Source organism: Acidovorax sp. FW305-C-20-28 (assembly GCF_058783375.1).
Window position 1 is genome coordinate 1 of sequence record NZ_JBYSYM010000024.1, and the last position, 54,968, is coordinate 54,968.

The following is a 54,968-nucleotide window of genomic DNA, read 5'->3' on the forward strand; positions in this document are numbered from 1 at the left end:
GCGATCACCACAGCGGTATCCGCCCCGGCAGCCCAGTCCTCGGCGGCCGCCAGGTTGTAGGTCGTGCCGCTGGTGGAGCTGGTGCCATTCTTGTTGGCCAACTGGGCCAGGGCCGTGCGGTCGGCCGCGCCCAGGGTCAGCGTGAACGACGTGGCGCTGGTGATCTCCGCATTGGCGGTGGAGGAGGTCAGCGTGTAGGTGGCTCCGCCCTCGCCGGTGAGGGTGAACTTGGTGGCCAGGATGTCATTGGCAGCGCCGGCCTGGGCACTGAAGCCCGTGCCCGTGACTACCAGGGCACCGGTGGCCACGTTGTAGGTGGCACTGGTGATGGTAGGCAGCGGCACATTGGAGACCGTGATGGGCGAGACCGCATCGGCAATGCTGGCACCCGTGACCTCGCTGTTCCAGTCATCGGCCGCGGCCAGGTTGTAGGTGGTGCCGCCGGTGGAGGATGTACCGTTCTTGTTGAACAGCGCCTCCACCGCAGCGACATCGGCGCCGGTGAGGGCCACAGTGAAGCTAGTGGCCGAGGTGACTTCGACATTGCCCGTGGTGGACAGGAGATGGGAGCCGCCCTCGCCGGTGATGGAGAGCTTGTTGACCGTGATGTCGTTGGCGGCGCCCAAGGTGCCAACCAGGTTGGTGCCGGTGACGGTGAGCACGTGGGTGGCCGCGTCGTAGGTGGCGTTGGTGATGGTGGGGGCGGTGACGTTGCTGACCGTGATCGCGTTGCCCGTGAGGTCTGAACCCGAAGGCCTGGTCGTATTCCAGTTGGCATGCGCACCCACGTTGTAGACCGAATTGTCCGCAGCCAGCGTGCCATTCTTGTTCAGCAAGCCGTTGACCGCCAGCTTGTCTGCCGCGTTGAGGGTGATCGAAAAGCTGGTGGCGCTGGCGGCAGTGACGTTGGCGGTGGTCAGGGGGTAGGAGCCACCAGCACTTTGGCCCACGATGAGCAACTGAGAGACATCGATGGTGTCGCCGGCAACCATGTTCAGTGCCGAGACCGTGAGGGTGCCCGATGCGGCATCGTAGCTGGCCGACTGGATGTTGGGCGCGGCGTTGCTGACGGTGATGGGGTTGCCCGTGGTGTCGGCGATGTTGCCGCCGGTGATGGCGCTGTTCCAGTCATCGGCCGCAGCGATGTTGTAGGTGGTGGCGCTGGCCGAGGACGTGCCGTTCTTGTTGAGCAGATTGTTCACACTGGCGATGTCGGCGCCCGAGAGGATGATGCTGAAGCTGGTGGCATCGATCACCTCCACATCGCCCGTGAAGGACAGTGCATGGGAGCCGCCCTCGCCGGTGATGGTGAGCTTGTTGACCGTGATGTCGTTGGTGGCGCCCACGGCCTTGACCAGGCCGGTGCCGGTGACCACCAGGGTGTTGGTGGAGCCGTCGTAGGTGGCGCTGGTGATGGTGGGGGCGGTGACGTTGCTGACGGTGACGCCGTTGCCGCTGCCGTCGGCGCTGCTGGTGCGGGTGGTGTTCCAGCTGGCCAGGGCGGCCAGGTTGAAGGTGGTGCCGCCCGCCGAGGCGGTGCCATCCTTGTTCAGGATGCCGTTGACGTTGAGCCGGTCTGCGGCGTTCAGGGTGACCGAGAAGGTCGTGGCGCTCGAAGCGGTGACGTTGGCCGTGGTCAGCCCGTAGTTGCCGCCCTGGCCGGTGACGCTGAGCTTGCTCACATCGATGGTGTCGCCCGTGACCATGTTGAGGGCAGAGACCGACAGGGTACCCGTGGCGGCATCGTAGGTGGCCGACTGGATGTTGGGGGCGGCGTTGCTCACCGTGATGGCGTTGCCGGTGAGGTCGGCGATGTCGCCGCCGGTGACCAGGCTGTTCCAGTTGTCGGCGGCGGCCAGGTTGTAGGTGGCGCCACCGGCGGAAGAGGTGCCGTTCTTGTTGAGCAGGTTGCTCACGCTGGCGATGTCGGCGCCCGAGAGGGTGATGCTGAAGCTGGTGGCATCGATCACCTCCACATCGCCCGTGACGGACAGTGCATGGGAGCCGCCCTCGCCGGTGATGGTGAGCTTGTTGACCGTGATGTCGTTGTTGGCGCCGATGGTCTTGACCAGGTCCGTGCCCGTCACGGTGAGCACATTGGTGCTGCCGTTGAACGTGGCGCTGGTGATGGTGGGGGCAGCCACGTTGGAGACGGTCACACCGTTGCCGGTGGTGTCGGCACTGCTGGTGCGGGTGGTGTTCCAGCTGGCATTGGCGGCCAGGTTGAAGGTGGTGCCACCCACCGAGGCCGTGCCGTTGTTGTTGAGCACGCCATTGACGGCCAGCTTGTCGGCAGCGTTCAGGGTGACCGTGAACTGGGTGCCGCTGGAAGCGGTGACGCCCGTGGTGGTGAGGGTGTAGCTGCCGCCCTGGCCGGTGATGGACAGCTGGGTGGCGTCGATGCCGTCACCGGCCACCATGTTCAGGGCCGAGACGGTAAGGGTGCCTGAGGCGGCATCGTAGGTGGCCGACTGGATGTTGGGGGCGGCGTTGCTCACCGTGATGGGGTTGCCCGTGGTGTCGGCGATGCTGGCGCCGGAGATTGCCTTGTTCCAGAGGTTGCCGGCGGCGATGTTGTAGGTGGTGGCACCGGCCGAGCTGGTGCCGTTCTTGTCGAGCAGTGCGTTCACACCGGCGGCATCGGCACCCGTGAGCGTGATGGTGAAGCTGGTCTCGCTGGTGATCTCCACGCTGCTGGCGCTGGACAAGGTGTAGGTGGCGCCGCTTGCGCCGGTGATGGTCAGCTCGGAGGCGTTGATGTCGGGGTCGTCAAAGTCCTTGACCAGGCGTGTGCCCGTGACCGTGAGGGTGTTGGTGCTGCCGTCGTAGGTGGCGGAGGTGATCTGCGGTGCCTGCCAGTTGCTGACGGTGATGGGATTGTTGACGGTATCGGCAAAGCCCGTGCGGCTGGCATCGAAGTCCGATGTTGCGACGAGGAGGTAGTCCGTCCCCACACCGCTCTGGGTGCCGTTCTTGTTGAACACCCCATTGGCATGCAGCCTGTCCGTGTCGTTGAGTACGATGGTGAACGAGGTGGCACTGGTGGCCGTGACATTGGGGCTGGTGAGCTGGTAGCCTGCGACGTACAGCCTGTTCACAGCGATGGTGTCGCCGGCGACCATGTTGTCACCGGTGACCACCAGAGTGCCGGTGTTGGCGTCGTAGGTGGCGCTGTGGATGATGGGCGAGGCGTTGGTGACCGTGATGGGGTTGCCCGTGGCGTCGGCGATGTCGCCGCCGGTGACCACGCTGTTCCAGTCATCGGCCGCAGCGATGTTGTAGGTGGTGGAGTCGGTGGCGCTGCTGCCGTTCTTGTTGAGCCGCCCCACCAGGGCGTTCAGATCTGCGCCATTCAGGGTGATGGTGAAGCTGGTGGCGCTGGTGATTTCGACGTTGTTCGTGGAAAGGAAGTAGGTGTCCCCTCCCAAACCGGTGATGCCGAGTTTGCTGACGGTGATGTCGTTGGTGGGGCCGACAGTCTTGACCAGGCCGGTGCCGGTGACCGTCAGAGTGCCTGCGGTGCCGTGGAAGGTGGCACTGGTGATGGTAGGGGCGGTGACGCCGCTGACGGTGACCGCGTTGCCGGAGTCGGCGGCCGCACCGGCCTGCCAGCCGGCGGCACCGGCAAGGCTGAAGGGAGCGCCGCTGACGGGCGAGCTGCCATTGTTGTTGAGCAGACCGTTGACGTTGATCTTGTCTGTGTCGCTCAGCGTGACCGTGAACGAGGCGGTGGTGCTGGTGATGGGCCCGCTGCCGCTGGTCAGCTGGTAGCTGGCGCCACCCTGGCCGGTGACGGTGAGCTTGGCGACATCGATGGCGCCGCCGTTGGCCATGTTGGCGCCGGTGACCGAGAGAACGCCGGTGGCGGCGTTGTAGCTGGCGCTGGTGAGGGTAGGGGGAATGATGGGCGTGTCGAAATCGATGTCGTCCAGCGAGACGAAGATCTGCGGGCTGCCCGTTGCCGTGAACGTGAAGCTGGTGATGTTGTAGAAGTCCGCGTTGCTGGAAAAATCGTGCAACGGGTACTTGGTGTCCGTGGAGAAGGTCACGGCAGTTCCCCCCAATGGGGTCAGCGTGAAGTTATAGGACGGAGCGCCGGAGCCTGCGCTGTCTTCCACAAAGAAGCTCATTGACTTGAGCCGGAATGCACTGCCGTCGACGGCAGATACCGTGACACTGGTCGTGCCGGTGGCAAAAACGTCCAGCATCAAATATTTCGTGGTTGCCGGTGCCGAGGAGTCGAAGTTCTGAATCATGTGCTCGAAGGAACCTCCTCCTGCGAGGGCGTACCTGACGCCGTTGTAGTCCAGTGTTGCTGTGACACCGCCTATCTGTCCTGCTGCGACTTCAAAAGTCTGGTCCACCGGCGCGGCCAGTACCCCTTGGTAGTGCGCCAGGCCCGACAGGGCAGCCGTGCCCACGGCACCCTGCTGCCGGTCCAGCGCCCAGCTGCCGCCCAGGTGCGCGGCACCCACCAGCCCCGTGGCCGCGGCCACATGGGCGCCCGTGGCCAGTGCCAGGGCCTGCACGAATTCGGCGCCCAGGTCGCCCGCACCTGTACGGCAGCCATAGACCAAGATGTCGCCCTCTTCGGCCAGCGCCTGGCCGATGGTGGCCAGCGCCTGCGCATGGGCGGGCTCGGCCATCAGGGCGGCAGTCAGCTGCAGGCTGCCCAGCAGCAGGCTGCCCGGGGTACCGTGGCTCAGCACATGCAGCGCGGCGATGCCGCTGCGCCCCTGCAGGTGGGCGGCCATCTGCGCCAGGCCATCGCTCCAGCCATCGAGCACCACCACCTCGGCACCGGCGGGGGCCGCGGCCGCCAGGGTCTGCCAGTGGTGCAGGTCATCGAAGACAAACACCACGGACTGCGGCGATGCGCTGGCGCTTTCAGGCTGGTGGTGCTGGTCGATGGCTTGGCGGATCATGGGTGCTTCCTCAAAGGGGCGGCCATTTCTTCTGCAGGTGCGGGCCGCCCTGGGGTTGGTGGGTTCGGGTTGGCACAGGCAGGCCTGGCCGGGCCGCAAGGCCTGGCTGGCAAGGCATCACAAGGATTGCGCGCGCTCTCCCGGCGCGGGGTACCGCTGGCTCCCCGCAGGGATGTAGAGAAGGACGCTCAAGCGAGGCGCCCGTCGTTGTTGTTGTGCTTGGCCAGCGGATCGATTGATTATTACCAGAAAGTAAGTTTTCTTACAAAAGTGAATTGCCATCGGCGACCCGGCCGCTCTTCCTGGGGCACCACAAGGGCGCCCCGAGGGGCATCGGGCGGGACTGCTGCGTGGTCAGCAGCGCTGCAGCGCCTGGTCAGGATGCTGGCGGTACAGGGCAAAGAACTCGCTGAGCGAGGCCGCCACCCGCACGGGCGGGCTGTCCGGGTGCAAGGGATCGGCAAAGACTTCGGACTGGCCGCTGGCGGTGGTGCGCAGCCGAAACACATGGCTGTGGGTGAGGAAGTCGGCGAACTGCACCCCCCACTCAGAGGGCGGGCCCTGGTTGGCGCGGCCCACTTCCTTGAGCGACCACAGCCGCCAGAACGCGCCGTCCATCGTCGCCATGCCGCCCAGGGTGCTGTAGAGGGTGAGCACCTCGGGGGTGGCGGGCTGGCCGAGCCGGGCAAACAGGGCCTCGATCTGCGCGGGCTCCTCGGGCGGCAGCAGGTCGGCCCCGTCGATGCGCCAGCGGGGCAGGAGGGCTCGGAGATCGGCAGACAAATCCATTGCGGAATTGTCTGCCGGGATCGTGACGCCCGCAAGAATTCCGTGGGCCTGGGCCACCGCAAGGGGGCGGCCCTGGCTTGTCAGGCGAACTCAATCCCCCTGGCCGCCAGCCCCACCAGATCGATACGCACCGCCGTGGCATCCAGATTGGCCGCCATCACCACCAGATCGGCCGCACTGGTGCCCCCGGCCATGATGTCGGTGAGGATCTTGAGCTCACCGCTGGTGCCCGCCCGGCCCGTGATGCTGGTCCACAGGGTCTGCGCGATCTGGGTGGGGGTGCTCGCCCCCAAGAGCTGCAGCCCCAGGCCCGCAATGGTCTGGCTGGTGGCGCCAGCATCCAGCAGGCGAATCACCTCGCCCACCACCCCCTTGTTGGCCAGCATGGCGGGCCCGGCCAGCGCGCCCAGCAGTTTGGCCGCCTGGCCTGCATTGCCATTGAGATCCAGCGCTAGCTTGGTGTCGCTGAAGCTCACGCGTTCGACCCGCGTCACATCCAGCATCGCCCCATCGGTCATGCGTTGCAGTGTGAAGGATCCATTGGCGTTGGCTTGGATGTGCGTCTGCGCCAGGGTCGCGGGGATCACCACGGTATCGGTGCCCGCACCGCCATCCACATAGCGCGCCAGGCCCAGGGTCGGGCTGATGGTGTTGTTGGCCGCATCGCCGTTGACGAGCACATCGCGCACCGCGTCGACGCGGATGGCGCCTGCGCCTGCCATGCCATCGAGCAACTGCGCAGCCGTCTTGCCGGCGGTCTGTGTGGGGAACAGCTGGGCAAACAGCGTGGCCACCTGTTCGGCGCTTTGGCCGGCCAGGGTCTGGATGATGGCGCCTTCGCCCTGCGTGAGGTCGCGCCCCAGCCACTTCTGGAACAGGTAGGCCCCGGCCTCTTCTGCGGCGCTGTGCGCCACCGTGAGACTCGGCCCCGTGGCAAAGCGCACCTGCTCCACATCGACCAGCCAGTCGGAGACACCCGAAGCGGTGTGCGTCAGCTTGATGCCTGCCCCTTCCAGGGTCACGGTGTAGTCCGTGCGAGCGCCTTCCTGGATCGCCACGTCAAAGCCCGTGCCGCCGTTCAGGCGGTCGCTGCCCGTGCCCCCCGAGAGCTGGTCATTGCCCGCACCGCCGAAGACGATGTCATCGCCCGCATCGCCATAGACCTGGTCATCGCCGGCCTCGCTGCCCACGGTGTCGTTGCCGCCACCGCCATGGATGACATCGTCATCGGGGCCCAGCACGATCCATTGCGCGGCACCATCGCCGGTGGCCGCATTCTGGCCTGTGCCGCCGATGACGCGCACGGCGCCCACGATGGCCACGAATTCCACGTTGTCCACCTGGATCACGGTGCCCGAGGGCAGGGCGCGGGCATCGACCACCACGGCCTGGCTACCCGCGCCGCCAGTGATGACCAGCGGCGTGCCGGGGTTGAAGCCTGCGCCCGCGGTGGGCGTGATGGTCTGCACGGTGAGCGGCGTGCTGGCGCCCAGTGTGGATAGAAAGAGCTCGGCCTGTGGGCCCAGTTCTGTGCCCGTGCCCGCGAGCTTTTCGATGCGCTGGATCAGTTCCGTCTGGGCCGCGACGCCGGTGGCCGGGCCTTCGGCGGCGAAGCCCACGCCGGTGGGCACGCCCACTTGCAGCAGGCTCTGACCGCTGCCGGCGTCCCGGACCAGGGGAATGTCGGCCAGGGTGCTGGCCGAGCCCGGGGTGTCGGTGCGGCTGGGCGCCACCACGGGCACCGTGGTCGTGGTGCTGCCGTTGGGGGCCGTGGTGGTGGTGACAGGGGTGCCGTCCACCGTGGTGGCTGCTGGGGTGCCGCCCCCGCCGCCTCCACCACCCACGGGCGCTGACCCTGTGGTGAAGTTCAGGTCCAGTGGGCCCGCGATGCCGCCGAAGTAGTTGCCCAGGCCGTCTCTGACGATGCCGAACTCCGCCAGCACGTAGTAGCCCGTATCGCCGGCCAGGTCGTTGTGCGGGTTGAGCGTGAGGCTGCTGCCAGCCACGGCCACGGTGCCACCCAGGCTGCCTTCGCCGGTGGCCACGTCGAACTGCTCGACCAGGGAGTTGTCGCTGGTCTTGCGCACCGTCACATAGCCCTCGGCTGCGGTGACGTTTTCGGCAAACGTGAGCACCAGGTTGTTGCTGGGGCCCACGCCTGTGGCGTTGTCCGCCGGAGTGCTCGATGCGAGCACAGGGGCCTGGGTGTCGAAGGTGATCGACGGTGTGGTGCCCGCACCGCCGTTGTTGCCCGCGGCATCCGTGTAGGTGCCGGCCGCCACGGTGATGCTGGCCGTGCTGCTGTTGGTATTGGCCGTCGGCGTGAAGGTGGCGGTGCGCGTGAGACCGGTGCCAGAGATGGCACCCAGCGTGCCGCCGGTGACCACCACGTCGCCCACAGTTCCATCCCAGGTGAAGCTGGCGCCCGGGTCTTCGCTGAAGGTGAAGGTGATGGTCGCGGTGTTCCCCACGGGCAGGCTGGTGCGATTGCTGGTGATGGCCAACGTGGGAGCGGTGTTGTCCAGCGTGTAGGTGGGGTTGTGGGTGCCGCTGGGTGTGGTGCTGGCCAGCGCATTGCCGGCCGAGTCTTTCACGGCCTGGCCAGCGCTGAAGGCCAGGGTGACCGGGCCATTGTGGTTGGCGATGTTGCCCTCGGCGACCGTGATGTCCCAGGCGTTGCCGCCGACGGACTGCACATGGGTGACGAAGGCGTTGGAGCCACCCGTGACATCGAAGCCACTCGACAGGACGTCGTTGACGGCTTCGCTGAAGGTGACGCGGTAGACCAGGCTGTCGGCATTGGTGGTGCCCGATATCGGGGTCTGCCGGTCGATGCTGACGACCGTGGGGGCCTTGGTGTCGAAAGCCAGGGTGGGGGTCGTGCCCGCGCCACCGTTGTTGCCCGCTGCATCCTGGTAGCTGCCCGCGCCCACCGTGATGCTGGCCGTGCTGGCATCGGTGCCAGCCGTGGGGGTGAAGGTGGCGGTGCGTGTGAGGCCGCTGCCTGCAATGGCGCTCAGCGTGCCGCCGATGACGGACACGTCGCCGGTGGAGCCGTCCCAGGTGAACGTGCTGCCAGGGTCTTCGGAGAAGGTGAAGCTGATGTTGGCCGTCTGGCCCGCCTTGAGCTGAGCGGTGTTGCTGCCGATGCTGACCGTAGGGGCCGTGTTGTCCAGCGTGTAGGACTCGTCGGCGCCCGTGGGCGTGAAGCTGCCCAGCGTGTTGTTGGCCAGGTCGCGGATGGTTGGCCCGGAGTGCACGGTGAGGGCAACGGTGCCGTTGAGGCTGGCGATGTCGCCCTCGGCCACAGTGACGTCGTAGGTCTGGGCGCTCACCGTGCTTACTTTGGTGACCATGGCATCGGTCGCGCCGACGACCGTGAACGCGCTGGTGGCCACGTTGGTGACGTCTTCACTGAAGCTGACCCGGTAGACCAGGGTGTCGGCATTGGTCGTGGCCGCCGCAGGTGTCTGGCGCACGATGCTGGTGATCGTGGGTGCCGTGGTGTCGGGCGTGTTATTGATGACAGCCGTGGCGGTCAGCGTGATCGCGTCGTTGCCGGCCGCGTCCTGGATGGCGCTGGCGTCGTTGCCGCCCGTAGGGTCGGTGTAGGCCACCGTCACCGCCTGGCCATTGGCCACGGCGCTGGCCAGCGTGAGCGTGACGGTCTTGGCGTTGGCATCGACGGCGACGCTGCTCACGCCGACGCCGGAGCCACCCGCAGTCACAGTGAAGGCGTTCGTGCCGGGCTTGTTGACCGCGTCGAGCGTGCTGGCCTCGGTGTAGGTCATCACCAGGCTGTTGCCATTGACAGCGGCCGAGGCGAACGCCGGGGGCGTGGTGTCGGGCGTGTTGTTGGTGACGGCCGTGGCGGTCAGCGTGATCGCGTCGTTGCCGGCTGTGTCCTGGATGGCGTTGGCGTCGTTGCCGCCGGTGGGATCGGTGTAGGCCACAGTCACAGCCTGACCGCCGATGACGGGGGCTGCCAGCGTGAGGGTGACTGTCTTGGCCGTCGCGTTCACGACCACGCTGTTGACCGTGACAGGTGAGCCGCCTGCCATCACGGTGAAACTGATTGCTGAGGGCGGGTTCGACGCATCGAGCATGCTGGCTTCGGTGTAGGTCATCACCAGCGCACTGCCGTTGACCGTGGCCGAACTGAACGCAGGGGGCACGGTGTCCGGCACGGCAGCGCTCACGACGATATCGTCGATCCCCATGTTGATGCCGTCGCCACCGACCGCTTCGAAGACAAGGGTGTCGACATTGCCCCATGCCGAATTGAACGCCAGCTGGCCGCCGGGATAGTTGATATCCTTGACATAGGTGATCGTGCCCAGGGCATCGGAAGCCAGCAGGTTGACCGTTTCCGTCATCAGCAGCTGTCCGCCACTGCCGCCGTCATAGCCTTTCACGATGAAGGTGGTGGATGCCGTGGTGGCGGGTCCGCCTGCGACCTCCAGCTTCAGCGATTGCAAGGTGAAATTGTTCGCCAGCGAGGCCGCCTGCAGGGTGAACCTGGTTATCCCGTTGAGACTATCGAAGTTGAGGGCGAGTACCTGGCCGGTGAGGTAGCCGAAGCCGAACATGGCATCGAGCACATACGACGCGGGGTTGGTGCCGTTGAGTCCATACTGAAAGTCACCAAGGTCAGTGCGCGGCGACGTGGGCACGCCAGAGCCTTCCTGGGGATAGCTTTCAAAGTTTTCACTGGCGGGCGTGGCCAGCACGCCGGAATAGCGGACCAGGGTGGGACCGGAAAGCGCCAGTCCGGCCTGCACGTCCCCCTGGTGCTTTTCGAGCACCCAGTTGCCACCCAGCGCCGCGCTGCCGGTCAGGTCGATCGAGGCCGCCACGTCGGCGCTGGTGGCCGCGGCCAGGGCGGCGACGAAGGCCGTGCCCGTATCGCCCGCGGCGGTGTTGCAACCGTACAGCAGGATGTCCCCTCCGGGCGTGAGCGCCTGGCCGATGCGCGCCAGCGTGTCCGCATGGCCTGCAATCTCCGCGCTGCCCAGCGACAGGCTGCCCAGTTGCACCTGGCCGGGTTCGCCGTGGCTCAGGATGTGGATGGCGCCGATGCCGTCCTTGCCTTCCAGGAACTGCGCCATCTGCGCCAGGCCATCGCGCGTGGCATCGAGCACAACCACCTCCAGCCCCTCGCGAGCGCCTGCGGCCAGATCCTGCCAGTTGGGCAGGTCATCGAAGATGAAGACCAACTCCTGTGCGGTGGGGGCCGAGGCTGCAGACGGGGAGGGGAGGCTGGGGGAGACCATGGAAAAATCCTTGTGCGTCATGTGAGGCTCGATGGCTCAACACAGGGGCGGGCTTGGAAGGCGCAAGCGGGAGTCGATGTGATCTATTCAGGGTTGTTTGTATCAGATGGTAAACGCTGGCATGCGTTCAGGCGTATGGCTTTACACAAGAGACACGCTTTGCTTTGGGAGGCGTACCGGCACGAGGGCATGCGCGGCTTCCGCCCAGTTGATCGCCCGGGAACCGCACCAGCACGTCGCAGCAGTCGCTGCAGGACAGGGCAAGACCCACGGTCGGGGTTGCGGGAGCGCACAAGCGCAAAAGGCTTCCCGAGGGAAGCCTTTTGAGGGTCAACCTGCAGCCCCAGTGGGCCGCCGACCTTACACGCGCTTGCGGTATTCGCCGGTGCGGGTGTCGATTTCGATCTTGTCGCCTTGCGAGACGAACAGGGGCACGGGCACTTCGAAGCCGGTGGCGATCTTGGCGGGCTTCAGGACCTTGCCGGAGGTGTCGCCCTTGACGGCAGGTTCCGTCCAGGTGATTTCGCGCTCGACGCTGGTGGGCAGTTCGACCGAGATGGCCTTGCCGTCGTAGAACACCACTTCGAGGGCCATGCCGTCTTCCAGGTAGTTCAGTGCGTCGCCCATGTTCTCGGCTTCGACTTCGTACTGGTTGTATTCGGTGTCCATGCAGACGTACATGGGGTCGGCGAAGTAGGAGTAGGTGCAGTCCTTCTTGTCCAGGATCACGTTGTCGATCTTGTCGTCGGCCTTGAACACGTTTTCGGTGCCGAAGTTGCCGATCAGGCTCTTGAGCTTCATGCGCACGGTGGCTGCGCCGCGGCCGCCACGGGCGTATTCGGTCTTCAGGACGACCATGGGGTCCTTGCCGTGCATGATGACGTTGCCGGCGCGGATTTCTTGAGCGATTTTCATAGCAGTGTGGTTGCTTGGGTTGGGGGCCGCTCAACGCGCTGGCTGCAAGGTCTGCAGGGCCGGCACATGTTCCGCGGCGGGGTTGCGCGGGCTGCGGGCACCGAGGTGCCGCGCTGTTATTTGCGCAAAGCCTTGGATTTTACCTTTTTTCCTGGATAAAACCTACCAACTGGTCCACCAGGCTGCTTTGCTGCGCCAGACGGGCGCGGGCCGCCTGGATGCAGGCGGCCCACTCGACCAACGTTTCACTATCCGGAACCACCAGCGGGCCGTGGCCGGGGATGCCGTTCCAGGCGGCATGGAAGTCGCGCAGCGAGGCCGGGGCGCCCAGCCAGTCCAGAAACGCCGCCAGCTTGGCATGGTGGGCGCCATCGTCCTGGGGATAGATGTGCCAGACGAGTGCCCGGCCAGCCCACAGGGCGCGCACCAGCGAATCCTCGCCGCGCACGGCGTTGAAGTCGCAGGCCCACAGCAGATCATCAAAGCCCCGCTGGTCAGTGGCTCGCAGGTACTGCAGCTGCAGCGCGCCATGCTGTGCCGGCAGGGCGGCGAGCGCGGCCTGCACCGCCGCCGTGGCGCGCCCGGGCGTGACCAGCAGGCGCGTGGGCACGGCACCGGGTTGCAGGGCCTGGGCCAGCAGGGCGGGCAGAGCAGGGGGCTCGTAGCAGAACAGTGACATCCAGCGCTGGGGCATGGTAGCCGCCGGCGGCTGGGCCGTCCGCCAGGCGGTGGCAAACCCGGGCGGGCGCTGGTCCAGCAGGCCTGGCTCGCGCAGCAGGCCGCCCGTGGCGGGGGTGAAGCCGGGGTAGAAGAACCAGCGCGTCCAGCCCCGGGCGGGGCCGGACATCACGAGCGAGGGCAGGCGGTGGTTGCGCTCCACATAGGCCTCGGCCGAGAGGTATTCGAGGTTGATCCACACGGGCTGCCTGTCGTGTTGCTGGTGGGGCGCCCGCCCAACGGCCCATGAGAGAAAGGATTCGGGGATCTCGCAGCCAAAGGCCTCGACCAGCACGTCGGGCGCGGCCTCGTGCGCGGCGGGCAAGTCGCCGCCCCAGGGGCGCAGTTCCACCCCCGGGTGGCCTGCGGGTGCCATCCAGGCCAGGGCCGAGGCATCGTCCACCCACAGGCGCACGCGTTCGCCGCACGCAGCCAGCTGGCTGGCCAGGCGCCAGCACACGCCGATGTCGCCGTAGTTGTCGATGACCTGGCAGAACACATCCCACTGCAGGGGGGCGGTCGTGGCGCTGCTCATGCGGCGGGGCCCTCGGCGGGTGCGCACAGATGGTCTACCAGCAGCCGCGCCACGCTGGAGAGGGCTTCGCCCGAGCGCACGCACAGCACCAACTGGCGCTGCGCCCAGGGCTCGCTGAGCGTGACTACGCGGATCGGCTGCGTGCCCTTGTACAGCGCCGCGCTGCCGCGCGGCATGACACCCACGCCCAGGCCGGCCGCCACCATGAGGCACATGGCGTCGTAGCTGGTGACCTGCATGCGCAGGCGCAGCGGCAGTCCGGCCTCGGACGCGGCCTTGGTGAGCTGGTTGTTGATGGCGCTGCCCGGGTGCGCGCCCACGAAGTCGTGCGGCAGCACGTCGGCAAAGCGGGCGGACTTGCGGCGTGCCAGCGGGTGCTCGCGCGGCACCACCAGCACCAGCTCGTCGGTGCGGTAGGGCAACTGCACCACGCGGTCGCCGTAGTGGCCGTGGTTGAGGATGCCCACGTCGGCCGCGTTCTCGGCCACCGACTGGGCGATGGCAGTGCTGATCTGCTCCTGCAGCCGCACGTCCACCTGCGGGTGCAGGGCCATGAAGCTCTGCAGCTGCGCCGGCAGGAACTGCGTGATGGCCGAGATGTTGGCCACCACGCGCACATGGCCGCGCACGCCCGCGCCGTAGTCGCGCATCTGCGTGGCGATGCCATCCAGGTCGTTGAGCACGCCACGCGCCAGGTTCAACAGGGCATAGGCCGCGGCCGTGGGCTCGGTGCCCTTGTTGCTGCGGGTGAACAGGGAGACGTGCAGGGCGTCTTCCAAGTCGGCCAGGCGCCGGCTCACGGCCGATGCGGCCAGATGCTCGCGCGCGGCGGCGGCGGCGATGGTGCTTTCTTCCATCACGGCAACGAACAGGCGCAGGGAGACGGGGTCGAGCTTCATGTGGGCGATGTTAAGGCAGCGCAAAGCCAAGTCTTCGCGATGGCGCATGCCTTGGTTTGGGATGGACTGCTAGGCACAAAGCGCAGCCATAGCCCGTGCTATGGCGAGCATTTGTAACGACGCAGTCCGCCCAAAGCAGGGCGCGCGGCGCGCGAAGGACTTGGCTTTGCGTTGCCTAGTGCCATGCCGAATTGCGATGGTGGATTGTCATAAGAGCGTTTTGCCCGCAGGGCTTCTTTGCGCATCATGCGGGGCAACACAGGCAGGCCTGATTTCGCAGGCCGCGACATTGGAGACAACACAACAATGGGTGCAACACCTACCCCCGCCGCCCTGCAGGGCGTGCGCGTGATCGAGATGGGCCAGCTGATTGCCGGCCCCTTCTGCGGCAAGACGCTGGGCGACTTCGGCGCCGAGGTCATCAAGATCGAGGCCCCGGAAACCGGTGACCCGCTGCGCAACTGGCGCCTGATCAAGGAGGGCACCTCCGTCTGGTGGCAGGTGCAGTCGCGCAACAAGCGCTCCGTGGCGCTGGACCTGCGCCAGAAGGAGGGCCAGGACATCGCGCGCCAGCTGATCGCCGAGGCCGATGTGCTGGTCGAGAACTTCCGCCCCGGCACGCTGGAGGGCTGGGGCATGTCGCCCGAAGAACTGCACCGCATCAACCCCGGGCTGGTGATGCTGCGCATCTCGGGCTACGGGCAGACCGGGCCCTACCGCGACCTGCCGGGCTTTGGCGCCATCGGTGAGGCCATGGGCGGCCTGCGCCACCTGACGGGCGAGCCCGGCCGGGTGCCGGTGCGCGTGGGCGTGTCCATCGGTGACACGCTGGCCGCGCTGCATGGCGCCATCGGCGTGCTCACGGCGCTGTACCACCGCAAAGTCAATGGCGGGCAGGGCCAGGTGATCGACGTGGCGCTGCACGAGGCCGTGTTCAACGTGATGGAAAGCCTGATCCCCGAGTACAGCGCCTTCGGTGCCGTGCGCGAGGCCGCGGGCAGCGCGCTGCCGGGCATTGCCCCGTCCAACGCCTACCCCTGCACCGATGGCTGGGTGCTGGTGGCCGGCAATGGCGACAGCATCTTCAAGCGGCTGATGCAGGCCATTGGCCGGCCCGACCTGGGCGCCGCGCCCGATCTGGCCGACAACGCCGGCCGCGTGGCGCGCGTGGACGAGATCGACGCCGCCATCGGCGCCTGGAGCGCATCGCTCACCGTGCAGCAGGTGCTGGACGCGCTGGGCACGGCCCGGGTGCCGGCCGGCAAGGTCTACACCGCGCGCGACATCGCCGAAGACCCGCACTACCAGGCGCGCGACATGCTGCTCACGCAGCAGACGCGCGACGGTTACAGCGTGCAGGTGCCGGGTATCGTGCCCAAGCTCTCGGCCACGCCGGGCTCCATCCGCAGCAGTGCGCCGCACCTGGGCGACGACACCGATGCGGTGCTGGCCGAGGCGGGCCTCACGGCCGAGCAGATCGCGCTGCTGCGCAGCAAGGGGGTGATCCAATGAGTGCCGCCATGCAAGCAACGGGCGTGTGGGCCGGTGCGGGCAAGCGCATCCACATGCAGGAGGTGGGCCTGCGCGATGGCCTGCAGATGGAGAGCGCTTTTGTGCCCACCGAGGACAAGATCGCGCTGGCCAATGCGCTGTCCGACGCGGGCCTGGCCAAGATCGAGGTGACTTCGTTCACCTCGCCCACGGCCATCCCCGCGCTGCGCGATGCCGAGGTGGTCATGCGCGAGATCACGCGCCGCCCCGGCACCGTCTACACCGCCCTGGTGCCCAATGTGCGCGGGGCCGAGCGGGCTATCGAGTCGCGTGCGGACGAGCTCAACCTGGTGATGTCTGCCAGCGCCACGCACAACATCGCCAACCTGCGCATGACGCAGGAGCATTCGTTCGCCGCGCTGGCCCAGGTGGTGGCCACGGCCCAGGCGGCGCGCGTGGCGGTGAACGTGTCGCTGTCGTGCGTGTTCGGCTGCCCCATGGAGGGCGAGGTCACCTCTGAGGCCGTGTTCGGCTGGGTGCAGCGCTTTGTGGACCTGGGCGTGGGCGGCGTCACGCTGTGCGACACCACGGGCATGGCCTACCCCACGCAGGTGGCGGCCCTCACCGCGGCGGCGCGTGCGCGCTGGCCGGGGGTGGAATTTACGCTGCACTTCCACAACACGCGCGGCATGGGCCTGGCCAACGTGCTGGCCGCCATCGACGCCGGGGCCGACCGCTTCGACGCATCGCTGGGCGGCCTGGGCGGCTGCCCCTATGCGCCCGGCGCCAGCGGCAATGTGTGCAGCGAGGAAATCGTGCACGCGCTCGAATGCATGGGTTACGCCACGGGCGTGGACCTGGCTGCGCTGGTGGCCGCCGCGCAGCGCCTGCCCGGGCTGATCGGCCACGACATCCCCAGCCAGATCGCCAAGGCCGGGCCGCGCCTGGCGCTGCACCCGGTGCCAGGGGACTACGAGGCGATCAAGGAAAGGGCGTTGCTGCGCGAGAAAGAGCTGGCAGGAGGAGGGCGCACCGCATAGCCCCCGTTCCCAGGTTGTTCAGGTTGATTCATCAAAGAAAACGATCCACAGGAGACAAGACCATGAGCGATTCGAGACCCCATTTCGGCATGCCGCGCCGCCTGCTGTTCGCAGCGCTGCTGTGTGCCACAGCGTTCGGCGCCGCCGCGCAGGACACGGGCAAGTTCCCCGGCAAGGCCATCACCGTGGTCGTCCCCCAGGCCGCGGGCGGTGCCAACGACGCGATTGCGCGCGTGCTGGCGCAAAAGCTCAGCGAGCAGCTGGGCCAGCCCGTGGTGGTGGACAACCGCCCCGGCGCAGGCGGCAATGTGGGCACGGCCAACACCGCCAAGGCCAAGGCCGACGGCTACACCCTGCTGGTCACGGCCGACAGCGCCCAGGTCATCAACCCCTGGCTGTACAAGAGCACGGGGTTCGACCCGGTCAAGGACTTCGAGCCCGTGGCACCGCTGGCCACGGCCGGCTATGTGCTGGTGGCGCACCCGTCCTTTCCGGCCAAGAACATGGCAGAACTGATCGCCGTGGCCAAGGCCAACCCGGGCAAGTATTCGATTGCCTCGGCAGGCAACGGCACGCTCAACCATTTGATCGGCGAGATGCTGCAAAAGGCCGCAGGCATCGAGCTGCAGCACATTCCCTACAAGGGCTCGGCGGCGGCAGCCACCGACGTGGTGGGCGGGCAGGTGCCACTGTCGGTGCAAAGCCTGCCTTCGTCCATCGCCTTCATCAAGGCCGGCAAGCTCAAGGTGCTGGGCGTGGTCAACGAAAAGCGCGTGGCAGCGCTGCCCGACGCGCCCACCATGGGCGAGACCCTCAAGGGCTTTGGCCAGACCCCGTGGTACGGCATGTTCGCCCCCGCCGGCACCCCGAGCGCCGTGGTGGCCCAGCTGCAGGCCGAGGTGGCCAAGGCGCTGGACCACAAGGATGTGGTCGACAAGCTCGCCGCCGTGGGCTGCGAGCCCTTCAAGGGCACATCGGCCCAACTGGGAACGCTGGTCAAGGACGACCTGGCGCGCTGGCACAAGGTCGTTCAGGAAACAGGCGCCAAGGTCGATTAGCCACCTCTAAACAGACTCAGCAGTTTCACCATTCATCCATCCATAACTCAGAACGGAGACACCCCTCTCATGCAAGCAACCCGCAAACAATTCACCCTGCTGGCCCTGGCCGCGCTGTGCGCAGGCGGCGCCTTCGCCCAGGGCGGCAGCTACCCCGCCAAGCCCGTCACCCTGGTCGTGCCCACGGCCGCGGGCGGCACCACCGACCTGTCGGCGCGCATGCTCGCCCAGGCGCTGGGCCCGGTGCTGGGCCAGTCGGTCATTGCCGACAACAAGGGCGGCGGCAACGGCGCCATTGCGGCCAGCGCCGTCAAGCGCGCCGAGGCCGATGGCTACACCCTGCTCATGCAGTACTCGGGCTACCACGTCATCTCGCCCCACCTCACCAAGCAAAAGCAGTGGGAGCAGACGGACTTCCAGCCCGTGGCCAACGTGATCTCGGCCCCACAGATCATCGTGGTGCGCAACGACCTGCCGGCGAAGACCCTGGCCGAACTCATTGCCTACGCCAAGGCCAACCCCGGCAAGCTCAACTACGCCTCCTCGGGCAACGGCTCGCTGCAGCACGTGACCGGTGCCATGCTGGAACAGCAGGGCGGCGTGAAGATGGTGCACGTGCCCTACAAGGGCACCGGCCCCGCGCTGCAGGACCTGCTGGGCGGCCAGGTGGACCTGACCTTCGGCACGGCGCCCCCGTTCATGCCCCACATCGCCGCCGGCAAGCTGCGCGTGCTGGCCGTGACCGGCAAGGAACGCCTGCCCAGCCTGCCCGATGTGCCCACCACCGCCGAGGCCGGCTACCCCAAGGTGGACGCCACCTCCTGGTTCGCCGTGTTCGCCCCCACCGCCGTGCCCAAGCCCGTGATCGACAAGCTCACCGCCGACATCCGCACCGTGGTGCAGAGCGCCGCCTTCAAGCAAAAAGCCCAGGAGCAGGGCGCCACGGCCGACTACCAGACGCCGCAGCAGCTGGGCGAGAAGACCAAGGTGGAGCTGGCGAACTGGGCGACGGTGGTGAAGACTTCGAAGATCGAGGCGGAGTGAGCAGTGTGGGCCTTCAGTGATCACCAGGTGTGTGCGCTGAAGGCTTGACTTCAGGCCTCCGTGGACTTTACCGTGGCCCACTCCTGGCATCGCTGGTACATCTGGTCGGAGCCCGAAAAATATCTCCAGCGGGCCTTTGCGTCTGTGACGGGGGGCGGAAGTTGCTTCATCAGCTGTTCTGTCCGCACCCTGTCTCTTGCGATGCAGGCAAGCATCGCATGGGTATTGCTCGTCTGCCGGTCAGGATAGCGGTAGGTGAGTTCCGAGATCGCAGCGTCCACCGTCTTCCAGTCCATTCCGTGCTCGAATGGATTTCGCCGCAGCAGATTCTTGCTGTCGAATGCCGTGACGTAGACCAGCCCATACATCGCCTTGCCACTCTGCTGAGCGGTCTTGGCGGCGGCCAGGGTCGCGATTTCGCGAATATGGACGAGGCCCTCTTCGCCATCGAGCCTTACAGCGTCAACCACTCTCTTGAAGAAGTTGGGGCTTGGCTGCGAAACGTGCTCAAGTGCATTCCGGAAATGGCCCACCACTTGCTTGGGTGTGGCGCCTGCTTGCGACATCAGGGTCATGTAGGTGGCATGCCACATCACGTCGGATTTTGCACGTGACTCGACCCTTTTCAGTTGCTCCAGCGCTTCGTTGGTCTGGGTCTCCTGTTCGCGCCAATTCTTGCTGGTACCCCGTGCCTTGGTTGCGTCAATCGCCATTGTGGCAAGGAAGGTTGCTGCCAGCACGCTGTCTGGGGAGGCAGCCGTCCATTTGCGTGCCAGATCCATGGGGCCGATGGACCGCGATATTTCTTTGATAAGCGGCGCGTAGGTAATGGTGTGGTGCAGTATCTCCGCCTCCGAACTTCCATTGGGATCCCGATCGCTTTGGGCTTGAACCAGCAGGTAGGCCGCATCCAGCTTGGCGAATTCCTGCTTTGCCAAGGCATCCCTGGCCCAAAGGTTTCGGCCCCACATGTCAAGGTCTCGGGCCAGGCATGGCACGGTGGTCACAGCAAGAACCAACATGCTTGCAAAAATGCCGACAGCTGCTTTCATTACTCATCCTCTTCCTGCGACCATTGCTTGCAACGCGTGAACTGTGCACGGCTCTGCCATGACTGCTCCAGCACATCACCGCCAATGCGCTGCATGAGCCGTGCTGTCGTTTTCTTGTCGCGGGCTGCAATGCACGCCAGCCGTGCGAAAGCGTTCAGATTGAGGCTGTCGGGATATCTCAGAATGATGTCGTCAAAGCCAGCGCGAATGCGAGGCCAGTTGATACCCGCGTGCGAGAAAGCCGGTGATGGCAGAAATGGCGAAAATTCCCAGTACACGCGCGCATAGAGGGATTGGCCTTCCATACTTTGAGTTCGCTCAACAGCTCGAGCGGACAACTCCTCCACCGCCTTGAGACTGCCGCCCCATTGAGGCATCCGGCTGACCATGACAGCCGCATAAATGTTGTAGTTGCCAGGAAACGCTTCAATCGCCTCGTTTACCAGCTTTTCGTAGCTGTCGCCGCCCAGCGAGGCGTAGAACGATTTGTACAGCAGTTCGCTCCACCAGTTGGGGTCCTTGCGTCCTTCTTCCGCATGAGCCGTCAAGGTTTTCACTGCCTCCAGGTTCAGCAGCCGAAATTTCTTGAGGTTCTCCTCACCTGTCTTGGCGGTAAACCATGTTCCACGGTACTGCTCAGCAGGTAGGGAGTAGGTGCGTGACAAAACGATCACGGCGAGGGTCGATTTGGGCGATTGCTCAACCCATTGCTTTGCTTTGTGTCGTTGCTCGGCCCAGAAGGCTTCGTCGGCGCTGGGGCAGGGTGGTTTGGCGCAGGGCGTGCCGTTGCGAGGATGGGGAAAGCGAATGGTCCGCACCATGTGATTCGCGCTGTATACGCCAGAGCCCGTTCTCTGGTCCTCCTTCACAGCCTTGTCGTACCAACGATCAAGCCCCGCAAAGTCACTGGCTGCATAGCCCGTGCGAAAAACATCTTCGATTTTCGCCCGCACGTCATACTCACTTGCATGCGCTGTGTTAGTCGCAGCGCAGATTACAAGCGACAGAAGTACAACCGCGCGGAATATTTCTTGTAGGTACATGATCTCCTCTCTATCAACCATCGAATGTACAAGTCATTCTTGGAAAATGCACGGCCATGTTTGCCTGCTGGAGGAGGTAACGGTGCTGCTGCGTTGCACCCAGAATTCCTGGAGAGAAGTCGCAGATTTTTCGTGCACATTGTGATGCGTAATGTTTTGTACTTGGCACCATGTCAACCGTTTGTAGAACTCAACGTTAGCTGCTGAAGAAGCCTGTTGACTGTGCTTGTCGCCAAGGATTCATCAACTGTCTTCAAGGAACCGGTTTTCAAGCTTTGAAACTTATGGTCTGCGTCGCTCATCCAAACCTCATGCAGTCGTTCAGAGAAATCATTGCTGGCTATGCAGCGACCATTCTTCGCTTGAATGCGCAGAGGCCAAGTTCGCGTCGACCAGTGTCGTTTCCCCTGATCGCGTTCTCCGCTTTGACCTTCGCGAGCACCCTGGCTTTTCCCCAGGGTGCCCATGCCCAGGGCCTGGGCTGTGGCGGCCGACTGGTGGGCGTGGGCGACTCGCGCGCCAGCCTGGTCATGAAGTGCGGCCAGCCGTTCGCCACCGACACGGTGTGCATCCGCATCCCGCGTGTGGTCTGGACCGTGCCCCTGCACCCGCGCGAGGCGCCGCGCCAGATCGTGACCGAGCAGTGCGAGTACGTGGACGAGTGGACCTACCACCGCGGCCCGGGCAACTTCATGTCGGTGGTGCGACTGCACAACGGGGTGGTGGCGCAGATACGGGATGGGGACCGGGTGCCGTGACGGGGCGCCGCTCTCAGGCCCCTTGGGCCTTCGACAGATCGCCGAAGCGCGCCAGGCAATGCCACACCTTCTTGAGCGCCTGCGGATCGTGCTGCCCTGACGCCACCGCATCGCCTATAACGGCCGGTGTTACCAAGCTGTTGTGCGCGATCTGCGCGCCCAGCGCGGCGATGGCCGGGCCCCGGTAGTCCGGGTGCCGCAGCAAGCTCTTCACCTCCAGCCGAAAGCCCCCATGCCACTCGACAGGGCAGGGCAGTTGGTGTGCCAACTCCTCTAGAGGACTTTCGCGGAAGCACGGGTCCAGCACCAGCGCCTCCACATCCCGCGCCAGCAGCACGGGGCCATGCACGTGGGCCTCGATATAGCGGTCCAGCGGATCGGGCTGGCTGTTCGCTTCGGCCAGCGCATTGAGCGCTGTGGCGTGGTCCACCGTGCCGAAGTGCTGCGGCCCGAACACGCTGTCGGGGTAGCAGAACGTGGCGCGCTGCAGCACCTCGGGTTTGAGGCGCAGATAGGCCGAGCCAAAGCGCGGCGCGGCGCCCGTGGGCAGGGCGCGGTGGTTCAGCGCGCCGTACTTGGGCCGCTCGCCGGGGGCCGCGCCATCGTAGGCGCCACCAAAGATGCGGCTCTCCCAGCGCCAGCGGTCGCCGCCTTCGTGCGCGGTGAGGCCGCCGTTGCTGGTGTGGGTCTCGAACTGGGATTTGTAGCAGCCGTCCTCGCGCAGGGCCTGGAGCAATGGCCGGCCCTGGTGCCAGCGGTCGGGGTGGAACTGCAGGGTGATGCGTGCGGCGGGGTGGAGCAGCGCGCCAGTGGCCTCACCGCTGCGCGCGTGCACATGCTGCAGCGCGCGCGTCTGCGGTGAGTCTGGGGTGGTGGTGCTGCGGGGTGATGGGCCGTGAGGGTGAGCCATGTGCCATGCATCCTACCCAGCGGCAAGCTGCATTGCATCAGGTGCGTTGATTGAGCGTGGCAGTCTTTTGCTTGGCATGCCGGGCGCAGCGGCTAAGCTGCCAGCCATTCACGGAAGGCTTGCACGATGTTCTTCGGTCTGCTGCTGGTTGTCTTCGCTGCGGCGATGTTGATTGCCAGCGCTGGCGTGATCGCGATGTTGACACTCGCGGTCGGCAAGAGCGTCCCTGCGAAATACCGGCTAACCATTGTCTTGGGCGTGTGCATCTTCCCCGCCGCCTTCTCTTGGTTGGGGCAATGGCACCTTGAAGCTTTGTGCAAAGCGAATGCGCTGCCCGTGATCATGGAAAAGCGCAGTGATGTCGAAGGGTTCTATTTTCAAGTCCCTTCCCTCTACGGGTTTGACGCAAGACCGGCACTGTGGGCCGGGTTCAGCTATGCGGAACTGGAGAGCCAGAGCGGAAAGCACAAGTACAGAAAGATCGTTGGCAAGAACGAAGACGAGTTCATCTACTCGAACCAACTGAGTAGTTCGTATGACTTCATCATTTCACCACCGACTTTGCACAACCCCTTCCTGAGCCTCTACCGCCAGGAGATGGCCGTGGTCGAGCGTTCTACCCAAAAAGTATTGGGCAAGTCCACCGACTATCTTTGGGGAGGGCCGCGCGAGACCTTTCGGGGTGGGTTGGCAAGCCTGTTCTTTGGCCGGTCCTTCATCAGTTGCGGCCCTGGCTTGAGGAAGGGGATGGCAAACGATTCCGTCGGGGGGCAACGTCGGCATGACGAATACCAAGGGCGCGACGTTCAGTTTCTGATGTCGGTCTTGCGCTCGGACCCATGAGTTTTGTGCCTGCAGCGGAACCGCATTGGCCTCATGAAGGGTACGCAAACTGTACTGTCTGCGGGGCCTGATCGATGCAAAAGATCAGGCGTGCGTCGCACCGCCACTTGGACATTGGCGTGGTCGCCGCCGTGCAGGGCCTGGGCATTGTCCACGCCTTTGACCGCGAGCGCGTGGACGGGCGCCCTGGCCGAGGGGCCGGCTAGTCTGAGCGGGCCTGCCACACCGCCCGCGCTGCCTGCAGCGCGTCCTCACATGCATGGTGCACGACCACATCCCTGCGCGTGGCCGCAATGTGCGTCAGCAGCGCCTGCACAGCACCGTGCTGCACGGGCGAGCACCAGGCCAGGAAGCGGTTGTCGGCACCATCCCAGGCCAGGTGCGAGAGCAGTTGGTCGGCGTACCAGCTGTGGTCGGGCCACACATCGGGCAGCAGGGCGAAGCGGGCCAGAGCGGGGAAGAAGTAACCGATGCCGTCGGCACTCGAAAATGTGATCGGGTCCCAGCCCGCGTTGCCCAGGTCGCTGCGGCGCAGGGTGGCACGCGTGCGGGCACGCAATGTGTCGTCGTGGGTGCGGCACTCGTCGCAGTGGCTGCGGTCGGTGAAGTGTTCGGGCTTGTCCACGCCGGCAAAGGCGGCCTCCACCTGCGCCAAAACGGCTTCGTCCGCCTGCGCTTGGGGCCAGGCGTGGGCGCAGTGCAGCAGGTGCGCGACCCAGGCTGTGGCTTCGGCGTCGGTGCACTGTGCAAACCATTTGTACTCGCCCGCGGCCAGGGTTTTGGAGCCATTGGCGAGTGCGCGCACCACGGCCCCGAAGTCGGCTTCGGTGGGGGCGAAGGCGATGGTGGTGGCGCCGCAGTGCGGGCAGGGCGTTGTCATGCGCTGGCCTGTGCTGCCCGGTAGTGGGTGCCCAGCGTGTCCGCACAGGGGGCCAGCCATTGGCGCAGGGCGGCGGTGCCGCGCTCGGCGGCGGCCCAGTGTTCGAGGTCGAAGGTCAGGCCGTTCGCACCCAGGTTGGCATGGCGGATGAAGCGCACCGACAGGGTTTGTTCCAGCGCCCCTGCCAGGGCCGGGAAGTCCATCAACGACGGCATGGAGGGCCAGGGGGGCAGGCGCGTGTACTTCATCTGCTGCGATTCCACGCTGAAGCGGCCGCCCGGCCGCCACTGGGCCATGAACAGGCCATCGTGCCGGCGCAGCGTGGCCCGCCACAGGCCGTAGCTGGGGATGGCGATGTCCAGTTGCAGGTCTGCGGGCTGGAGCGCCTTGCGCCGGTAGAACCAGTGGTTCATGGGCACTGTGGAAAGCTGCAGATTCACCACCCAGGGTGCGCCCAACTGCCCTGCCATGCCCACATGCGAGGCCCAGGCCTGCATGGCCATCTCGTCCTCGGCGGATGCGGTGCCCATGCCGGGGCGGGATCAGGGCGCGTAGGTCACGCTGGCCAGGCCCTGCAGGTCGGCCGTGGGCGAGGCCGAGGTGGTCAGGCTGTAGAGCACGCGCTTGGTGCTGTCGGGGGCTGCCCATTCGAAGGCGAGGGTGTGGGCCGTGCCGTTGTGGGGCGTGGCCGATTTGGAGTCCTGCACCTGGCGGGCCACCATGGGCACGGGTGCTTCGCCCGCCATCTTCTTGAACCAGGCAATGCTCTGCGGCACGCCCGTGCGGCGCGCATACACCGCGCACAGGTTCTGGCCGTCGGGGATGGCGACCACGAAGCTGCCATGCGGGTCCGGCACCGGCCAGGCCTTGCCGGGCTGGCCCTGCAGGAAGTAGTTGGCCTTGTCGGCCGGCATGGTGGGCAACGGTGCCAGCTTGGTGCGCAGAGCCGCCAGGTTGGACGCGTACTTCGCGCACGTGGTGGCGAAGATGTTGGCAAACGATTCGGCCTGCTGGGCGGGCGTGCTGGCGCTGGCGGCTGCGCTGCCTGCAGCGCTCGGGCTGGCAGGCGCCGCAGCAGGCTTGGCAGTGCTCTGCGCATAGGCCTGGGCAGACAGCGCAAGCGCAGCGGCAGTGGCCGCAAGCAAGGGGCGGGCCCAGAGGGCCTGGAAGAGGGCGGGCTTCTTCATCATCATGGGGGCTGGATCTACGATGGTGCGTACAGAACCCGCCATTGTGCCAAAGCACACCTGCAGGCCGGCCCGACGTTCCGCCTGGCGGAAGAAGTGCCAAGCCCCCAAAGAAAAAAATCTACCGGCATCGCTGACGGTAGATTGCATGTGTTGTAGTTGTTGCAGCAGCGCCCGTACCGTGCCATCGCTGGCCCGGTACTGCGGCCAGCGGGCCGGCAGTTGCCTGCCAGCCCGCGGACGCATGCGCTTCTTTCTCCCAGGTTTCCCACTCTTTCTTTTGCTTACGATTCTAGGAGTGCGGGGTGCCGCTGAAGAGCCCCCAAATGGGTGATGTGCGCTTTGTGCTATGAACCCGCCATGGAATCCACCAAAACCCCCTGGACTCTGTATGGCGCCCCGGCCTCCGGCTCGATCGCGGTGGAGGCCGCGCTGACTTTGCTGGGCATTCCCTATCGCCTGGTCGACGGCGCCACCTGGGCCGACCCTGCGGCGCGCGAGCGCGTGGCGCCGATGAACCCGCTGCGCCAGATTCCCACTGTGGTGCTGCCCGGTGGCGAGGTCATGACCGAAAGCGCCGCCATCCTGGTCCATCTGGCCGAACTGCATCCCACGGCGCGCCTGGCGCCGGCGCTGGGTGACCCGCGGCGAAGCCAGTACCTGCGGTGGATGGTGTATGTCTCATCGGCGATTTATTCACTGCACTGGATCAAGCCGGACGTGGCACGCATCGGCGCGCCACCGGCCGCGCGCGACGATGTGGTCCATGCCGTGCACGAGCGCATCGCCTTCTGCTGGGCCCATATGGACAGCCAGTTGACCCCCGGCACCTACCTGCTGGGCGACGCATTGACGGTGCTGGACCTGTATGTCACCGTCGTGTCCCGCTTCGGCCCCTGGCGCGAGCGCTTCTACGAGGTGGCGCCGCGCATGGCCCCGGTGGTGCGCCGGGTGGACAATGAGCCCCGGCTGCAGGCATTCTGGCGCGAGCGCTTTGCGCTGGAGTGAACCCTCTGCACCCATCCGAACCTTCTTGACCTTGCCGGAGCCCCCTGCCGCCATGCTGAGCTACATCACCCTGGGCGCGAACGACATGCACGCGTCCGAGCGCTTCTATACCGCCCTGCTGGTGCCGCTGGGCTACCGCAAGCAGGTCGATCCCGAAGGCCTGACCTTCGCGCTGCCGGCCCCGGCGGGCGGCGGCGGCCCCTGCGTTGTCTACGTCAAGCCACCGTTCGATGGCCGGCCCGCCACGGTGGGCAACGGCTCAATGACCGCGTTTCGCACCGGCTCGCACGACAGCGTGCGCCAGGTGTACGCGGCGGCGATCGCTGCTGGCGGCAGCGATGAGGGCGCGCCCGGCTTTCGCGCGGCCTACAGCAAGGACTTCTTTGTCGCCTATGTCCGCGACCCGGTGGGGAACAAGATTGCGCTTTTCTGCAATGACCCGGTTGTTCAGGGCTGAGCTTGCTGCTGCTGCACCTCGCGCCGTCTTGCAGGTCCGGGTGACGCGCCAGGCCTGCTGCGCCGCTGACGACCAGGCGGGCCCGCTGGAGGCCGTGTACACCCTGGCGCCGGACGCCACCCTGGCCGAACTGGTGGAGCGCATCCGCGCGTCGAAATTCCTGCAGTTCTCGTCCACCCACAACCGGCTGTCGGGCGAGGTCGATGGGGTGTGCGTGGTGGAGGTGTTTGCGGGCTGGGGCCAGGAGCCGGCGTTCCTTGCGGGGCCGCAGGCGCGCGTGAACTCGGTCATCGGGGTGCGGCCCCTGGATTTTTACTTTCGCCACCTGTGAGGGCGATGGATGCAGGCAGCGCTCAGGCGTGTGGCCGGCAGTCGTAGTGCAACGCCATGATGTCCGACCCCGGCAGCCGGCGCTGGCCCCGCAGCGCCCAGGGTTGCTGCACCAGTCCGGGCTCGAAGGTGGGTACTCCACCGCCCAGCAGCACGTTGGCCATCAGCAGATGCAGTTCGTCAACGAGGCCATGCGCCAGCAGATCGCAATACAGCAGGTGGCTGCCGTAGACAAGCAGGTCGGGCCCGGGCGCGGCCTTGAGCCCGCGGATGTGGGCGTGGGATTGCGCGCGGGAGACCACGGTGGTGCTGTCGGCCCAGGGCGCGTCGGGGCCCAGGCGCAGGTGGTCGCTGACGACGAGCTTGCGCGCGGCGTCCACGCGCTCGGCGATCTCGCGCTGCACCGGGTCGCTGCCGGGGCCGCGGTCCACCTGGGGCCAGTAGCCCTCGAACATGGGGTAGGTGGTGGCACCAAACAGCAGGGTGCCCGCGCGGCGCAGGCACTCGAGGTTGTGGGCGTCGAACGCGGTGCCCATGGGCAGACCGGCGAGCGCGCCGCCGGGGCCGGCGCAGTAGCCGTCGAGGGAGTGGAGGATGCTGACGATGAGCTGGGCCATGGGACAAATCTCCTGGGGTCGGGGTGCACGCGCCCGGCCTGTCCGGGGCGTGTCACTCCTTTGGAGACAGGCCGTGCCGCCAACTCATCGCTCCGGCTGGGATTTTTTTACCCCAACTCTTCGGGCATGCCAAAGCGCCGGCAGACCGCGGGATCGATGAAGCTGTCGATGGATTCGATCAACGGCCCGCCCTGCTGCAGGCGCAGCAGCACCACGCCGCCAGGGCGAAACCGGTCGTCGCCGGTCTGCTGCAGGTAGCAGGCAAAGCCCGGCTGGCCGTTGCCGTGCAGAGGCTGCAGGCGCCAGGGGGTCTGGAACACGCGCTCGGCAAAGAAGGCCAGCACCATGGGGCGGCCGCTGAACCAGGAGGGCAGGGGCGGCATGGTGAAGCGGGCGTCTTCGGCCAGCAGGCTTGCCATGGCGTCGGTATCGCGGCGCTCCCAGGCATCGACAAAGCGTGCGAGCAGCTCCCCGAGCCCCGGCGCGCCGGGCGCAAGCTGCTGCGCCTGCGCCGCCGGCATGCGCTCCCGCAGGGTCTTTTGCGCGCGCTGCAGCGCGCTGTTGACCGAAGCGACCGAGGTGCCCAGCAGTTCGGCTGTCTCGGCGGCCGAGTACTCCAGCACCTCGCGCAGCAACAGCACGGCGCGCTGGGTGCCGGGCAGGTGCTGCAGCGTGGCCACAAAGGCCAGCGCCACATGCTCGCGCCGCTGCAGCGCGGCGGCCGGGTCCTCGGGGCTGGTGGCTGCCCATTCTGCGTCGGGCAGGGGTTCGAGCCATACCGGGCCGGCCACCGGCTCGCCCAGTTCGGCTGTGGCCTGCAGGGGCGGCGCGTGGTCCGCTGAGGTGACGCGCTGCGGGCGCTGCGCGATCAGGCGCAGGCAGACATGGGTGGCAATGCGGTAGAGCCAGGTGCCCAGGGCGCTGCGCGCCTCGAAGCCTGCCAGGCCGCGCCAGGCGGCGAGCAGCGTCTCCTGCAGGGCGTCATCCGCGTCGAAGGGCGAGCCCAGCAGGCGGTAGCAGTGGGTGTGCAGCGCGCGGCGGTGCGGTGCCACCAGCCGGTCGAAGGCGGCCGTGTCTCCGGCCTGCGCTTGCGCCAGCCACTCGGCTTCTTCGGCGGTGTCGAGCGACGGGGGCGGCATGGCCGCATCCTGGCGCGCCCGCTAGGCCGCGTCGGCCTCCAGCTGCACGTTCCAGGCCTCCACGATCTCGGCCAGCTTGGGGCTGCGTTTGGTGCCGATCTGCAGGCCCTGCGAGATGGCCGCGACGATGTGCTTGGCCCCCGGGTCCATGCTGGGGCTGATCTCTACCGACTCCAGCACATCCTTGGCCCGCAGCAGCAGCACCCCCGCCTCGGCCAGCAGATCGTTCTTCTCCGACGCGAAAAAATCGTTGCTGATGGGCTTGTGCTTGTCCAGCCGCGCCTTGATGGTGTCCGAGAAGAAATCGGGAATCGCCTTGTGCACGCTCAAAAAGAACTTCTCGTTGGCCTGCAGGGAGCTCAGCGTGTGCCGGTAGCGGGTGGGCAGGTGCGGTGCGTAGGTGCGGATGGCCTCGGCCAGCTCCTGCTGCGCACCCACCCGGGCGGCCACGCCCGTGGGGGCCTCGAACACCTCCTTGAGCAGCGCCAGCTTGGCCTCCGACGCGTGCAGGGCGGTGCGCACCTGGGACAGATGCTGCTCGTAGCGCATGCGCACGAAGTTCGAACCCTCCCTGAGTTCGTACAGTTTCCAGCCGAGCGCACCGTAGCCCGCCAGGGCCGCGATGATCAGGATGAGCACGAATAGATCTGTTGCCATGGGTGTGCCGCAGGAAAGAGGGAGGGGAGGGAGGACGGGACGGGGGAAACCCTGCCAAGCATACCGCTTGCGCCGCCGGGCGCCATGCGGGCATTCCATGGCCCTGCTCACCCCTGCCAGAAGTCATGGTGCTGCGCCATGGCCTCTGGCACATGCGCAAAACCGGGCTGGCCGGAACAATTTCTCCATCGCCAACCGCACGGGCTTCCGTGCCGACCTTCTGGAGTTGTTCCCCCATGCATGTACCTTTGTCCGGCCCGCTGGCCGCTTCTGCCGAGCCGCGCTTTTCCCCGGGCCGCCGCCGCTGGCTGGGCCAATGGCTGGGTGTGCCCCTGTCGGCGCCCCTGGTCGCGCTGCTCATGACCGCCTGCGGTGGTGGCGGCGGTCCCGGCAGGCTCTTGCCGCCAGCGGGTGGCCCCGACTATGGGCCCGCACGGCGCGACGCCGCCCGCAAGCTGCTGGATGCCCTGGCCACGCCGGAGCTGGCGGGCGCAGGGGTCAGCATCGCGCTGATCGACGGGGCCGACACGGTGTGGGCCGAGGGTTTCGGCGTGGCGCGGGCCTCGGCCGGGTGGGCGGCCGCGCCCGGTACCCGCTACGAGGCCGCTTCCATCACCAAGCTGTTCACGGCCACGGCGGTGATGCAACTGGTGCAGGACAAGCGGGTGGACCTGGACCTGCCCATCGACCGTTACATCCCGGGCTTTCGCATCCGTTCGCGCTGGGACATCGGCGCAAACCCGATCACGCCGCGGCTGCTGCTGACCCACCGCGCGGGAATCCCGGAGCAACTGCTGGTCGGCGGGTATGCGGACCGCTCGCTCACGCTGGCCGAAACCACGGCCTTGCTGGCCGAGGAGACGCTGGCCCACCCGCCCGGCACGCTCAGGGCCTACTCCAACCTGGGCTACGAGGTGCTGGGCCGGTTGATCGAATGCGTGAGCGGCATGCCCTATGCGCGCTATGTGGAAGAGAAGATCCTGCAGCCCCTGGGGATGGACGGGTCGGCGATGCGGGACCCGGCCGAGCAGACCCCTCCGGGCATTGCGCTGGCCGATGGTGCGGGCTACCCCGCGCAGGAGGATGTGGCGCCGCGCTGGCTGGACAATGGCATTGCCGATGGTGGCCTGCGCAGCACGGTGGAAGACCTGGCGAAGTTTGCCAGTGCCTGCCTGCGCATCCATGCGGGCACCCAGTTGAACGGTGTGCCGCTGCAGGCCGCCAGCCTGGCCGCGATGTGGCGTGTCCAGTTCAGCGGGCAGGCCGCCGATCTGGATCTCGACGATCTGTCCGGCCTGGGCTGGTCCGTGGTGCCACTGAAGCGCGACACGGCCACCGAGCGCGAGCTGCGCGCGGTGATGCACGGCGGTACCTCGATGCACCACCGCAGCATCCTGGCGCTGTTGCCCGAGCAGGGGCTGGGGGTGGTGGCGCTGTGCAACCACTCCGACTCCTCGGAGTTCATCCAGGAAGTGGCCCTGACAGCCCTGGTGGATGCTGCGCAGATCAAGACACGCATGGTCTTCGGGCCGCTGGCCAGCCCCGTGGCGCCGGCGTATGCGCGCCACCGGGACCTTGGCAGCTACGAGGGCTACTATGTGCTGCGCAATGGGCCGGTGGTGCGCCTGCACCTGGCCGCAGGGGCCTTGCTGGCCGAAATCTCCGGCGAACAGGTGGGCGTGCTCACGCCAGGGGAGGATGGCTTTCTGTGGGCCAAATCCCCGCGCCTGGATCCTGAGCGGGTGGCGCTGGAGCAGGTGCGCGGCCTGGAGCTGCTGGTGCGCTACGGCGACGATGGCCGCCGCAGCCTGTTTGCCAGCCGCATCGCGATGCCACCGCAGATCCCCCCCGAATGGCGCGCCCGGCTCGGCACCTATGCGCTGCTGGGCGGGCAGCGGCGCGAGATCATCCACACCGCGCGGCTGTTCATGACTGACGATGACATCCTGCGCCTGGAGATGCTGGCGCCGACGTTCTCCAAGCAGCCGTGGGAGCTGGGGCTGGCGCCCGACACGCCCGGCACGGCGCTCATCCTGGGCGTGGGGCGGGGCCGGCAGGAGACGGTGCGCGCGGGCCGCGACCGCCAGGGGGACTTCATCACGGTGCTGGGCATCACGCTGCACCGGGTGGCCGAGGCCGCCTCCTGAGGCGTGGCGTCTTCACCATTTCTTCATCCTGGTCCGATCCAATTAGTGTGAACAGGCCCTAGGCGCCGGCAAAGGCCCATGGGGCCACCACGCCGCGCCGCACCGACCTGCCCCTGTACGCCATGCAACGAACGCCCTACGACCTGTTTCGCCTTGGTGGCCTGTTGGCCATCGGCACCTCCACCCTGCCGCGCCTGTCTGAACTGCTGCTCGCCGGGCCGGCCTTGCTGGCGCGCGTGCTGGCCCTGCCGCTGGAGTCGGGGCCGGTGAGTTCCCAGGCGTTCGCCGGTACGGTGCTGCTGCACCTGGCCAGCGCGGCGGGCTTTGCCCTGCTGTTCTGGTATGCCACCCGGCCCCGGGGCTGCCGGCCGGTGGTGGGCCTGCTGGTGGTCAGCCTGCAGGCGGTGCTGGCCGTGTTGACCGATCCCTCGCTGCTGCTGGTTCTGGCCGCGCAACTGCCGTTTGTGCTGCCCGGGCGCTGGGCGGCGGGCTGGATGGCGGTGCAGATGGGCCTGGCCGCCCTGCTGGGTGTGCTGGCCGCGGAGCGCCTGCAGTTCGTGCTGAGCGGCCGGCTGGGCGCGAACACCGTGGAACTGGCAGACCCGGGCCTGGCGCCGGGCAGCCTGCTGGCCGTGCAGGTGCTGACCGGCCTGGCCTGGCAGGTCTTTGCCTTTGCGGTGGGGCACCTGGCGGTGGCCGAGCGGCGCAGCCGCGCGCAACTGGCTGCCACGCACGCCGAACTGGTATGTGCCCAGCAGCAGCTGGCGCAGCAGGCCCGGTTGCGGGAGCGCCTGCGCATTGCCCGCGAACTGCACGACGCCATGGGCCACCACCTGGTGGCGCTGGGCATCCACCTGCAGCTGGCGCAGCATGCCACGGCCGCCAAGGCGGCCCGGGCCCTGGCGACTGCGGCGGAACTGGCACACAGCCTGCTGGCCCAGGTGCGCGCCACCGTGTCGGCCGAGCGTGCGGCCCAGGCCACCGACCTGCGTGCCGCGCTGCAGGCCCTGGTGCGCACGGTTCCGCACCCGCAGGTGCAGCTGCACCTGGCGCCCGAGCTGCCGGCCGTGGACGCACAGCTGGCGCACACCCTGCTGCGCTGCACGCAGGAGGCGCTGAGCAATGCGCTCAGGCATGCCCACGCGCGCCGCATCGATGTGTCCCTGCAGGTGCAGCAGTCGCCCCCGGGCATTGCGCTCACGGTGCGCGACGACGGGCGGGGTGCCTTGCACCCGGCGCCCGGCAGTGGGCTGCAAGGCATGCAGGAGCGGGTGCAGGCCCGAGGCGGGCGCATGCACTGGTTCACCCAGCCCGGCCAGGGCTTCGGCCTGAACCTGTGGTTTCCCCTGCAGGGGGTGGCGCCCGCGGTTGCGGCGGTGCCTGCAGGCGCCGCCAGCACCACCATGCCCGCCGGGCCGGTGGAGGTGGGCGCATGATCCGCCTGTTTCTTGCCGATGACCAGGCGCTGGTGCGCAGCGGCATCCGCGGCCTGCTGGAGCTGGCCGACGACGTGGTGGTAGTGGGCGAGGCCGCCGATGGCCGCGAGGCGCTGGAGCGCATCGAGGCGCTGCTGCCCGATGTGGCCCTGCTGGACGTGCGCATGCCCGGTCTGAGCGGCATCGACGTCATCGAGCACCTGGCGCGTGGGCCCGGTGCGGGCGTGCCCTGCCTGTTGCTGACCACCTTCGATGACGATGAGGCGCTGATCGCGGGCCTGCAGGCCGGCACGCGCGGCTTTCTGCTCAAGGACATTTCACCGCAGGAGCTGGCCCAGGCCGTGCGCGAGGTCGCAGCGGGCCAGACCCTGGTGCGCCCGGGCATCACGGACCGGCTGTTGCGCGCGCTGCAGTCGCGCAGCGCAGAAGGGGGCTGGCGATCGGACCTGGCGTCGCCAGACCCCTTGAGCCCGCGTGAGCGCGAGGTGCTGCGCCTGATGGCCGGCGGCCTGAGCAACCGCGAGATCGGCCAGGCCATGGGCTGCGCCGAAGGCACGGTGAAGAACCATGTCTCGAGCATCCTGTCCAAGCTGGGGGTGCGCGACCGGGTGCGCGCCGTGCTCCGGGGGATCGAGCTGTGGCTGTGATCCCCTGCAGGGTGCTGATGCCAGGTGCAGCAAGCCGATGGACCCCCGAAGGTGGTCAATGCGCCAGCAGCTCGACCAGCACGAATTCGTTGCCGTAGAGGTCGGCGAAGTGTGCAAACCGTGCCGTGCCATCGCTGGCAGGCGCGCGCACGAAGCGCACGCCCCGGCCTTGCAGCCGGGCCTGCTCGGCCGCCAGGTGCGGGGTGTAGAGCACGGCCAGCGGCTGGCCTCCGGTCTGGTTGCCGACCCGGGCCTGTTGCTCAGGGCCTTGCGCCTCGATGAGCCACAGCCCGAACTCCGGCTGCGATGCCAGGCGGATGTGGACGAAGCGATCCGGGGGCGTGCCGGTGTCGACAAAGACCTCGAACCCCAGCCGGTCGCGGTAGAAGGCGATGGCTTCCTCAAAATCCCTGACCAGCAGCACCAGCCGGCCCATGGCCAGCGCCGGCGGGGGCGTGTTCATGGTGCGCGCTCTTGGATGGTGGTGGTTGGCAGGGTCGCAGTGTGCCGGCCGATCGGCGCCAAGGATGAAGGTTTGCTGAATGGAGAGAAGATCAGGGATGGATGCAATGGAAGACAGGAATGAGAGGGATGAAGGGGACTCCGTGCCCATGCAGCATGGCCTGCAGCGCTACCTGGAGGACCTGGCCGCCCATGCAGACCTGCATGGCGTGCTGGCCGTGTTTGCGGGTGGCCAGGTTCTGGCCCAGCGCGCCTATGGGTTCGCGGATGTGGACCAGGGCATACGCAACACCGTGGAGACCCGCTTTCCCATCGGCTCCCTGAGCAAAAGCTTCACGGCCGCGGCGGTGCTGGCACTCGGTCAGCGCGGGCTGCTGGACATCGATGCCCCGGCCGCCGGCCATCTGCCCGCCTGCGGACTGGATGCGCGCATCACCCTGCGCCACCTGCTCGTGCACCAGTCCGGTCTGGCCAACCACACGGCCTTGCCGGACTACTGGCCCGCGCTGATGCAGACCCGCCACGCGCCCGAGGAACTGGTGCGCAGGGCCACCGCCTTGCCGCTGCTGCATGCGCCGGGCCAGGGCGTGCACTACAGCAATACGGGGTATGCGGCCCTGGCCAGGGTGGCCGAGCAGGTGAGTGGCCAGCCCTTGCACGAACTGCTGGCCTCGCTGTTCTGGGCACCGCTGGGCTTGGGGCGCACCACCGTGCTGGAGCGCGCGGACACGACCGGCCACCTGCTCGATACGGGCAGGCCCCGCGCGCCGTGGCTGGACCCCAGCGTGGCGCATGGTGCCTACGGCCTGGCGGCGGCGGCCGGTGACCTGGCCCGCTGGTGGTGGAGCCTGGTAAGCGGCCGGGTGTTGGACGAGCGCCACCGCGCCACCATGTTCGATGGGTCGGCAGGCTCCTTTGGCTGCGGCTGGTGGCTGGACGGGCTGGCGCTTTCGGGCCGGCGCTGGCGCAGCACGGGCCACCGGGCCGACGTGAATGGCCATACGGCCATGCTGCTGGGCCTGCCGGAGGCGGGCCTGTGCAGCGTGGTGCTGTTCAACACCGCGTCCACACCGGCTGCCGCCACCGCGCGGCGGCTGCTGGGCCTGGCCCTGGGCGAGCACTGGGACCCTTACCCACCCGCGCTGCCACGGCCCGCAGGGCCCGAGGTCGAGAACTGGGCGACAGGCAGCTACCGCGCAGCCGATGGCACGCCGTACCGCATCGATGCGGCGCAAGGCACCGCCAGCACCCTGCGCGACTACGGCGTGCCCTGCCGCTACGCCATCGAGCCATCGGCCCTGGCCCCGGACCGCCAGGCGTGGCGCGCGCAGGCCTTCGATGAGCGGCTGGACCTGTGCCGGGCCGGGCAGTCCCTGGCCGTCACGGGGCCCGACGGGGTGGTGCGCCGGTTTCTGCGGCAGCCCTGACTGCTGCGGGAGCCCTGGCCGTCAGCCCTGGTGCAATTGCGTCTTGCGCTCGATGACCCGCGACACCAGCCCGTAGTCCACCGCTTCCTGGGCCGAGAGCCAGTGGTCGCGCTCGATGTCGGCCAGCACCTGCTCCAGCGGCTTGCCGGTCTCGCGCGCGATGGTGCGGGCGATGCGCTCGCGCGCCTTGACGATCTCGCGCGCCTGCACGGCGATGTCGGTGGCCTGGCCGCCGGCGCCGCCGCTGGGCTGGTGGATCAGAAAGCGCGTGTTGGGCAGGCAGTAGCGCCGCTCGCGCGGGGCCGCCAGGTACAGATGGGTGGCGGCGCTGCCGACCCAGCCGGTGCCGATCATGTTGACCGGCGCGGCGATGAAGCGCACCACGTCGTGGATGGCGTCGCCCGATTCGAGGTGGCCGCCGGGCGAGCTCACGATGATGTCGATGGGCTCGGGGCCCTCGGCGTCGAGCGCGATGAGGCGGCGCGTGACGTCGGCCGCCGTCACGTCGGTCACGGTGCCGAAGATCAGCAGCGTGCGGGCCTTGAAGGCCTTTTCTTCCAGGTAGGAGGTGCGCGGTTCGGTGGCGCTGGAGGGCGGGGGCGGGGTGTCGTCTGCGGCGTAGTGCATGGAGAAACAGTCCTTCAGTGGAGATGGGATGAACTGCCTTGACGAACGAGCCCCGGGTTTCGTTACAGGGTGGCTGCAGCATTTGCCTTGCCATGGCAAGATGGCTGGCATGCACGATGACCGCCACCTTCTTCCCCTGGCCGACCATGCCGCCCGGCGCAGCCTGGTGCGCGCCGCCGCGCGCCTGCTGGGCCCGGCCGAGGCCGAGGACGCAGTGCAGGACGCCCTGGTGCGTGCGCTGGAGTCCGGTGCCGATACATCCGAACTGAACGCCGCGCAGGCCTGGCTGCACACGGTGGTGCGCCACCAGGCCATCGACCGGCTGCGGCGGCGCCAGTGGATGGAGCAGTGGGTGGCCCAGTTGAACCCGGCGGACGATGCCGGGCTGGCAGCGAGCCCTTCGGCCGAGGCCGATGCCGCATTGGCCCAACAGGCCACGCAGGCCCTGTACATGCTGGCAGCCCGGCTGGCGCCGGCCGATGGCGCGGCCGTGCTGCTGTACGAGGTGTTCGAGGCCAGCCATGCCGAGCTGGCCCAGGCCGGCGGCAGGACCGAAGCCGGCAGCCGCCAGCAGCTGCGGCGGGCACTGCTGCGGCTGCGGCAGGCTCGCTTGCCGCGCCAAGCCGAGGAGGGCGAGCGCGAGAACGACACCACGTTCCGCGTCTACCAGCAGGCGCTGCAACTGCGCGACCCCCAGGCCCTGTGGGCCATGCTCGGCCAGCCGCCGGTCCGTGCGGTGGTGCAGGCCCTATCGGTGCCAGGCGCACCGGCTGCGTCACGTGCGGCGGCTGCTGGCTCCACCACCACCTGCGGCATCGTGCAGGTGGGCGGCCAGCTGGGCCTGGTGCTCACACTCGATGGCGTGCGGCTGTGCGTGCTGCCGCTGGGTGTGCAGGCGGTGTGCGGGCGGGATCTGGAGCCTGTGGCGGTGTAGGTGCGCCGGCGGAGACATCGGTCACCCGTCCTCCCGCCGACTTGGGATGGGCGGTCGCCGTTACCGCAACTATGGCAACTGGAGCGTGGCAAGCAGTCTGGCGAGTTCTTCCCGTTTCTGGCTGGATGGAGCGGTCTCCAGTGCGATGGCCGCTTCCGGGCGGGCTTCATCGATGCGACCCAGTGCGTGCAGCGCTGTCGCCTTGGTAAGGCGCAGCAGCCATTCGGACTTCATCCCTCTGACCAGGGACGATTCGATCACTTGCAGCGCCTCTTGCGGCTGCTGCTGGCCCAGCAGATGATCTGCCAGCAGGTACCGCGCGATGACCACACCGATGCTGCCCTCTGCAGCACCCTGGTCCAGCGTAACGCGCAAAGACTGCTCCAACTGACTGCGGGCTTGCGGAAATCTCCCCAGCTCCGACAGCACGGCCGCGAGCTCGCCATGGTAGTCAGGCAGACGGTAGTGGCTGGGGTCTGCCAGGGTAAGGCTCTGCTCGTAGAGCGGGATGGCCTCCGCTCCCTTGCCCGACTGCCATAGGTCGAACGCTTGGCTTGCAAGGCGTGATGCACGGGCTTGATCGATCATCGCAATGCTCCAGGTCGGCACGGGGAAGGTGTCGCCATGCTACCAGCGTGCGCTCGAACCGCGGATCGGGTGGCCTGCCGCCCGCCCACCGTTAGCGGCCCGGCAGGCCACGCCGCGGGCCCTGGGGGCAAGATACCCCTGAAACGGCCGGTTCATGCGAAATGGCGTACACTGTGTCTACCGAGAGGGGCGTGCCCGTTTCCCCTTTCCTCGATTGCCACCTCACGGCCTGACGCGCCGAACAGGCTTCCGACCAGCACATTGGCTGCTGCCTTGGCGGAACGCACATCTTCTTCATCGACGGGCCCATCGCCTTCCGCACTCCCACCACGGAGCAGCGGCTTCTTGTACCCCTTGGGGCTCTTGCCCCCGGCGCATCCAGGCCTTCTTCGCCTGCGGCATGCGCGCCATCCTGTGGGCTGCTTGCGCAGCCACGCCGTATTGCCATGCAAACCACTACTTCTGTCCACCAGGTAGGCCGCTACCTCGTCACACCCCTGACCAAAGCCACCGAGGAGGGCCGCTACGCCGCGTCCGTCTCCATCCGCCGGGGCATGCACGACCGGGTGTTCCGGTTCATTCCGCTGTTCGACAGCGCGCCCGGCGCTGCCGTGTATGCGTTGGCACAAGGCCAGGCGCTTGCGCGTGGCGAGTCCCTGTGCTGATCGCCCATTGCAGCCTTTTGTTTCCCTCCCACCCGCAAGGAGCCTCGTGGCCAAAGAAGAACTGATCGAAATGCAGGGCAAAGTGGACGAAGTCCTGCCCGACTCGCGCTTTCGCATAACGCTCATCAACGGGCACACATTGATCTGCTACAGCGGCGGCAAGATGCGCAAGCACCGCATCCGCGTGCTGGCAGGGGACAAGGTGACGGTGGAAATGTCGCCCTACGACCTGGACAAGGGACGCGTCATCTTCAGACACCTGGAGCCACGCGCCGGCGGCGCGGCCGCACCGCGCGCGCATCCACGGCGATAGGCCGCGGGCCCAGGCGGGGAGGCGCCGGGCCTCCCACCTTTCAGCGGTTGGGTTGCGGCGTGGCCGCGTAGTTGGAGGCGATGGTCTGCACCACCGCGCCGATCAGTGCCGGGTCGGCCGGCTGGCCGGGGAGCACCTCGCGCACGATCTGGACGGCGTACTCCAACTGCTCTTTTGCCAACGCGGCGGCCATGGCATTGCCCCGCTTTTCGCTGGGCGAGGCACTGCGGATATCGAAGGACATTGGAGCTTTCGTGAAGTGGCAGCACGCAGTATGGACCGGATTGTCCGGGCATGCCTCGCCCCGCGCCCGACCCTGGGGCCTGCGGGGTCAACACCCCTGGCTGCTGCGCGTGGCCGCGGGGCTTGCCACAGGGCCTGCCGTCAGCCCGCCCGCTCCACCAGCGCATCCACCACCACCGCGCCTTCGCCCACGGCGCCCACCAGCACGGGGTTGAGGTCCATCGAGGCGATGGCCCCGTTGGCGCCGGCCATCACCGCGCCCACGGCCGCGGCGACCTCGGCCAGGGCGGCAACATCCAGTGGCGGGTCGCCGCGCACGCCGGCCAGCAGGGGGGCGATGCGCAGGGTGGAGAGGGCGTCGTGCACGTCCTGCGCGCTGAAGGGCGGCAGCAGCACGGCGCAGTCCTGCAGGGCCTCGACGTTCTTGCCGCCGTCGCCGACCACCACCACCGGGCCGAAGATGGGGTCGTGCCGGGCGCCGACCATGAACTCGTGCCGGCCGCGGCGCATGGCGGCGATGATGACGCCGTCGCGCGCGGCGCCCATGCTGCCCATCTTGTGCCAGAAGCGGTCGAAGCATGCCGCGGCCTCGTCGGCGCTGTGCAGGTTCAGGGCCACCAGGCCGTGCTCGGACTTATGCGGTATGTCGGGCGAGCAGGCCTTGGCGACCGCGGGGGCGCCGATGGCGTCGAAGGCCTCGCGTGCGTGCTGCGCCGTGGTCACCAGCCGCAGCGGCACGGTGGGCACGCCGTGGCGCGCCAGCAGGGCCAGGCTGTTCACCTCGTTCATGAAGCCTGCGGGGCCTGGGGGCAGCGCCACCTTCACGGGCGGCAGCGCGGGCGCACGGGGCTTGCGCATCAGCGCGGTGTGGTCGGCCAACTGGGCCAGCACGCCCAGGGCCTGGGCCTCGTTGGCGTAGGTGGCGATTCCCTGGGCGCGAAAGGGTGCGGCCACGCTGTCCTGCCAGGCGGCCACGGCCACGGGCTTGCCGGTGGCGGCCTCGAAGGCGGCGGTGTCGCGTGCGAAGGCGTCCACGTCGTAGCCTGCGCCGGCCACGGGGATGTTGATGAAGAACAGGTCGGCCGCAGGGTCCTGGGCCACCGCGGGCAGCACGTCGCCGAACAGGCCGCTGTTGCTGAGCAGCGCGGCGGTGATGTCGATGGGGTTGGTGGTGGTGGCAAAGCCTGGCAGTTTGGCGGCCACGGCGGCCTGGGTGGCGGGTGCGAGCGCGGCCAGGGGCAGGCCCACGTCGTCGGCCGCGTCGGCCCCCATGACGCAGCTGGCGCCGGAGTTGCTGATGACCACCAGGCGTCGCCCGGCGGGGCGCCAGCCCTTGAGATACGCCTCGGCCGCCAGGGCCTGGGCATGCGGGTCGCGCACGCGCCAGATGCCGTGGTGTTTGAAGAAGGCATCCACCGTGCGGTCTTCGTTGGCGAGCGAGCCGGTGTGCGATGAGGCGGCCTTTTGTCCGCCCGCCGTGCGACCGGCCTTGACGGCGATGATGGGCAGGTCGCGCTCGCGGGCATAGGCGGCGGTGGCGGCCAGCAGCTCGGGCTGGGAGATGTTCTCCAGGTACAGCAGCAGCAGGCGCACGTCGGGGTCGTGGGCCACGGCCCAGGCCAGCTCGCCCACGGTGACGTCGGCCTCGTTGCCGGTGGCGTGCACATGGCGCACGCCCAGGCCGCGCCCGCGCAGCAGGCCATAGGCCATGGCGCTCATGCCGCCGCTCTGGCTGACGATGCCCACGGGGCCGTCCTGCGGCGGCACCTCGATGAACATGGTGGAAAAGCCCGCGATGGCCCCGGTGCCGAAGTTGGCGAGGCCCTGCGTGTTGGGGCCGAACAGGCGCATGCCGGCCGCGCGCGCCGTGGCCACCATCTGCCGCTGCACGGCCGCGCCCTCGGGCCCCGTCTCGCCAAAGCCCGAGGCGATGACCACGGCGGCCTTCACGCCGCGCGCCGCGCAATCCTCCACCGCCGCCACGGCCGTGTCGCCGGCGACCACCACCAGGGCCAGTTCGGGCACCTCGGGCAGGGCTGCCAGGCTGGCATAGCTTGCCAGGCCCTGGATCGTTTCGCGCTGCGGGTTGATGGGGTAGATGCGGCCCGCAAAACCGTGGCGCTGCATGTAGTGGATCGGGCGGCCCCCGATCTTGTGGATGTTGTCGGACGCGCCGATGATGGCCACCGACTGGGGATTGAGGGCGCTGGAGAGCAGGGAGGGGGACATGGATTTGGCGGGTGTAGTGGTTTGGGAAAGGGCTTAGTCCACCGTTGCACCGGAGGTCTTCACGACCTTGGCCCATTTATCGACTTCGGCCTGCATGAAGGCGCGGTAGTCGGTGGGGCTGTTCCACATGGGGGTGAAGCCCTGGGCCTCGAAGCGCTGCTTCACGTCGGGGCTCTCCAGCACCTTCTTCAGCTCGGCATTGAGCCTGGCGACCACGGGCGCCGGCGTGCCGGCCGGGGCGAGCAGGCCGTTCCAGGCAATGGCCTCGTAGCCGGGCAGGCCGCCTTCGGCGACGGTGGGCACATCGGGTGCCACGGGCGAGCGCTGAGCGCTGGTGACGGCCAGGGCCTTGAGCTTGCCGGCCTTCACGTGCGGCAGGGCCGAGAGCATGGTGTCGAACATCAGGTCGGTCTGCCCGGCCATCACGTCGGTGAGCGCGGGGGCGCTGCCCTTGTAGGGCACGTGCGCCATCTTCACGCCCGCCATGGCGCTGAACAGCTCGGCCGACAGGTGGGTGGACTGGCCGTTGCCCGAGGAGCCGTAGTTGAGCCCGCCGCTCTTGGACTTGGCCAGCGCGATCAGCTCCTTGACATTGTTGGCCGGCAGCGCCGGGTTGGCGACGATGACCAGGGGGCCCGCGGTGAGCTGCGAGACGGGCGCGAAGTCCTTCATGAGCTGGTAGCTGAGCTTGCTGAACAGCGAGGGGTTGATGGCGTGCGCGGTGGTGGCCACCACCAGGGTGTAGCCGTCGGGTGCGCTGCGGGCCACGGCCTCGGCGCCCGGGTTGCCGCCCGCGCCGGGGCGGTTCTCGACCACAAAGGGCTGGCCCAGCGCGTCCTGCAGCTTCTGCGCCACCACGCGGGCCACGATGTCGGTGGGGCCGCCGGGCGGGTAGGGCACGACGAGCTTGACGGGCTTGTCGGGGTAGGGCGCTGCCTGGGCCCAGGCGGCGGGTGCGCCAGCGCTGCCCAGCAGGGCGAGGGCGAGGATGCCGGTGAGGTGGAGGCGGCGGCGGGTGCTCGGTGCTTTCATTGCTTGTCTCCTTGTGGTCTTGGTTGGCAATGCGAGAACGGGAAGCGAAAGGGGCAGGGGCTCAGGGCGGTGCGAAGCGCACCAGGGTGCGGCCGTGGTGCATGAAGAAACCCGCGCGCACCGCATCGCCGATGCCCACACCGGGCGTGGCGTGTGCCATGAGGCGCGGGCCTTCGTCGAGCTGCACCAGCACCAGGGTGTAGGGCGCGAGCGGGCGGAACTCGTCCGACGGGGCGCGTGCCACCACCGTCACGGCGCGCACCGTGCCCGTGCCGGCGGCGTCGTGCCATGCCAGTGCGCCATGGCCGCAGTGCGGGCAGGCATAGCGCGCGAGGGTCTGCGCCGTGCCGCAGGCGCTGCAGCGCTGGTAGCGGATGAGGCCCTGGGCCAGGCCCTCGGTGAAGGGGGCTGCGAGTGCTGGGTGGGTGGTGTCGGTCATGCGGCCTCCCGCGACAGGATGAGGCTGACGTGCGAGGACATCACGCCCCCATCGGCATGCACGAAGGCGTGGCGCGGAGGGGCGAGCTGGCGCGCGCCGGCCTGGCCCGCCATCTGGCGCCAGGCCTCGGCCACATGGGCCATGCCGCCGGCCACGCCGCAGTGGCCGAAGGAGAGCAGGCCCCCATGCGTGTTGAGCGGCAGCACGCCCGTGGGCGCGAAGTCGCCCGCGCGCACCCGCGCCGCCGCGCCGCCGCGCGGGGCAAAACCGATCTCTTCGAGCAGCATGGCCAGGGTGATGGTGAACGAGTCGTAGATGCCCAGGTAGTCCACTTCGGCCAGCGCCAGTTCGGCCTCGGCGAACGCCTGCTCCGCCGCCTGGCCCGCGCCGCACTGCATCACGTCGGCCATGGCCGTGAGGTGCTGGTGGCGGTGTGCCTGGCCGGTGCCGGTGAGGGCGATGCGGGCGTGATCGCCCGGCTCGGCCGACACCACCACGGCCATGGCGCCGTCCGATATGGGGCAGCAGTCGAGCAGGCCCAGCGGCGCGGCGATGGGCTTGGCGGCCAGCACCTCGGCCACGGTGATGGGGGTGCGCAGGTGCGCGTCGGGGTGGCGCGCGGCGTTGGCGCGCATGAGCACGGCCAGCTCGGCCAGGTCGGCCTGCGTGGTGCCGGTGCGGTGCATGTATTCCGACGCGAGCAGGCCGTAGTAGGCCGGCACGGAGGCGCCGTTGGGTACCTCGAAATCCGCATCGCCCACCTGGGCCAGGGTCTGGATGGCGCTGTCGCGCGACTGGCCACTGAGCCGGTTCTCGCCCGCCACCACCAGCACATGGCGGCAGCGGCCCGCGCGCACCAGCTCGCGCGCCAGCACCAGCATGGCCGCGCCCGAGGCTCCGCCCAACTGCAGGCTGTGCGCATAGCGGGGTTGCAGGGCAAAGCGCTCGCTGAACAGGGTGGACAGCATCAGGTGCGGCAGCGTGGTGGCGTAGCCGCAGAGCAGGCCGTCGATGTCGCTGCGGCGCAGCTGTGCGCCAGCCAGCGCCTGGGCGGCGGCGCGGGCCATCAGGTCCAGGGCGCTGTGCCCCTCGTGCCGGCCAAAGGGCGTGTTGCCCACGGCGCGGATGTAGGCGGTGGTGGGGTGTGCTGTGTGGGTCATGCGGCAGCGGCCTTGGTGCGGCGCACCGTGGTGGGCGTGGGGCGCTCGGGGCGCAGGGCCTCGGCCCAGCGCACCTGGCACACCGTGGCTTCGCGGCGCAGGGCTTGGGCCAGGGCGGCTTCGCGGGTGAGGATGCGGTCGCTCAGCGCGGCGATGCTCAGGGCGGCCACGGGCCGGCCGTCGGGGTCGAAAATCGGAGTGGCGATGCCACCCATGCGCTCCACCACCACGTCGAGCAGCACCACGTGGCCGCGCTCGCGCGCCTGGGCAATGTGCTCTTGCAGCAGGGCCATGGTGATGCGCGGGTAGCGCGCGGGCAGTTGCGTGGCCAGTATCTCCAGCGCCGCCTCGCGCTCGGCATCGGGCATGAAGGCCAGCAGCGCCAGGCTGCCCGCCCCGGCCCCCAGCGGCCGGCGGCTGCCCACGCGCAGGTAGTTGGCGCGGATGGGGTAGGTGCCTTCTTCCACGGCAATGCACAGCGACTCCACGCCGCTGGGGATGGAGAGCACGGCGCTGTCCTCGAACAGGCCGGTCAGCCGCAGCAGGCTGGGCTGGGCCAGCTGGCGTGGATCGAAGCGGCGCAGCGCGGCCGCGCCCAGCACCATGAGTTCGGGGCCCAGCGAGAACTGCTTGCTCTGCGCATCGCGCGCCACGAAACCATCGCGCGCCATGGCATCGAGCAGGCGCAGCGCGGTGGCTTTGTCCAGGCCGGCGGCGGCGGCAATGTCGGTCAGCCGGGTGCTGCCGCCTTCGGACATGACGCGCAGCACGCGCATGGCACGCTCGACCGAGGAGGTGCTGGCGCCGTGCGGGTCGCGGGTGACGACGGATCGGGGGCGTTTTGCGGCAGGGGGCATGGCAGCTTTTCTTGTTTCTTGGAATGAAACGATGCGACTGCCTGCAATCTAGGGATTGCCGATCCTCCCGTCAAAGCCTTGCTTCAAAGTTTTGGTGGGTAAAACTTTCACAGAGGCGGGCGCGGGTTAACCCTGTGCGCGGGGTGCCTGGAATGCGGCGCCCGCGGCCTGGTGCATCACCCCACCGGTCGCTTGAGGACGAAGCCGCGTTCCGTATCTCCGTTGAAGCCCAGCTTCTCGTACAGGCGATGGGCTTGTGGGCGCTGGGCACCCGACAGCAACACCACCTTGCAGCAGCCAAGGCGCCATGCCTCGCCCACGGCAAACGCCAGGCAAGCCTCGGCCAGACCCTGGCGGCGGGCCGCCGAGGCGGTGACCACGTGCTCGATGAAGCCGATGGGGCGCCCTTCGCTGGCCAGATTGGCCACCAGTGCCAGCATGCAGGTGGCGGCTACCTGGCCTTCGTGCTCGCACACGGCGACGAGGGAGTGGGGGCTGTCGTGGACCTGGTTCCACAGCACCAGGGCCCGGTCGGGGGGCAGCGGTGGGTCGTGCGGCCGCAACTCGCGGTACAGGGCGAGCACGGCGTCTTTGTCGGATGCGACAGCGCGGCGGGCGATCATGGGGGGCTCCTGGTGGGCTGGCTGCCCGACTGTAGTGGCTGGGGCGTGCCATCATCCGCGCATCTCCGAAAAGCGGCCATGGCGCATTCCCACTTCCAGCTTCCCTTTCGCAACGTGCAACTGCACGGAACCACCACCCACAGCCCGTCCCACAGCGCGCCGCGCACCCTGGCCCTGCATGGCGGCGGCGCCTCGTCGCGCCTGGGGTACCAGCCCCTGCTGGACTTGCTGGCCGGGCACGGCCACGCCAGTGTGGCCTTTGACTTTGCCGGGCAGGGCGAGAGCATGGGCCGCATGGCCGATTCGGGCCTGCGCGACCGGGCGCAGCAAGCGCTGGCGGTGGTGGATTTTCTCGGCATGCGCCGGCCGGTGTCGCTCATCGCCTCCAGCATGGGCGGGCACATCGCATGCTCGCTGATCGACGCGCTGGCGCCGCCTGCGCTGGTGCTCTACTGCCCGGCCGCGTATGAGGCTGCGGCGCTGGACGTGCCCTTCGGCCCCGCGTTCCAGCAGGTGATCCGCGCGACGAGCGACTTTGCTTCGTCACCCGCCTTCGATGCGCTCGAACGCTTCGAAGGCCGCCTGCTGCTGGTGCTGGGGGCCGAGGATGCGGTGATCCCCCGGCAGGTGGAGGATGGATATTGCAGCCGCGCGCGCAAGGCCAAGAGTGTCGAGGTGCTGCGCCTGGAGGGGGCGGGCCACCATCTGCATGCCTGGCTCAAGGAGCGGCCGGCGGAGTTCGACCGGGTGGCGCAGCGCGTGCGGGTCACACTGCAGGGGCTTGGCTGACGGGTGTGCTGCCCCGCAAATTCCCGTCAACGGCTTCGGCTTAGCACCCCTGCCGCGAAAACGTCCACCATGCGGTCGATGTGCTGCTCCAGCGGCAGCCGTGCGAACCACGGGTCGTCGCCCAGCGTGATGCGCAGCGAGGTCGCGCCGTGCAGCGCCTCCCACACCAGCTGGGCCGTGGTTTCGATGTCGGCCTGCGCGGGCGGCGGGCCGCCCGCCTCGCGCAGCAGGCCGTCGGCCAGCGTGCGTGCCAGGGCATAGGCGTCCTCGCTCGGGTTGCCGAACTCGATCGATGAGTCTTCCACCGGCGAGGCGGGCCGGGCTTCCATGAACATCAGCCGGTAGGACTGCGGGTGCGCCACGCCGAAGGCCGCGTAGGCACGCGCGACCTTGCGCAGCGCGTCGCGCGCGTCGCTGGCCTGCGCCAGTGCCTGCTGCAGGTGGCGCGAAAAGCGCTTGAGGTCGTCGTCCACCGCCTGGGCGATCAAGGCCGCCTTGTCGGGAAACAGCGCGTAGACCACCGTGGTGGACACCCCCACCACCTCGGCCACGGCACGCATCGTGACGGCCTGCGCACCGCCCTTGCGCAGCAGCTTGCGCGCGGCGGCCAGCAGGTCGCGCCGGCGTGCCTGCATTTCCGTGTCGCGGCGGCTCGCACGCGGCGGGGCGGGAGGGGCCTCGCCCTGCACAGGGTCGGGAGAACTTGTCATGCGGCCGATTGTGCAATGTGCGCTCTCGCCCCGCGGGGATATCCCTTGCGGGCTGGGCTGGCAATCGCAAGCAACGGGAAAGACACGGGGGTGTAAACCCCTAAATAAAACAGTGTTTTTTTTGAGATCATTGTTTTTCAATTGATCCAAACCATGTTTTTTCGCCTTCCGCTTTCTGTGTTCCCGGCCTGCCGGGGTGCGCTGGCCGCGGCCTTTGCGCTGGCCCTGGCCGGCTGCGGGGGGCCTGCCGCTCCGGGCCCCGCGGACGAGGCCCGCGCGGCCCAGTTGCGCCCGCACGATGCGGCGCTGGCCGAGAAGTACGAGCGCTCGTGCATGGTGTGCCACACGCAGGCCGCGGCCCAGGCCCCGCTGACGGGTTTTGCGCCCGCCTGGCGGCCGCGCCTGAAGCAGGGCATGGACACCCTCGTGCGCCACGCAGAGCAGGGCCTGGGCGGCATGCCGGCGCGCGGGCTGTGTGCCGATTGCACGGCGAACGATCTGCGCGCGCTGATCCAGTTCATGGCCCAGTAGCCCTTCCCCCTCAGCTCCCCTCCTTGCCCATGACACATCCCCTCGATTCCCTGCGCCGGCGCGGCGCCGCCTCGCGCCGTTTGCTGCTGCGTGCGGGCGCCGGCGGCGCCTTGGGTGCGGCCTTGTGGCCCGGCCTGGCGCGCGCCCAGGCGCCCGCTGCCGCCGCTGCGGGCGCCTCTGCGCCCCTGGCTGCGCCCGCCCCCTGGCGCAACTGGTCGGGCTTGCAGCAATGCCAGCCCCGGCGCCACTTCGTGCCGGCCAACGAGGCCGAGCTGGCCCAGGCCCTGCGCGATGCCCCCGCGGGCACCACGCTGCGCAGCGTGGGCGCGGGCCATTCGTTTACGCCGCTGGTGCCCACCGACCAGTGGCTGGTGTCGCTCGACCGCCTCTCGGGCGTGGCGCGTGCACCGGTGGCGGGGGCCGTGCTGGTACAGGGCGGGACGCGCCTTTCCGTGGTGTCGCGCCAGCTCGACACGCTGGGCCTGGCCTTGCCCAACCTGCCCGACATCGACGTGCAGAGCTACGCCGGGGCCATCAGCACCGGGACGCACGGCACGGGGCGCGAGCTGCCCGCGCTGCACGCCGAGGTGCAGGCGCTGCGCCTGGTCACGGCGCGCGGCGAGGTGGTCGAATGCAGCGCCAGCAAGAACCCCGAGCTGCTGGCGGCCGCGCGCGTGTCGCTGGGCAGCCTGGGCGTCATCACCCAGGCCCAGGTGCGTGTGGTGCCCGCCTACAACCTGCATCGCCATGTCTGGCTGGAGCCCGCGATGCAACTGCTGGAGCGGGCGCCCGAACTGGCGCGCAAGCACCGCAACTTCGAGTTCTATTACCTGCCCTTCACCGGCTATGCGGCGGGCATCACGCACGACGTGGACACCAGCGCCGAGGTGCTCACCGTGCAGGCGGCGGACGAGGACATCCTGCGCGACCTGCGCCGCCTGCGCGACTGGCTGGGCTTTTCGCCCGCGCTGCGGCGCAGGGTGGCGGGCTGGCTGATCGACCCGAACCAGACCGAGGACGCGCGCAACCGCGCCTGGCGCCTGCTGGCCACGCAGCGGCCCACGCGGTTCAACGAGACCGAGTACCACGTGCCGGCCGGGGCGGGCCTGGCCTGCGTGAAGGAGGTGATCGCCGCGCTGGAAAAGCGCAGCGAGGTGTTCTTTCCGCTCGAGTTCCGCTTCGTCGCCGCCGACGACGCCTGGCTCAGCCCTTTCTACCAGCGCGCCAGCTGCTCCATCGCCGTGCACGCGGCGGCCGATGAGGCGCACGACTACCTGCTCAGCGAGATCGGCCCGATCTTCCAGCGCCATGGCGGCCGCCCGCACTGGGGCAAGCTGCACGGCCTGGGCGCGGCGCAGCTGGCCGCGCTGTACCCGCGTTTCAAGGACTTCCAGGCGCTGCGCCGGGACATGGACCCCGAGGGGCGTCTGCTCAATCCGCACCTGCGCAGCTTGTTGGGAGTCACGGCATGATCAGCACCACCCGCCGCAAATGGCTCATCGGCACGGGCGTTGTCGCCGTGGCCGCCATGGCGATGCGCCCGTCGGAGCGCGGCGCGCCGCACGACGCGTACTTCGCAGCGCTGGCGCGCGCGCTGCGCCGCTCCGGCCGCGCGACCGATGCCACCACCCCGGTGCTGGTGATCGACCGTGACCGCCTGCAGGCCAATCTGCGCCAGGTGCTGGCCCTCAAGGCGCAGGCCATGCCGCTGCGTGTGGTGGCCAAGTCGCTGCCGTCGCTGCCGCTGCTGGAGCTGATCACGCGCGAGGCCGGCACCACGCGGCAGATGGTCTTCAACCTGCCTTATCTGCTGCGCCTGGCCGCCGACATGCCCAGCCACGACCTGCTGCTGGGCAAGCCCCTGCCGGTGGGCGCGGCGCAGGCGTTCTACCAGCAGCATGTGCGCGGCGTGTTCGACCCGGGCCGCCAGCTGCAATGGCTGGTCGACACCCCCGCGCGCCTGGCCGAATACCGCCAGCTGGCGCGCGCGCTGGGCCAGCCGCTGCGCGTCAACCTGGAGATCGACGTGGGCCTGCACCGGGGCGGCTTCGCCAGCGCCGAGGCCCTGGGCGCCGCCCTGGCGCTGCTGCGCGAGGAGCCGTTGCTGCAGTTCAGCGGCATGATGGGCTACGACCCGCACATCAGCGCCATCCCTGACCTGCCTGGCGCGCGCAGCCGCGCGCAAGCGCACGCCACCAAGGTCTACACGGACTACAAGGCGCAGGCCCAGGCGGCGCTGGCCCAGGTGGCCCGGGCCGATGCGGCAACGCCCCTGACCTGGAATGCCGCCGGGTCGCCCACCTTCCACCTGCACGACGGCAGCGGCGCGGCCAACGAGGTCAGCATCGGCTCGGCCTTCGTCAAGCCGACGGAATTCGACCTTGCGCACCTGGCGGCATGCGAGGCTGCCTGTTTCATCGCCACCCCCGTGCTCAAGAGCGGCGCCTTCGAGCTGCCCACGGGGGTGGAGTGGCTGGGCGGGCTCGCCAAGGCGTGGGACCGCAACCAGCGCCATGGCGTGTTCCTCTATGGCGGGCAGTGGCGCGCCGACCCGGTATCGCCCGCCGGCCTGGCCACCAGCGGCCTGTACGGGCAGTCGCCCAACCAGCAGGTGCTGGTCGGTTCGGGGCGGCAGGCGCTGTCGCCGGGTGACACCGTGTTCCTGCGCCCGCACAAGAGCGAGGCGATGCTGCAGCAGTTCGGCGACATCGCCGTCGTCGCGGGGGGCGAGGTGGTCGGGCACTGGCCGGTGCTGCTGCCCATGCCCTGAATCCGTTCCCGCTTCGCCTTTTCCCCAACCCCTCCAGATACCGATACACAACAAAGGAGACAACATGCGATACCCCCTCACCCTGGCTGCCTGCCTGGCCGCGTGCGTGGCCCTGCCCACGCACGCGGCCAACGCAAGGGATGCCCATGGCACCTGGCTCAGCGCCGACCAGGGCGCCATCATCGAGTTCAAGGAGTGCGCCGACGCAGCTGGCGTGCTGTGCGGGCAGATCGTCTGGGACAAGGACGCGGGCACCGCGGCGGATGCCTGCGGTGTGCGCATCGCCCGGCTCAAGCGCTGGGACGGCGAAGCCTGGCGTGAGGGCTGGGTGCACGACCCGCGCAGCAAGAAAAACTACAAGGGCGTGCTGCGCGCACAGGGCGACAAGCTCAGCCTGCGCGCCTTCGTGGGGGTCGAGGTGCTGGGCGAGACCGAGGAGATGACCCGCACCGCCGCCCCAGCCCAGCCCTGCCCGCAACGCTGACCCACCCCGAGGAGACTTCCATGCAGAACACCCCCCGCCTGTGGATCCTGGCAGCGCTTGCGGGCGCCAGCGCACTGGCCCAGGCCCAGATGCCCGCCGCGCCAACCCCGGCCGACGACGAGCCCGAGATCGCCAGCTACAGCATCAACACCACCCTGAAGTTCTCCAGCGACCGCAAGACGCGTGGCATTTCCGATAGCTTCGGGCGGCCCGGCGCGGAGCTGACGGTGGAATTCGCGCACGAGTCCGGCCTGATCGGCCAGTTCCAGGTTGGCAGCATCAGCCGCGTGAACTACCCCGACAGCAACCGCCTCAACCCCATGCTGGCCGTGGGCTGGCGCGGCGGCGACCCGCGCGCGCTGCACTATGGCGTGGCCGCGGCGCGCGAGTGGTTCCCCCGGGCCAGGGTGGCCGGCGCCCCCACGGGCTTCGATGAGAACCTCGAACCCACCGGCGTGGCCAACACGGGCTTTCACACCAGCTACCTGGTGGGCGAGCTGGGCTGGGGCTACCTCACCGCGCGCTACCTGCATGTGGTGAGCAGGGATTTCCGGGGGGCCAACACTTCCACCATCTGCCCCAGCTACCTGGCCAGCGACATGGCGGCAGCCATGGACTGCTACGGCCAGGGCATGCGCCACAGCCGGGGTACACAGCTGCTCGATCTCGACCTGGCCTACCCGATCAACGGCAGCACCAAGCTCATCGGCCACCTGGGCTGGCAGAAGGTGCGCCACTTCCGCGGCATGGACACGGTGGACTACCGGCTGGGCCTGGAGCACACGCGCTGGGGCTTCATCTTCGGCGCCGAGGCGGCGGGCGCCACGGTGCGCGACAGCGCGCCCTTCGTGGCCGTGGACGCGAGCGGCACCGCGCGGCGCATGGACAAGACCCGGTTGATCCTCAGCATCGCCAAACGCTTCTGAGCATGAACGCCGGGCAGACCTGCATCGCACCCGACGGCGTGCTGCTGCCCGCCGGGCAGAACGCACACCAGGGCCTATGGCGCCCCGGTGCGCGCCCGCCAGCGCAGGGTGCAGGCCATTGCCAGCGCCGCCAGCACCACGCACAGCGCCGCGGCCGGCCAGCCATGGTGGTCCACCACATTGCCCACCAGCAGCGGGCCCAGGGCCTGGCCCAGGTTGCTGCCCTGCATGAGCAGGCCCACGGCCAGCGCGGCGTGGGCGGGCGTGGCCGTCACCTGCGGTACCGATGACAGCAGGCTGGAAGGGACCAGCCCGCCCATGGCCGAGAACACCAGGCACAGCGCAAAGGCGGCCCAAGGGGGCAGCACGGGCAGGAAGATGCCCAGCGCGCACAGCGCCATCGCGGTGGCCGCGGCCATGCCCAGCACGGTGCGGCCAAGCCGCGGCAGGAGCGCGCCGGCAGCCAGGTTGCCCACGATGTTGGCCGCGCTGGCCAGCGCCGCGAGCAGGCCCACCGTGCCGGCGCCCACCTGCATGCGCTGCTGCAGCAGCACCGGCAGAAAGCTGAACAGGGCAAAGAACATCAGGCTGTAGAGCAGGAAGGTGGTGGCCAGGGCCAGCGCGGGGCCGCGCCCCACCTCGGCAATGCGTGCGCGCGGCCCGGCCGCTGCGCCCTGTGCATCCGTGGTGCCGGGCACGGCCCGCAGCACCAGCGCCGCGATGAGGCCCGAGCCCAGCGCTGCCGCCATCCACAGGCTGCGCCAGCCGCCGAACCACGGCCCGGTGAGCATGGCCAGTGCGATGCCGGTGGGCATGAAGCAGCTCCACAGTGCCATGGCGCGGCTGCGGTCGGCGGCCTGCACCTGCCGGGCCAGCACGGTGGGCCCGGCCACGGTGATGAGCACAAAGCCCAGCCCTTCGATTACGCGCGAGGCGAGCAGCACGGCGTAGCTGCCGGAAGATACTGCCAGCAAGGCGCCCAGCAGCGTGGCCACGAGGCCCAGTACCAGCATGCGGCGCGCGCCCGCACGGGCCACCACCGACCCCGCGAGCACGCCGCCGACCGCGCCCAGCATGGCAAAGGTGCCGCCCAGGGCGCCCAGCATGGACAGGCTGAGCCCCAGGCCGGCCTGCAGCTGGGGGCCGGCAATGGCCACCTTGCCCAGGTGGAAGGACGAGGCCACCCCTGCAGCCACCACCACGGCCACGGTGCGCCAGTCGGTGGCCGTGGTGGTGGCCGCAGGGGTGGCGGGGGTATCGGTCAGAACGGAGGCCCTGGTCATGGCGTGCTGGTCTCGGGAAGGTCAGGAATGGCCGCAAGTATGGTCAATGCCATTGATCTACGGAAGCCCTAAAATTTCGAGCCAGTCGATCTATTGGATCGATCAAGTCATCCGCCATGCTCGACGCCCTCACCCTCGACCAGATCCGCATGTTCGTCACCGTGGCAGAGGCCGGCAGCTTTCGCGCGGGCGCTTCGCGTCTGCTGCGCGCGCAGTCGGCCGTGAGCCATGCCATTGCCAACCTGGAGACCCAGCTGGGCGTGGCCGTGTTCGACCGCAGCGGGCACCGGCCCACGCTCACGCCGGCAGGCAACGCGCTGCTGGAGGATGCGCGCGCCGTGCTGCTCAAGGTGGACTTTCTGCGGGCGCGGGCCCGGGGCCTGGGCGAGGGCGTGGAGACCGAACTGGCGCTGATGGTGGACACGCTCTACCCGCTGCCCCTGGCGGCGGCCGCGCTGGGCGCGCTGCGCGCGGCCCTGCCATCGGTACGGTTGCGCATGGCAACGGCGCCACTGGGTGGCACACTGCAGGCGCTGCGCGACGAGGCCTGCGACCTGGCCATCATGGCGGGTGAGGATTTTCGCGACCCGCGCATCGAGACCGAGGCGCTGCAGGCCGTGCCCATCGTCGCGGTGGCCTCTGTGGCCCATCCCTTGGCCCGGCGGCGTGGCAAGGCCGGGGCTCTCACGGGCGCGGACCTGGCCGACCACCTGCAGATCGTGCTGGAAGACCCGAGCGACCTGTCGGAGGGGCGCGACTTCGGCGTGCTCTCGCCCCAGACCCTGCGCGTGGGCACGCAGGACGCCAAGCGCGCACTGATCCTGGCCGGCGTGGGCTGGGGACGCCTGCCGCAATGGGCCGTGGAGCGCGAGCTGGCCGAGGGGCAACTGCGGCCCCTGCCCGCCACCGCGCTGGGCCCGCAGGGCGTGGCGCAGATGCAGACCTATCTGGCCTGGCGCACGGACCGGGCCCTGGGGGTGGCGGCGCTGGCGTTGCGGGAGGTGTTGCACCGGTTGGCAGAGGCTCCGGTTGCAAGAGGACACCAGGGTACCAGGGGCAAAGCGCGGTAGGTGCGTGCCAGCCGAATCCTGTTTCTTCGGGCGCGCCTGAAGTCGTCGTCGACCTGTGGACCTGTCTCAACCGGAGCCTCTGTTGCGAGCGGGGCGACGAAGCCAGAGCATGCAGGCGCCGCCGGTCAGCAGGGTGGCGACGCTTACCATGTGGCTCTGGAAGACAAGGGCCATGGCGCCCAGTACAAAGCCCGCACTGAGCGGCAGGGTCGCTTCATGCCGGCTTTCCGCCCACAGGGCAAACAGTACGGAGCAGGCCGCGAACCAGCATGAATGCACTGCCAGCCAATATGCCAAAAGGGTGTCGGTGAGTACCAAGCGGCCTGGATTGCTCCATTCTGGATAAGAAGCATGGTTTGGCGGGCGGACCAAGCCCTGCTGATCGAACCACTGCAAAACGTACCCGACTACTGCGCCTTGGATGCTGTTGAAATGCTGCTCGGTGACGGCCAGAACAATGGCTGCCGCTGCAAAGAGGCATGAAATCACACCGAAGCGAATGCCGTGGCGGTTCATCGAACTGGCGGGGATTGGAGCACAGGGCCGGTCGCTGTTGTCAGGTCGGCACCAGCCGCCCGAACGCCCAGGTCTTGCAGCGCTCGTAGAAAGGCTCGCCACCCCAGGCCCGCCAGTAGGCTGCCTCGGGGCCGTTGGTCCCCGGGGCCCGGCCCATGAGTTCGGTGGTGCGTTTCTTGTCCTGGGCCAGGCAGGCCATGGCAGCGTGCTGGACCAGATCGGTAGCGCTGGAGCGGTGCTTGACAAGGTCGTTGAGCGCCGTGTCCATGGTGGCCCAGTCGGTTACCCCGGGCTTGAAGGGCGTCAGCCGCAGGGCCGGTGCGTGGAAGAAGGCCGAGAGGTAGACCACGGCATGCATGCCCTTGCCCCGGGTCTTGCCTGTGCGCTGCACGGCCAGGTCCGCCAGTTCGCGCAGCTGGGGCAGGGCGTCCGTGCTTTTGAGGTCGAGCGCGGCCACCACTTCCTCAAAGAACATTTCGCCGGGCTCGGACAT

The 54,968-nt window shown here is 68.5% G+C and carries 52 protein-coding genes (1 of these 52 running past the window's edge); 23 read left to right on the forward strand and 29 right to left on the reverse strand.

The features are described from left to right. The 6 genes from AC3WOH_RS24015 to AC3WOH_RS24040 all read right to left on the reverse strand — a co-directional run. Window positions 1–4,925 (reverse strand): DUF4347 domain-containing protein (locus AC3WOH_RS24015; protein ID WP_492231842.1); only part of this gene is annotated, 4,925 nt, incomplete at its 3' end. Window positions 4,926–5,279: 354 nt separating this feature from the next. Continuing rightward, window positions 5,280–5,714, reverse strand: coding sequence for a hypothetical protein (locus tag AC3WOH_RS24020; RefSeq protein WP_492231843.1), 435 nt, complete (start codon window positions 5,712–5,714; stop codon window positions 5,280–5,282). Window positions 5,715–5,794: 80 nt separating this feature from the next. Then, window positions 5,795–10,987 carry a SwmB domain-containing protein gene (locus AC3WOH_RS24025; RefSeq protein WP_492231844.1) on the reverse strand — a complete coding sequence of 1,731 codons (5,193 nt, stop codon included), beginning with the start codon at window positions 10,985–10,987 and terminating at the stop codon, window positions 5,795–5,797. Window positions 10,988–11,347: 360 nt separating this feature from the next. After that, entirely contained in the window at window positions 11,348–11,902 is a 555-nt protein-coding gene (efp, locus tag AC3WOH_RS24030) for an elongation factor P (RefSeq protein ID WP_492231845.1), read from the reverse strand. Between the two features lie 139 nt (window positions 11,903–12,041). Then, window positions 12,042–13,154, reverse strand: a complete 1,113-nt coding sequence (gene earP / locus AC3WOH_RS24035; RefSeq protein WP_492231846.1) for an elongation factor P maturation arginine rhamnosyltransferase EarP — start codon at window positions 13,152–13,154, stop codon at window positions 12,042–12,044. Beyond that, a complete protein-coding gene (locus AC3WOH_RS24040) occupies window positions 13,151–14,053 on the reverse strand; it encodes a LysR family transcriptional regulator (protein ID WP_492231847.1) in 903 nt (300 codons plus the stop codon). The genes earP and AC3WOH_RS24040 overlap by 4 nt, the downstream gene beginning before the upstream one ends. 306 nt (window positions 14,054–14,359) lie before the next feature. Between AC3WOH_RS24040 and AC3WOH_RS24045 the strand changes: the two genes are divergently transcribed. The 4 genes from AC3WOH_RS24045 (at window position 14,360) to AC3WOH_RS24060 (ending at window position 18,686) form a co-directional block, all read left to right on the forward strand. Then, a complete protein-coding gene (locus AC3WOH_RS24045) occupies window positions 14,360–15,565 on the forward strand; it encodes a CaiB/BaiF CoA transferase family protein (RefSeq protein ID WP_492231848.1) in 1,206 nt (401 codons plus the stop codon). An 8-nt stretch (window positions 15,566–15,573) separates the two neighbouring features. Then, window positions 15,574–16,584, forward strand: coding sequence for a hydroxymethylglutaryl-CoA lyase (locus tag AC3WOH_RS24050; protein WP_492231849.1), 1,011 nt, complete (start codon window positions 15,574–15,576; stop codon window positions 16,582–16,584). A gap of 62 nt (window positions 16,585–16,646) precedes the next feature. After that, window positions 16,647–17,642, forward strand: coding sequence for a Bug family tripartite tricarboxylate transporter substrate binding protein (locus AC3WOH_RS24055; RefSeq protein WP_492231850.1), 996 nt, complete (start codon window positions 16,647–16,649; stop codon window positions 17,640–17,642). A 69-nt stretch (window positions 17,643–17,711) separates the two neighbouring features. Next, entirely contained in the window at window positions 17,712–18,686 is a 975-nt protein-coding gene (locus AC3WOH_RS24060; protein WP_492231851.1) for a Bug family tripartite tricarboxylate transporter substrate binding protein, read from the forward strand. A 50-nt stretch (window positions 18,687–18,736) separates the two neighbouring features. Here AC3WOH_RS24060 and AC3WOH_RS24065 read toward each other — a convergent pair whose 3' ends face one another. Together AC3WOH_RS24065 and AC3WOH_RS24070 are read right to left on the reverse strand one after the other, a co-directional pair. After that, window positions 18,737–19,738 (reverse strand): hypothetical protein, encoded by a 1,002-nt coding sequence (locus tag AC3WOH_RS24065; protein ID WP_492231852.1) that lies wholly within the window; start codon window positions 19,736–19,738, stop codon window positions 18,737–18,739. Further along, complete coding sequence (locus AC3WOH_RS24070) at window positions 19,738–20,781, reverse strand: hypothetical protein (RefSeq protein ID WP_492231853.1); 1,044 nt, start codon at window positions 20,779–20,781, stop codon at window positions 19,738–19,740. Before AC3WOH_RS24070 ends, AC3WOH_RS24065 begins: the two co-directional genes overlap by 1 nt. Window positions 20,782–21,206: 425 nt before the next feature. On the opposite strand from AC3WOH_RS24070, the gene AC3WOH_RS24075 reads away from it, so the two are divergent. Next, on the forward strand, window positions 21,207–21,539 hold the full coding sequence (locus AC3WOH_RS24075) for a DUF2845 domain-containing protein (RefSeq protein WP_492231854.1): 333 nt from the start codon (window positions 21,207–21,209) through the stop codon (window positions 21,537–21,539). Between the two features lie 13 nt (window positions 21,540–21,552). Here the strand turns inward: AC3WOH_RS24075 and AC3WOH_RS24080 are convergent, their stop codons facing one another. Then, window positions 21,553–22,449 (reverse strand): DUF3626 domain-containing protein, encoded by an 897-nt coding sequence (locus AC3WOH_RS24080; protein WP_492231855.1) that lies wholly within the window; start codon window positions 22,447–22,449, stop codon window positions 21,553–21,555. Between the two features lie 126 nt (window positions 22,450–22,575). Here AC3WOH_RS24080 and AC3WOH_RS24085 point away from each other — a divergent pair, with 126 nt between their 5' ends. Beyond that, window positions 22,576–23,292, forward strand: a complete 717-nt coding sequence (locus AC3WOH_RS24085) for a hypothetical protein (RefSeq protein WP_492231856.1) — start codon at window positions 22,576–22,578, stop codon at window positions 23,290–23,292. A 202-nt stretch (window positions 23,293–23,494) separates the two neighbouring features. On the opposite strand, the gene AC3WOH_RS24090 is transcribed toward AC3WOH_RS24085, so the two are convergent. The 3 genes from AC3WOH_RS24090 to AC3WOH_RS24100 are packed head-to-tail and all read right to left on the reverse strand — an operon-like array spanning window position 23,495 to window position 25,365. Beyond that, a complete protein-coding gene (locus tag AC3WOH_RS24090; protein ID WP_492231857.1) occupies window positions 23,495–24,172 on the reverse strand; it encodes a hypothetical protein in 678 nt (225 codons plus the stop codon). Beyond that, the gene (locus AC3WOH_RS24095) at window positions 24,169–24,702 is read right to left on the reverse strand and encodes a hypothetical protein (protein WP_492231858.1); all 534 of its coding nucleotides are present in this window, start codon (window positions 24,700–24,702) and stop codon (window positions 24,169–24,171) included. The genes AC3WOH_RS24090 and AC3WOH_RS24095 overlap by 4 nt, the downstream gene beginning before the upstream one ends. A gap of 12 nt (window positions 24,703–24,714) precedes the next feature. Continuing rightward, window positions 24,715–25,365, reverse strand: a complete 651-nt coding sequence (locus tag AC3WOH_RS24100) for an NMCC_0638 family (lipo)protein (protein WP_492231859.1) — start codon at window positions 25,363–25,365, stop codon at window positions 24,715–24,717. A gap of 354 nt (window positions 25,366–25,719) precedes the next feature. Between AC3WOH_RS24100 and AC3WOH_RS24105 the strand changes: the two genes are divergently transcribed. From AC3WOH_RS24105 to AC3WOH_RS24115, 3 genes are read left to right on the forward strand one after another with little or no spacing between them, the layout of a single operon-like run. Then, window positions 25,720–26,367: a glutathione S-transferase family protein gene (locus AC3WOH_RS24105; protein ID WP_492231860.1), complete on the forward strand. Its 648-nt coding sequence runs from the start codon at window positions 25,720–25,722 to the stop codon at window positions 26,365–26,367. A 31-nt stretch (window positions 26,368–26,398) separates the two neighbouring features. Next, window positions 26,399–26,824 (forward strand): VOC family protein, encoded by a 426-nt coding sequence (locus AC3WOH_RS24110; protein ID WP_492231861.1) that lies wholly within the window; start codon window positions 26,399–26,401, stop codon window positions 26,822–26,824. A gap of 40 nt (window positions 26,825–26,864) precedes the next feature. Then, entirely contained in the window at window positions 26,865–27,155 is a 291-nt protein-coding gene (locus tag AC3WOH_RS24115) for a hypothetical protein (protein WP_492231862.1), read from the forward strand. A 22-nt stretch (window positions 27,156–27,177) separates the two neighbouring features. On the opposite strand, the gene AC3WOH_RS24120 is transcribed toward AC3WOH_RS24115, so the two are convergent. From AC3WOH_RS24120 to AC3WOH_RS24130, 3 genes are all read right to left on the reverse strand, one after another. After that, the gene (locus tag AC3WOH_RS24120) at window positions 27,178–27,771 is read right to left on the reverse strand and encodes a dihydrofolate reductase family protein (protein WP_492231863.1); all 594 of its coding nucleotides are present in this window, start codon (window positions 27,769–27,771) and stop codon (window positions 27,178–27,180) included. Between the two features lie 107 nt (window positions 27,772–27,878). Then, complete coding sequence (locus AC3WOH_RS24125) at window positions 27,879–28,910, reverse strand: RNA polymerase subunit sigma-70 (protein WP_492231864.1); 1,032 nt, start codon at window positions 28,908–28,910, stop codon at window positions 27,879–27,881. Window positions 28,911–28,931: 21 nt separating this feature from the next. Next, a complete protein-coding gene (locus AC3WOH_RS24130; protein WP_492231865.1) occupies window positions 28,932–29,567 on the reverse strand; it encodes a hypothetical protein in 636 nt (211 codons plus the stop codon). 236 nt (window positions 29,568–29,803) lie between these two features. Here AC3WOH_RS24130 and AC3WOH_RS24135 point away from each other — a divergent pair, with 236 nt between their 5' ends. From AC3WOH_RS24135 to AC3WOH_RS24145, 3 genes are all read left to right on the forward strand, one after another. Further along, the gene (locus tag AC3WOH_RS24135) at window positions 29,804–31,714 is read left to right on the forward strand and encodes a serine hydrolase domain-containing protein (protein WP_492231866.1); all 1,911 of its coding nucleotides are present in this window, start codon (window positions 29,804–29,806) and stop codon (window positions 31,712–31,714) included. Window positions 31,715–31,836: 122 nt separating this feature from the next. After that, a complete protein-coding gene (locus AC3WOH_RS24140; protein ID WP_492231867.1) occupies window positions 31,837–33,150 on the forward strand; it encodes a sensor histidine kinase in 1,314 nt (437 codons plus the stop codon). Continuing rightward, on the forward strand, window positions 33,147–33,797 hold the full coding sequence (locus AC3WOH_RS24145; protein ID WP_492231868.1) for a response regulator: 651 nt from the start codon (window positions 33,147–33,149) through the stop codon (window positions 33,795–33,797). Before AC3WOH_RS24140 ends, AC3WOH_RS24145 begins: the two co-directional genes overlap by 4 nt. Window positions 33,798–33,852: 55 nt before the next feature. On the opposite strand, the gene AC3WOH_RS24150 is transcribed toward AC3WOH_RS24145, so the two are convergent. Next, window positions 33,853–34,260 carry a VOC family protein gene (locus AC3WOH_RS24150; protein WP_492231869.1) on the reverse strand — a complete coding sequence of 136 codons (408 nt, stop codon included), beginning with the start codon at window positions 34,258–34,260 and terminating at the stop codon, window positions 33,853–33,855. Between the two features lie 148 nt (window positions 34,261–34,408). Between AC3WOH_RS24150 and AC3WOH_RS24155 the strand changes: the two genes are divergently transcribed. After that, entirely contained in the window at window positions 34,409–35,686 is a 1,278-nt protein-coding gene (locus AC3WOH_RS24155; RefSeq protein WP_492231956.1) for a serine hydrolase domain-containing protein, read from the forward strand. Between the two features lie 21 nt (window positions 35,687–35,707). Here AC3WOH_RS24155 and AC3WOH_RS24160 read toward each other — a convergent pair whose 3' ends face one another. Next, window positions 35,708–36,313 (reverse strand): ATP-dependent Clp protease proteolytic subunit, encoded by a 606-nt coding sequence (locus tag AC3WOH_RS24160; RefSeq protein WP_492231870.1) that lies wholly within the window; start codon window positions 36,311–36,313, stop codon window positions 35,708–35,710. A gap of 109 nt (window positions 36,314–36,422) precedes the next feature. Between AC3WOH_RS24160 and AC3WOH_RS24165 the strand changes: the two genes are divergently transcribed. Then, a complete protein-coding gene (locus AC3WOH_RS24165; RefSeq protein ID WP_492231871.1) occupies window positions 36,423–37,247 on the forward strand; it encodes an RNA polymerase sigma factor in 825 nt (274 codons plus the stop codon). A gap of 69 nt (window positions 37,248–37,316) precedes the next feature. Here the strand turns inward: AC3WOH_RS24165 and AC3WOH_RS24170 are convergent, their stop codons facing one another. Continuing rightward, window positions 37,317–37,835, reverse strand: coding sequence for a tetratricopeptide repeat protein (locus AC3WOH_RS24170; RefSeq protein ID WP_492231872.1), 519 nt, complete (start codon window positions 37,833–37,835; stop codon window positions 37,317–37,319). Window positions 37,836–38,281: 446 nt separating this feature from the next. Between AC3WOH_RS24170 and AC3WOH_RS24175 the strand changes: the two genes are divergently transcribed. Both AC3WOH_RS24175 and infA read left to right on the forward strand, forming a co-directional pair. Then, the gene (locus AC3WOH_RS24175; RefSeq protein ID WP_492231873.1) at window positions 38,282–38,500 is read left to right on the forward strand and encodes a hypothetical protein; all 219 of its coding nucleotides are present in this window, start codon (window positions 38,282–38,284) and stop codon (window positions 38,498–38,500) included. A 46-nt stretch (window positions 38,501–38,546) separates the two neighbouring features. Beyond that, a complete protein-coding gene (gene infA / locus AC3WOH_RS24180; protein WP_492231874.1) occupies window positions 38,547–38,813 on the forward strand; it encodes a translation initiation factor IF-1 in 267 nt (88 codons plus the stop codon). A 40-nt stretch (window positions 38,814–38,853) separates the two neighbouring features. Here infA and AC3WOH_RS24185 read toward each other — a convergent pair whose 3' ends face one another. The 7 genes from AC3WOH_RS24185 to AC3WOH_RS24215 form a co-directional block, all read right to left on the reverse strand. Then, complete coding sequence (locus AC3WOH_RS24185; RefSeq protein ID WP_492231875.1) at window positions 38,854–39,057, reverse strand: hypothetical protein; 204 nt, start codon at window positions 39,055–39,057, stop codon at window positions 38,854–38,856. A 140-nt stretch (window positions 39,058–39,197) separates the two neighbouring features. Continuing rightward, window positions 39,198–41,285, reverse strand: coding sequence for an acetate--CoA ligase family protein (locus AC3WOH_RS24190; RefSeq protein ID WP_492231876.1), 2,088 nt, complete (start codon window positions 41,283–41,285; stop codon window positions 39,198–39,200). Window positions 41,286–41,318: 33 nt separating this feature from the next. Beyond that, the gene (locus AC3WOH_RS24195) at window positions 41,319–42,317 is read right to left on the reverse strand and encodes a tripartite tricarboxylate transporter substrate binding protein (RefSeq protein WP_492231877.1); all 999 of its coding nucleotides are present in this window, start codon (window positions 42,315–42,317) and stop codon (window positions 41,319–41,321) included. Between the two features lie 61 nt (window positions 42,318–42,378). Next, window positions 42,379–42,756 carry a Zn-ribbon domain-containing OB-fold protein gene (locus AC3WOH_RS24200; protein WP_492231878.1) on the reverse strand — a complete coding sequence of 126 codons (378 nt, stop codon included), beginning with the start codon at window positions 42,754–42,756 and terminating at the stop codon, window positions 42,379–42,381. Then, the gene (locus AC3WOH_RS24205) at window positions 42,753–43,916 is read right to left on the reverse strand and encodes a thiolase family protein (protein ID WP_492231879.1); all 1,164 of its coding nucleotides are present in this window, start codon (window positions 43,914–43,916) and stop codon (window positions 42,753–42,755) included. Before AC3WOH_RS24205 ends, AC3WOH_RS24200 begins: the two co-directional genes overlap by 4 nt. Then, a complete protein-coding gene (locus AC3WOH_RS24210; protein WP_492231880.1) occupies window positions 43,913–44,773 on the reverse strand; it encodes an IclR family transcriptional regulator in 861 nt (286 codons plus the stop codon). The genes AC3WOH_RS24205 and AC3WOH_RS24210 overlap by 4 nt, the downstream gene beginning before the upstream one ends. Before the next feature lie 176 nt (window positions 44,774–44,949). Next, window positions 44,950–45,396 (reverse strand): GNAT family N-acetyltransferase, encoded by a 447-nt coding sequence (locus AC3WOH_RS24215; protein ID WP_492231881.1) that lies wholly within the window; start codon window positions 45,394–45,396, stop codon window positions 44,950–44,952. Between the two features lie 78 nt (window positions 45,397–45,474). Between AC3WOH_RS24215 and AC3WOH_RS24220 the strand changes: the two genes are divergently transcribed. After that, a complete protein-coding gene (locus tag AC3WOH_RS24220; protein ID WP_492231882.1) occupies window positions 45,475–46,185 on the forward strand; it encodes an alpha/beta fold hydrolase in 711 nt (236 codons plus the stop codon). 26 nt (window positions 46,186–46,211) lie between these two features. Here AC3WOH_RS24220 and AC3WOH_RS24225 read toward each other — a convergent pair whose 3' ends face one another. Continuing rightward, entirely contained in the window at window positions 46,212–46,895 is a 684-nt protein-coding gene (locus tag AC3WOH_RS24225) for a TetR/AcrR family transcriptional regulator (protein ID WP_184865042.1), read from the reverse strand. A 153-nt stretch (window positions 46,896–47,048) separates the two neighbouring features. Here AC3WOH_RS24225 and AC3WOH_RS24230 point away from each other — a divergent pair, with 153 nt between their 5' ends. From AC3WOH_RS24230 to AC3WOH_RS24250, 5 genes are all read left to right on the forward strand, one after another. Beyond that, window positions 47,049–47,426, forward strand: a complete 378-nt coding sequence (locus AC3WOH_RS24230; protein ID WP_492231883.1) for a c-type cytochrome — start codon at window positions 47,049–47,051, stop codon at window positions 47,424–47,426. 29 nt (window positions 47,427–47,455) lie between these two features. Continuing rightward, window positions 47,456–48,898, forward strand: coding sequence for a D-arabinono-1,4-lactone oxidase (locus AC3WOH_RS24235; RefSeq protein ID WP_492231884.1), 1,443 nt, complete (start codon window positions 47,456–47,458; stop codon window positions 48,896–48,898). Beyond that, window positions 48,895–50,196: an alanine racemase gene (locus tag AC3WOH_RS24240; RefSeq protein ID WP_492231885.1), complete on the forward strand. Its 1,302-nt coding sequence runs from the start codon at window positions 48,895–48,897 to the stop codon at window positions 50,194–50,196. The genes AC3WOH_RS24235 and AC3WOH_RS24240 overlap by 4 nt, the downstream gene beginning before the upstream one ends. Window positions 50,197–50,260: 64 nt before the next feature. Continuing rightward, window positions 50,261–50,680, forward strand: a complete 420-nt coding sequence (locus AC3WOH_RS24245; RefSeq protein WP_492231886.1) for a DUF2147 domain-containing protein — start codon at window positions 50,261–50,263, stop codon at window positions 50,678–50,680. A 20-nt stretch (window positions 50,681–50,700) separates the two neighbouring features. After that, window positions 50,701–51,606: a TorF family putative porin gene (locus AC3WOH_RS24250; protein ID WP_492231887.1), complete on the forward strand. Its 906-nt coding sequence runs from the start codon at window positions 50,701–50,703 to the stop codon at window positions 51,604–51,606. A gap of 74 nt (window positions 51,607–51,680) precedes the next feature. On the opposite strand, the gene AC3WOH_RS24255 is transcribed toward AC3WOH_RS24250, so the two are convergent. Next, window positions 51,681–52,889, reverse strand: coding sequence for an MFS transporter (locus tag AC3WOH_RS24255; RefSeq protein ID WP_492231888.1), 1,209 nt, complete (start codon window positions 52,887–52,889; stop codon window positions 51,681–51,683). Between the two features lie 116 nt (window positions 52,890–53,005). Between AC3WOH_RS24255 and AC3WOH_RS24260 the strand changes: the two genes are divergently transcribed. Further along, window positions 53,006–53,959 (forward strand): LysR family transcriptional regulator, encoded by a 954-nt coding sequence (locus AC3WOH_RS24260; protein WP_492231889.1) that lies wholly within the window; start codon window positions 53,006–53,008, stop codon window positions 53,957–53,959. A 66-nt stretch (window positions 53,960–54,025) separates the two neighbouring features. On the opposite strand, the gene AC3WOH_RS24265 is transcribed toward AC3WOH_RS24260, so the two are convergent. Both AC3WOH_RS24265 and AC3WOH_RS24270 read right to left on the reverse strand, forming a co-directional pair. Beyond that, complete coding sequence (locus AC3WOH_RS24265) at window positions 54,026–54,475, reverse strand: hypothetical protein (RefSeq protein WP_492231890.1); 450 nt, start codon at window positions 54,473–54,475, stop codon at window positions 54,026–54,028. A 40-nt stretch (window positions 54,476–54,515) separates the two neighbouring features. Further along, on the reverse strand, window positions 54,516–54,968 hold the 3' end of the coding sequence (locus AC3WOH_RS24270; RefSeq protein ID WP_492231891.1) for a hypothetical protein. Its footprint extends 540 nt past the window's final position; only the last 453 of its 993 coding nucleotides appear in the window; the start codon falls outside the window, past its right edge — the gene reads right to left on this strand; its stop codon occupies window positions 54,516–54,518.

What these genes read in the sequence shown, in the direction of transcription:
- AC3WOH_RS24215 (WP_492231881.1), bottom strand. Translation starts at nt 45,396, where the DNA reads ATGATCGCCCGCCGCGCTGTCGCATCCGACAAAGACGCCGTGCTCGCC.
- AC3WOH_RS24220 (WP_492231882.1), top strand. Translation starts at nt 45,475, where the DNA reads ATGGCGCATTCCCACTTCCAGCTTCCCTTTCGCAACGTGCAACTGCAC.
- AC3WOH_RS24105 (WP_492231860.1), top strand. Translation starts at nt 25,720, where the DNA reads ATGGAATCCACCAAAACCCCCTGGACTCTGTATGGCGCCCCGGCCTCC.
- AC3WOH_RS24200 (WP_492231878.1), bottom strand. Translation starts at nt 42,756, where the DNA reads ATGACCGACACCACCCACCCAGCACTCGCAGCCCCCTTCACCGAGGGC.
- AC3WOH_RS24265 (WP_492231890.1), bottom strand. Translation starts at nt 54,475, where the DNA reads ATGAACCGCCACGGCATTCGCTTCGGTGTGATTTCATGCCTCTTTGCA.
- AC3WOH_RS24025 (WP_492231844.1), bottom strand. Translation starts at nt 10,987, where the DNA reads ATGGTCTCCCCCAGCCTCCCCTCCCCGTCTGCAGCCTCGGCCCCCACC.
- AC3WOH_RS24090 (WP_492231857.1), bottom strand. Translation starts at nt 24,172, where the DNA reads ATGACAACGCCCTGCCCGCACTGCGGCGCCACCACCATCGCCTTCGCC.
- AC3WOH_RS24060 (WP_492231851.1), top strand. Translation starts at nt 17,712, where the DNA reads ATGCAAGCAACCCGCAAACAATTCACCCTGCTGGCCCTGGCCGCGCTG.
- AC3WOH_RS24165 (WP_492231871.1), top strand. Translation starts at nt 36,423, where the DNA reads ATGCACGATGACCGCCACCTTCTTCCCCTGGCCGACCATGCCGCCCGG.
- AC3WOH_RS24170 (WP_492231872.1), bottom strand. Translation starts at nt 37,835, where the DNA reads ATGATCGATCAAGCCCGTGCATCACGCCTTGCAAGCCAAGCGTTCGAC.
- AC3WOH_RS24210 (WP_492231880.1), bottom strand. Translation starts at nt 44,773, where the DNA reads ATGCCCCCTGCCGCAAAACGCCCCCGATCCGTCGTCACCCGCGACCCG.
- AC3WOH_RS24250 (WP_492231887.1), top strand. Translation starts at nt 50,701, where the DNA reads ATGCAGAACACCCCCCGCCTGTGGATCCTGGCAGCGCTTGCGGGCGCC.
- AC3WOH_RS24055 (WP_492231850.1), top strand. Translation starts at nt 16,647, where the DNA reads ATGAGCGATTCGAGACCCCATTTCGGCATGCCGCGCCGCCTGCTGTTC.
- AC3WOH_RS24080 (WP_492231855.1), bottom strand. Translation starts at nt 22,449, where the DNA reads ATGGCTCACCCTCACGGCCCATCACCCCGCAGCACCACCACCCCAGAC.
- AC3WOH_RS24020 (WP_492231843.1), bottom strand. Translation starts at nt 5,714, where the DNA reads ATGGATTTGTCTGCCGATCTCCGAGCCCTCCTGCCCCGCTGGCGCATC.
- AC3WOH_RS24195 (WP_492231877.1), bottom strand. Translation starts at nt 42,317, where the DNA reads ATGAAAGCACCGAGCACCCGCCGCCGCCTCCACCTCACCGGCATCCTC.
- earP (WP_492231846.1), bottom strand. Translation starts at nt 13,154, where the DNA reads ATGAGCAGCGCCACGACCGCCCCCCTGCAGTGGGATGTGTTCTGCCAG.
- AC3WOH_RS24050 (WP_492231849.1), top strand. Translation starts at nt 15,574, where the DNA reads ATGCAAGCAACGGGCGTGTGGGCCGGTGCGGGCAAGCGCATCCACATG.
- AC3WOH_RS24045 (WP_492231848.1), top strand. Translation starts at nt 14,360, where the DNA reads ATGGGTGCAACACCTACCCCCGCCGCCCTGCAGGGCGTGCGCGTGATC.
- AC3WOH_RS24150 (WP_492231869.1), bottom strand. Translation starts at nt 34,260, where the DNA reads ATGAACACGCCCCCGCCGGCGCTGGCCATGGGCCGGCTGGTGCTGCTG.
- AC3WOH_RS24130 (WP_492231865.1), bottom strand. Translation starts at nt 29,567, where the DNA reads ATGGCAACAGATCTATTCGTGCTCATCCTGATCATCGCGGCCCTGGCG.
- AC3WOH_RS24135 (WP_492231866.1), top strand. Translation starts at nt 29,804, where the DNA reads ATGCATGTACCTTTGTCCGGCCCGCTGGCCGCTTCTGCCGAGCCGCGC.
- AC3WOH_RS24190 (WP_492231876.1), bottom strand. Translation starts at nt 41,285, where the DNA reads ATGTCCCCCTCCCTGCTCTCCAGCGCCCTCAATCCCCAGTCGGTGGCC.
- AC3WOH_RS24120 (WP_492231863.1), bottom strand. Translation starts at nt 27,771, where the DNA reads ATGGCCCAGCTCATCGTCAGCATCCTCCACTCCCTCGACGGCTACTGC.
- AC3WOH_RS24255 (WP_492231888.1), bottom strand. Translation starts at nt 52,889, where the DNA reads ATGACCAGGGCCTCCGTTCTGACCGATACCCCCGCCACCCCTGCGGCC.
- AC3WOH_RS24185 (WP_492231875.1), bottom strand. Translation starts at nt 39,057, where the DNA reads ATGTCCTTCGATATCCGCAGTGCCTCGCCCAGCGAAAAGCGGGGCAAT.
- AC3WOH_RS24225 (WP_184865042.1), bottom strand. Translation starts at nt 46,895, where the DNA reads ATGACAAGTTCTCCCGACCCTGTGCAGGGCGAGGCCCCTCCCGCCCCG.
- AC3WOH_RS24205 (WP_492231879.1), bottom strand. Translation starts at nt 43,916, where the DNA reads ATGACCCACACAGCACACCCCACCACCGCCTACATCCGCGCCGTGGGC.
- AC3WOH_RS24070 (WP_492231853.1), bottom strand. Translation starts at nt 20,781, where the DNA reads ATGTACCTACAAGAAATATTCCGCGCGGTTGTACTTCTGTCGCTTGTA.
- AC3WOH_RS24085 (WP_492231856.1), top strand. Translation starts at nt 22,576, where the DNA reads ATGTTCTTCGGTCTGCTGCTGGTTGTCTTCGCTGCGGCGATGTTGATT.
- AC3WOH_RS24160 (WP_492231870.1), bottom strand. Translation starts at nt 36,313, where the DNA reads ATGCACTACGCCGCAGACGACACCCCGCCCCCGCCCTCCAGCGCCACC.
- AC3WOH_RS24145 (WP_492231868.1), top strand. Translation starts at nt 33,147, where the DNA reads ATGATCCGCCTGTTTCTTGCCGATGACCAGGCGCTGGTGCGCAGCGGC.
- AC3WOH_RS24240 (WP_492231885.1), top strand. Translation starts at nt 48,895, where the DNA reads ATGATCAGCACCACCCGCCGCAAATGGCTCATCGGCACGGGCGTTGTC.
- AC3WOH_RS24245 (WP_492231886.1), top strand. Translation starts at nt 50,261, where the DNA reads ATGCGATACCCCCTCACCCTGGCTGCCTGCCTGGCCGCGTGCGTGGCC.
- AC3WOH_RS24230 (WP_492231883.1), top strand. Translation starts at nt 47,049, where the DNA reads ATGTTTTTTCGCCTTCCGCTTTCTGTGTTCCCGGCCTGCCGGGGTGCG.
- AC3WOH_RS24125 (WP_492231864.1), bottom strand. Translation starts at nt 28,910, where the DNA reads ATGCCGCCCCCGTCGCTCGACACCGCCGAAGAAGCCGAGTGGCTGGCG.
- AC3WOH_RS24260 (WP_492231889.1), top strand. Translation starts at nt 53,006, where the DNA reads ATGCTCGACGCCCTCACCCTCGACCAGATCCGCATGTTCGTCACCGTG.
- AC3WOH_RS24095 (WP_492231858.1), bottom strand. Translation starts at nt 24,702, where the DNA reads ATGGGCACCGCATCCGCCGAGGACGAGATGGCCATGCAGGCCTGGGCC.
- AC3WOH_RS24155 (WP_492231956.1), top strand. Translation starts at nt 34,409, where the DNA reads ATGCAGCATGGCCTGCAGCGCTACCTGGAGGACCTGGCCGCCCATGCA.
- AC3WOH_RS24100 (WP_492231859.1), bottom strand. Translation starts at nt 25,365, where the DNA reads ATGATGATGAAGAAGCCCGCCCTCTTCCAGGCCCTCTGGGCCCGCCCC.
- AC3WOH_RS24065 (WP_492231852.1), bottom strand. Translation starts at nt 19,738, where the DNA reads ATGAAAGCAGCTGTCGGCATTTTTGCAAGCATGTTGGTTCTTGCTGTG.
- AC3WOH_RS24140 (WP_492231867.1), top strand. Translation starts at nt 31,837, where the DNA reads ATGCAACGAACGCCCTACGACCTGTTTCGCCTTGGTGGCCTGTTGGCC.
- AC3WOH_RS24235 (WP_492231884.1), top strand. Translation starts at nt 47,456, where the DNA reads ATGACACATCCCCTCGATTCCCTGCGCCGGCGCGGCGCCGCCTCGCGC.
- efp (WP_492231845.1), bottom strand. Translation starts at nt 11,902, where the DNA reads ATGAAAATCGCTCAAGAAATCCGCGCCGGCAACGTCATCATGCACGGC.
- AC3WOH_RS24175 (WP_492231873.1), top strand. Translation starts at nt 38,282, where the DNA reads ATGCAAACCACTACTTCTGTCCACCAGGTAGGCCGCTACCTCGTCACA.
- AC3WOH_RS24040 (WP_492231847.1), bottom strand. Translation starts at nt 14,053, where the DNA reads ATGAAGCTCGACCCCGTCTCCCTGCGCCTGTTCGTTGCCGTGATGGAA.